General features: G+C 64.3%; 44 protein-coding genes and 2 tRNA genes. 21 read left to right on the plus strand and 25 right to left on the minus strand.

The features are described from left to right. The first annotated feature begins 11 nt into the window (after positions 1–11). Positions 12–1,895, plus strand: a complete 1,884-nt coding sequence (locus tag RH858_RS15735; protein ID WP_259534262.1) for a carbon starvation CstA family protein — start codon at positions 12–14, stop codon at positions 1,893–1,895. A 37-nt stretch (positions 1,896–1,932) separates the two neighbouring features. On the opposite strand, the gene RH858_RS15740 is transcribed toward RH858_RS15735, so the two are convergent. Together RH858_RS15740 and RH858_RS15745 are read right to left on the minus strand one after the other, a co-directional pair. Further along, complete coding sequence (locus tag RH858_RS15740) at positions 1,933–2,652, minus strand: hypothetical protein (RefSeq protein WP_259534263.1); 720 nt, start codon at positions 2,650–2,652, stop codon at positions 1,933–1,935. After that, positions 2,649–3,017: a cupin domain-containing protein gene (locus tag RH858_RS15745; RefSeq protein WP_259534264.1), complete on the minus strand. Its 369-nt coding sequence runs from the start codon at positions 3,015–3,017 to the stop codon at positions 2,649–2,651. Before RH858_RS15745 ends, RH858_RS15740 begins: the two co-directional genes overlap by 4 nt. Before the next feature lie 93 nt (positions 3,018–3,110). On the opposite strand from RH858_RS15745, the gene RH858_RS15750 reads away from it, so the two are divergent. The 3 genes from RH858_RS15750 (at position 3,111) to RH858_RS15760 (ending at position 6,365) form a co-directional block, all read left to right on the plus strand. Next, positions 3,111–3,335 carry a hypothetical protein gene (locus RH858_RS15750; protein WP_259534265.1) on the plus strand — a complete coding sequence of 75 codons (225 nt, stop codon included), beginning with the start codon at positions 3,111–3,113 and terminating at the stop codon, positions 3,333–3,335. A 68-nt stretch (positions 3,336–3,403) separates the two neighbouring features. Beyond that, positions 3,404–4,393 carry a prepilin peptidase gene (locus RH858_RS15755; protein ID WP_310562380.1) on the plus strand — a complete coding sequence of 330 codons (990 nt, stop codon included), beginning with the start codon at positions 3,404–3,406 and terminating at the stop codon, positions 4,391–4,393. Between the two features lie 88 nt (positions 4,394–4,481). Then, a complete protein-coding gene (locus RH858_RS15760; protein ID WP_259534267.1) occupies positions 4,482–6,365 on the plus strand; it encodes an aldehyde ferredoxin oxidoreductase C-terminal domain-containing protein in 1,884 nt (627 codons plus the stop codon). Positions 6,366–6,383: 18 nt separating this feature from the next. Here RH858_RS15760 and RH858_RS15765 read toward each other — a convergent pair whose 3' ends face one another. From RH858_RS15765 to RH858_RS15775, 3 genes are all read right to left on the minus strand, one after another. Further along, on the minus strand, positions 6,384–7,544 hold the full coding sequence (locus RH858_RS15765) for a nicotinate phosphoribosyltransferase (RefSeq protein ID WP_259534268.1): 1,161 nt from the start codon (positions 7,542–7,544) through the stop codon (positions 6,384–6,386). Positions 7,545–7,622: 78 nt separating this feature from the next. Then, positions 7,623–9,356, minus strand: coding sequence for an Hvo_1808 family surface protein (locus RH858_RS15770; protein WP_310562381.1), 1,734 nt, complete (start codon positions 9,354–9,356; stop codon positions 7,623–7,625). Between the two features lie 115 nt (positions 9,357–9,471). Beyond that, positions 9,472–9,684 (minus strand): PLDc N-terminal domain-containing protein, encoded by a 213-nt coding sequence (locus tag RH858_RS15775; RefSeq protein WP_259534270.1) that lies wholly within the window; start codon positions 9,682–9,684, stop codon positions 9,472–9,474. A gap of 150 nt (positions 9,685–9,834) precedes the next feature. On the opposite strand from RH858_RS15775, the gene RH858_RS15780 reads away from it, so the two are divergent. From RH858_RS15780 to RH858_RS15805, 6 genes are all read left to right on the plus strand, one after another. Continuing rightward, the gene (locus RH858_RS15780; RefSeq protein ID WP_310562382.1) at positions 9,835–10,350 is read left to right on the plus strand and encodes a GNAT family N-acetyltransferase; all 516 of its coding nucleotides are present in this window, start codon (positions 9,835–9,837) and stop codon (positions 10,348–10,350) included. 81 nt (positions 10,351–10,431) lie between these two features. Beyond that, on the plus strand, positions 10,432–10,938 hold the full coding sequence (locus RH858_RS15785) for a ferritin family protein (RefSeq protein ID WP_310562383.1): 507 nt from the start codon (positions 10,432–10,434) through the stop codon (positions 10,936–10,938). Then, a complete protein-coding gene (locus tag RH858_RS15790) occupies positions 10,935–11,363 on the plus strand; it encodes a metal-dependent transcriptional regulator (protein WP_259534273.1) in 429 nt (142 codons plus the stop codon). The genes RH858_RS15785 and RH858_RS15790 overlap by 4 nt, the downstream gene beginning before the upstream one ends. Positions 11,364–11,431: 68 nt before the next feature. After that, positions 11,432–11,504: transfer RNA gene (locus RH858_RS15795), tRNA-Gln, on the plus strand. A gap of 299 nt (positions 11,505–11,803) precedes the next feature. Next, positions 11,804–13,033, plus strand: coding sequence for a hypothetical protein (locus RH858_RS15800; RefSeq protein WP_310562384.1), 1,230 nt, complete (start codon positions 11,804–11,806; stop codon positions 13,031–13,033). Between the two features lie 311 nt (positions 13,034–13,344). Then, entirely contained in the window at positions 13,345–13,689 is a 345-nt protein-coding gene (locus tag RH858_RS15805) for a HalOD1 output domain-containing protein (protein ID WP_259534275.1), read from the plus strand. 123 nt (positions 13,690–13,812) lie between these two features. Here the strand turns inward: RH858_RS15805 and RH858_RS15810 are convergent, their stop codons facing one another. The 4 genes from RH858_RS15810 to RH858_RS15825 all read right to left on the minus strand — a co-directional run bounded on the left by RH858_RS15810 (position 13,813) and on the right by RH858_RS15825 (position 16,901). Further along, complete coding sequence (locus RH858_RS15810) at positions 13,813–14,268, minus strand: universal stress protein (protein ID WP_259534276.1); 456 nt, start codon at positions 14,266–14,268, stop codon at positions 13,813–13,815. Next, the gene (locus RH858_RS15815) at positions 14,265–15,023 is read right to left on the minus strand and encodes a PAC2 family protein (RefSeq protein ID WP_259534277.1); all 759 of its coding nucleotides are present in this window, start codon (positions 15,021–15,023) and stop codon (positions 14,265–14,267) included. The genes RH858_RS15810 and RH858_RS15815 overlap by 4 nt, the downstream gene beginning before the upstream one ends. Positions 15,024–15,149: 126 nt before the next feature. Further along, on the minus strand, positions 15,150–16,124 hold the full coding sequence (locus RH858_RS15820) for a hypothetical protein (protein ID WP_259534278.1): 975 nt from the start codon (positions 16,122–16,124) through the stop codon (positions 15,150–15,152). Between the two features lie 99 nt (positions 16,125–16,223). Continuing rightward, on the minus strand, positions 16,224–16,901 hold the full coding sequence (locus RH858_RS15825) for an SWIM zinc finger family protein (RefSeq protein WP_310562385.1): 678 nt from the start codon (positions 16,899–16,901) through the stop codon (positions 16,224–16,226). 156 nt (positions 16,902–17,057) lie between these two features. Between RH858_RS15825 and RH858_RS15830 the strand changes: the two genes are divergently transcribed. Continuing rightward, on the plus strand, positions 17,058–17,264 hold the full coding sequence (locus RH858_RS15830) for a hypothetical protein (protein ID WP_259534280.1): 207 nt from the start codon (positions 17,058–17,060) through the stop codon (positions 17,262–17,264). A 48-nt stretch (positions 17,265–17,312) separates the two neighbouring features. Here the strand turns inward: RH858_RS15830 and RH858_RS15835 are convergent, their stop codons facing one another. Together RH858_RS15835 and eif1A are read right to left on the minus strand one after the other, a co-directional pair. Next, entirely contained in the window at positions 17,313–18,404 is a 1,092-nt protein-coding gene (locus tag RH858_RS15835) for a DNA primase large subunit PriL (protein WP_259534281.1), read from the minus strand. Then, positions 18,404–18,688: a translation initiation factor eIF-1A gene (gene eif1A / locus RH858_RS15840; protein WP_259534282.1), complete on the minus strand. Its 285-nt coding sequence runs from the start codon at positions 18,686–18,688 to the stop codon at positions 18,404–18,406. The genes RH858_RS15835 and eif1A overlap by 1 nt, the downstream gene beginning before the upstream one ends. 138 nt (positions 18,689–18,826) lie before the next feature. On the opposite strand from eif1A, the gene RH858_RS15845 reads away from it, so the two are divergent. Then, positions 18,827–19,006, plus strand: coding sequence for a hypothetical protein (locus RH858_RS15845; protein ID WP_259534283.1), 180 nt, complete (start codon positions 18,827–18,829; stop codon positions 19,004–19,006). Positions 19,007–19,043: 37 nt separating this feature from the next. Here RH858_RS15845 and RH858_RS15850 read toward each other — a convergent pair whose 3' ends face one another. Further along, the gene (locus RH858_RS15850) at positions 19,044–19,487 is read right to left on the minus strand and encodes an OsmC family protein (RefSeq protein ID WP_310562386.1); all 444 of its coding nucleotides are present in this window, start codon (positions 19,485–19,487) and stop codon (positions 19,044–19,046) included. Positions 19,488–19,614: 127 nt separating this feature from the next. Between RH858_RS15850 and prs the strand changes: the two genes are divergently transcribed. Next, on the plus strand, positions 19,615–20,478 hold the full coding sequence (prs, locus tag RH858_RS15855; RefSeq protein ID WP_310562387.1) for a ribose-phosphate diphosphokinase: 864 nt from the start codon (positions 19,615–19,617) through the stop codon (positions 20,476–20,478). Here the strand turns inward: prs and RH858_RS15860 are convergent. Continuing rightward, positions 20,432–20,689 (minus strand): hypothetical protein, encoded by a 258-nt coding sequence (locus tag RH858_RS15860; protein ID WP_310562388.1) that lies wholly within the window; start codon positions 20,687–20,689, stop codon positions 20,432–20,434. The genes prs and RH858_RS15860 overlap by 47 nt on opposite strands. 127 nt (positions 20,690–20,816) lie before the next feature. On the opposite strand from RH858_RS15860, the gene RH858_RS15865 reads away from it, so the two are divergent. The 4 genes from RH858_RS15865 to RH858_RS15880 all read left to right on the plus strand — a co-directional run bounded on the left by RH858_RS15865 (position 20,817) and on the right by RH858_RS15880 (position 23,899). Further along, the gene (locus tag RH858_RS15865; RefSeq protein WP_310562389.1) at positions 20,817–21,047 is read left to right on the plus strand and encodes a hypothetical protein; all 231 of its coding nucleotides are present in this window, start codon (positions 20,817–20,819) and stop codon (positions 21,045–21,047) included. Positions 21,048–21,118: 71 nt separating this feature from the next. After that, entirely contained in the window at positions 21,119–21,541 is a 423-nt protein-coding gene (locus RH858_RS15870) for an HIT family protein (protein ID WP_310562390.1), read from the plus strand. Positions 21,542–21,547: 6 nt separating this feature from the next. After that, positions 21,548–22,201: a peptidase gene (locus tag RH858_RS15875; protein WP_259534289.1), complete on the plus strand. Its 654-nt coding sequence runs from the start codon at positions 21,548–21,550 to the stop codon at positions 22,199–22,201. Positions 22,202–22,444: 243 nt separating this feature from the next. Then, the gene (locus tag RH858_RS15880) at positions 22,445–23,899 is read left to right on the plus strand and encodes a multicopper oxidase family protein (protein WP_310562391.1); all 1,455 of its coding nucleotides are present in this window, start codon (positions 22,445–22,447) and stop codon (positions 23,897–23,899) included. An 84-nt stretch (positions 23,900–23,983) separates the two neighbouring features. On the opposite strand, the gene RH858_RS15885 is transcribed toward RH858_RS15880, so the two are convergent. The 7 genes from RH858_RS15885 to RH858_RS15915 all read right to left on the minus strand — a co-directional run bounded on the left by RH858_RS15885 (position 23,984) and on the right by RH858_RS15915 (position 30,190). Then, a complete protein-coding gene (locus RH858_RS15885) occupies positions 23,984–24,112 on the minus strand; it encodes a hypothetical protein (RefSeq protein ID WP_259534291.1) in 129 nt (42 codons plus the stop codon). Between the two features lie 120 nt (positions 24,113–24,232). Continuing rightward, positions 24,233–24,478 (minus strand): hypothetical protein, encoded by a 246-nt coding sequence (locus RH858_RS15890; protein WP_310562392.1) that lies wholly within the window; start codon positions 24,476–24,478, stop codon positions 24,233–24,235. Positions 24,479–24,696: 218 nt separating this feature from the next. Next, a tRNA-Pro gene (locus RH858_RS15895) sits at positions 24,697–24,769 on the minus strand. 82 nt (positions 24,770–24,851) lie between these two features. Next, positions 24,852–26,690: an SLC13 family permease gene (locus RH858_RS15900; protein ID WP_310562399.1), complete on the minus strand. Its 1,839-nt coding sequence runs from the start codon at positions 26,688–26,690 to the stop codon at positions 24,852–24,854. 207 nt (positions 26,691–26,897) lie between these two features. Further along, positions 26,898–28,937, minus strand: a complete 2,040-nt coding sequence (locus RH858_RS15905; protein ID WP_310562393.1) for a DEAD/DEAH box helicase — start codon at positions 28,935–28,937, stop codon at positions 26,898–26,900. A 159-nt stretch (positions 28,938–29,096) separates the two neighbouring features. Beyond that, positions 29,097–29,261, minus strand: a complete 165-nt coding sequence (locus RH858_RS15910; protein WP_193588477.1) for a DUF6757 family protein — start codon at positions 29,259–29,261, stop codon at positions 29,097–29,099. A 47-nt stretch (positions 29,262–29,308) separates the two neighbouring features. Further along, on the minus strand, positions 29,309–30,190 hold the full coding sequence (locus RH858_RS15915; protein WP_259534294.1) for a PHP domain-containing protein: 882 nt from the start codon (positions 30,188–30,190) through the stop codon (positions 29,309–29,311). Between the two features lie 224 nt (positions 30,191–30,414). Here RH858_RS15915 and RH858_RS15920 point away from each other — a divergent pair, with 224 nt between their 5' ends. The 4 genes from RH858_RS15920 to RH858_RS15935 all read left to right on the plus strand — a co-directional run bounded on the left by RH858_RS15920 (position 30,415) and on the right by RH858_RS15935 (position 35,234). Continuing rightward, entirely contained in the window at positions 30,415–30,699 is a 285-nt protein-coding gene (locus RH858_RS15920) for a DUF2795 domain-containing protein (RefSeq protein ID WP_259534295.1), read from the plus strand. An 86-nt stretch (positions 30,700–30,785) separates the two neighbouring features. Then, a complete protein-coding gene (locus tag RH858_RS15925) occupies positions 30,786–31,979 on the plus strand; it encodes a DUF2157 domain-containing protein (RefSeq protein ID WP_259534296.1) in 1,194 nt (397 codons plus the stop codon). A gap of 73 nt (positions 31,980–32,052) precedes the next feature. After that, a complete protein-coding gene (ligA, locus tag RH858_RS15930; RefSeq protein ID WP_259534297.1) occupies positions 32,053–34,368 on the plus strand; it encodes an NAD-dependent DNA ligase LigA in 2,316 nt (771 codons plus the stop codon). Positions 34,369–34,649: 281 nt separating this feature from the next. Continuing rightward, positions 34,650–35,234: a hypothetical protein gene (locus tag RH858_RS15935; RefSeq protein ID WP_310562394.1), complete on the plus strand. Its 585-nt coding sequence runs from the start codon at positions 34,650–34,652 to the stop codon at positions 35,232–35,234. Positions 35,235–35,302: 68 nt separating this feature from the next. On the opposite strand, the gene RH858_RS15940 is transcribed toward RH858_RS15935, so the two are convergent. From RH858_RS15940 to RH858_RS15960, 5 genes are read right to left on the minus strand one after another with little or no spacing between them, the layout of a single operon-like run. Beyond that, a complete protein-coding gene (locus RH858_RS15940; protein ID WP_310562395.1) occupies positions 35,303–35,830 on the minus strand; it encodes a molecular chaperone TorD family protein in 528 nt (175 codons plus the stop codon). 4 nt (positions 35,831–35,834) lie between these two features. Beyond that, the gene (gene nrfD / locus RH858_RS15945; protein WP_310562396.1) at positions 35,835–37,181 is read right to left on the minus strand and encodes an NrfD/PsrC family molybdoenzyme membrane anchor subunit; all 1,347 of its coding nucleotides are present in this window, start codon (positions 37,179–37,181) and stop codon (positions 35,835–35,837) included. Next, positions 37,181–37,936, minus strand: coding sequence for a 4Fe-4S dicluster domain-containing protein (locus tag RH858_RS15950; protein ID WP_259534301.1), 756 nt, complete (start codon positions 37,934–37,936; stop codon positions 37,181–37,183). Before RH858_RS15950 ends, nrfD begins: the two co-directional genes overlap by 1 nt. Further along, entirely contained in the window at positions 37,936–40,419 is a 2,484-nt protein-coding gene (locus RH858_RS15955; protein ID WP_310562397.1) for a molybdopterin-dependent oxidoreductase, read from the minus strand. The genes RH858_RS15950 and RH858_RS15955 overlap by 1 nt, the downstream gene beginning before the upstream one ends. Then, positions 40,412–40,663 carry a 4Fe-4S ferredoxin N-terminal domain-containing protein gene (locus tag RH858_RS15960; RefSeq protein WP_310562398.1) on the minus strand — a complete coding sequence of 84 codons (252 nt, stop codon included), beginning with the start codon at positions 40,661–40,663 and terminating at the stop codon, positions 40,412–40,414. Before RH858_RS15960 ends, RH858_RS15955 begins: the two co-directional genes overlap by 8 nt. Positions 40,664–40,753 lie beyond the last annotated feature (90 nt).

A 40,753-nucleotide genomic window follows, 5' to 3' on the forward strand; every position in this document is an offset into this window, starting at 1 on the left:
ACACACTTCCTATGGCAGGGGTAATATGGATCGTGGCGCTGGTTCTCGGCACGTTCACGGTAGCGTACCTCGGGTATGGACGCTACCTGTCACAGTTCGTCGAGCTCGACGACAGCCGTGAGACGCCAGCCCACAAATACCAGGACGGGCAGGAGTACGTACCGGCGAAGAAACCAGTATTGCTCGGACATCACTACTCGTCGATCGCGGGCGGCGCCCCGATCGTCGGTCCGATCACGGCGGCGTTCGTCTGGGGATGGGTGCCGGCCGTGCTGTGGGTCGCGATCGGCAACCCACTTTTGGGGGCGGTTCACGACTTCACCTCGCTTTCCAGCAGCCTGCGACACGAGGGGAAGTCGATCGGCTATATCATCGGCGAGTACGTCGGCGAGCGCGGCAAGAACATGCTGCTGTGGTTCGCGTTCCTCCTGGTGATCCTCGTGGTCGCGGTGTTCGCGCTGGTCATCGGGGTCGTGTTCGACGCGTACCCGGCGGCGGCCACGGCCGGGATCATCTATATCGGGCTGGCGCTTCTGTTCGGCGTCTGGCTCTACCAGCTGAATCTCTCGTTCGCCGTCGGGACCGTGATCTTCGTGGCCGGCGTGTTCGCGTCGGTGTTCGTCGGGATCGAGTATCCGATCGCCTTCGTCGGCGAGCATCCCGCAGGAACCACCGTACTGCTGGGTGAGACGGCTCCCGGGCTCGTTCCCGAACTGCTCGGGAGCGCGAACATCGGCGCCTGGGTGTTGACGCTGCTCGTTTACGGCGGTGCAGCGAGCGTCCTCCCGGTGTGGGTGCTGCTCCAGCCGCGTGACTACCTGTCGTCGTTCCTGCTGTACACCGGGGTCGGGGGCGGCATCCTCGCGGTGATCGTCGGCACCTTCATCACCGGGATGGATGCGACTCACCCCGAGACGGGCGAGGCGCTCTCGTTCACGATCGTTCAGGACGCGTGGTACGGGTTCTTCGGGGCGGGCAGCCCGTTCGCGGGGGAACTCCCGTTGATGCCGTTGTTCCCGCTGCTGTTCGTTACGATCGCCTGCGGGACGATCAGCGGCTTCCACTCGCTCGTGTCATCGGGAACGACAGCAAAACAGCTCGACAAGGAAACTGACGCCCGGCTGATCGGCTACGGCGGCATGCTCGGGGAGGGGCTGCTGGCGGCAGTCGCGCTGGCAGCGGTCGCCGTCGTCGCGATCCCGGCCGGCACCGGCGGCATCGGGCTCGCGTTGCCGAACTTCGCGCTGGGCGGTGGCGCGATCTTGACGGCGCTGGGCGTTCCCTTCGCCGTCGGCGAGGTGTTCATGGCGCTGGTGCTGTCTGCGTTCCTGCTGACGAGCATGGACACCGCGGTCCGCCTGGGCCGATACATGGTCGAAGAGATCGTCGGCACGCCGGAGACATCGGTTCAGGAGGCGGGCGCGAACCGCTACGTCAACACCACGGTCATCGTCGTCGTGGCGTTCTTCCTGCTGGGAAGCGGCCGGTGGGAGGACCTCTGGACGTTGTTCGGCGGCGCGAACCAGCTCCTGGCCGCGATGGCACTTCTCACGGTTACCGTCTGGCTCGCGAACTGGGACGACACCAAGCAGCTGATGTCCACCGGCCTTCCGATGGCATTGATGGTGACCATCGCCGGCTTCGGGCTACTGTGGGTATCGATGTACCAGGTGCTCGGTGGTCGGCTACTCGGGATCACCGCCGAGGCCGAGACGACGCTGCTCGGACAGGTGTCTGCGGTCGCACAGATCCTCATCGCGCTGACGCTCGTCGGGCTCGCGGTGAGCCTGGTGTGGATGGGCTACGGCAACATCAGGGACGTTCGCGGTCCCGGCGACGAAGCGGTTGCTGCCGACGGCGGCGAACCCGAAGCTGACACGCCGGACGACGACTAGCGGGCTGTTCCCGTTTTCGACCGTTTCCTCGATCGACTCAGAACTCGAGTCGCCGAGCGATCAGCCCGAGCAGTCCGGGGTCGTCTCTCTCGATCGGATCCCAGATACGGAACGCCTCCTCGACGTCGGCGCCGTCGCTTGCAACGAGTTCTTCCCGGTCGGGGGCAACGACCACGACGTTGATGTCGTAGTGGCCGTAGTAGCCGTACTTGAGCAGGGTCCGCTCGTCGAGGTTCTCCACCCGCGACTGGATGGTGTCGGGGATCTCGGGGACGACGAGTACGAACGTGAAGTCCGTCGAGTAGTGTTCTTCGTCGGGGGCGATCAATTCGTCTGCCAGTTCGTGACCGAACTCCACGAGCCGATCGATCTCCCGTTCGCTCGGTCGGTCGGTTCGGCGGACGAACAGATACTCGTGTGACTCGTGGTGAGCGAACGACAGCGCCGGGTGAAAGAAGTGTTTCTCGCTGTGCAGCTCCATGTGGCCGTACAGGTCGAATCGTTCGCCGCCGATCGCGTGCTCCTTTTTCAGGTCGTAGTTGAACAGAAGCCGACCGCTGACCGTCTCGAGATACTCGTCGTCCCACTCGGGGACGTCCGGCGGCTTCCCCTCCGCCTTTTCCCGCTCTGCTGCCGTGGTTCCCGTTCCGGTCGGCCTGTCGACGCCGTCGTCGAGCTCGTCGATCCCGTCGTCACGTCCGTTGTGGACGTCGTTCTCGTCGTCGCTGCCGATTTCCCAGTCGTCAGTTTCGCTCATGGTTCGTACTCGTGGGCGTCGTCGACTGTGGGTGCCCCAACTGCAAGCAGGCGCACGGGCCCGTCGGCGCCGGTCTGGTTGTACGCCCGGTGTGGGCTCTCGGGTTCTGCCACGAACGCCTGCCCCGCCTCGATCTCGAACGTCCCTTCGGGGGTCTCTACCGAGAGAGTTCCTTCGAGGACGTACAGGACTTCCTCCTGCTCGTCGTGGAAGTGGTACACGTACGGCACCTGTTCGCCCGGGTCAACCCCGTAGACGTGGACTCCGACAGCCTCCAGTCCCGCGGCGTCGCTTATCGAACGCTTCTCCGACGGGCGATCCGGGGCCGGGTCGACGGTGTCGGGATCGACGACGTGGTATCCCATGTGAACACACGTGCCGCCGCCGCGCTAAATAGTTCTCGTCGCCACCGGCAAGGTTTAAGCGTCCTTCGTCCCAATAGTGTGTGAGTAATACTCATGGGTGGAAAGCAAACCGAGGCGTGCGGCCGATGTAGCCTCTCGACGGTCGTCGACGCGACCGACGCCGAGGACGGGAACTCCAGTGGCAGGAACCCGTTCGACGGCGCCCGGATCGAACTCGACGAGGAGGAGGTTCGATCTGTGGTCCGCCACGAGGTGTTCTTCTCCCGGCTCCGCCGCCGGCTCGACGAGTGGGCGACCCGGTTTACGTTCGGGCGCTGACTCGCTTTCTTCAGGACGTCCAAACCGACTGTTTTTAACAGACGGGGCGTGCAGACACGCTCACCGATATGATCGCTTCAGGGCCGGATCTGCTTCGGCTGCTCGTGGTTCCGGTGTTCGCGTGGGCGGCGTACCGGGACGTCCGGACCCGTCGACTCCCCAACCGGTTGTGGCCGCCGTTGATCGCGCTGGGATTGCTCGCGCTCGCCTGGGAGTCGTGGATCCGGCTCCCGCTCGCGGGCGTTTCCGACCGCCTGTTTCTGGTCCAGGTCGTGATCAGCCTGTGTTTCGTCGCACCGTTGGGGTATCTGTTCTGGCGCATCGGTGGCTTCGGCGGCGCCGACGCGAAGGCGCTGATCTCGCTTGCGGTGGTGTATCCGACGTATCCTGCCTACTGGCTCCCGGTGGCGTGGCTCCCGACGCTCCCGGCCGTGGCGTCGAACGTCGGCGTGTTTTCGCTCACGATCCTCACAAACACCGTTCTGGTCGGACTGGCGTATCCGCTCGCGCTCGCCTTCGGGAACCTCCTTTCGGGGCGACTCTCTCCGGTGATGTTCCTCGCCCGCCCGGTTCCAGTGAAGTCGGTAATCCATCGTCACGGCCGGCTGTTCGAGACCCGGAGCGGCTACACGAGGCGGGGACTGGACCTCGACGCGCTCCGGATGTATCTCCGCTGGCGCGGGATCAGCTTCGAGGAGCTCGTCGATCGACCGGCAGAGCTCCGCGACCCGGAAAGCGTCGGGGAGACGTTCGATCCGACCGACGGGGCCGTCTCCGGCCGGTCGACTGACGGACCGGTCGTCACGGACGGTGGGAATCACCCCCTCGAGGAGGAACCCGACGACTGGGCGGCACGACGGTTCTGCGAGGAGGTCGGTCCGGCCTACGGAACGACGCCCGACTCGCTGCGGGGGGGGATCGAGACGCTGGTAGAGCGCGACCGGGTGTGGGTCTCGCCCGGGCTCCCGTTCGTCGTTCCGATGTTCGTCGGTCTCGTCGTCGCCGTCGTCTACGGCGATCTGCTCTTCGCTGCCATGCGTCTCCTCGGGTTGGTCTGACTCGACGGAACGGGACCCGTTCGATCTAGAGAAAAGTTCCTCCGCTTCCCGACAGGTTTAACCCGCCTAATCGACCACTTTCGGATGAATGACCTCCACCCGGGACGCGGTTTTGCGGGTCGATCTTTCGGCGGGAACGGTTCGACGGGAGACCGTTCCGGAACGCTGGCGCCGCGAGTTCCTCGGCGGGAAAGGCCTCGGCGCACGCTACCTCTACGAGGAACTTTCCGCTGGTGCGGATCCGTGGGGGCCGGAGAACCTCCTCGGATTCTTCGTCGGTCCGCTGTCGGGGTTTCTTCCGGGAGAGTCGCGGTACGCAGCCGTGACGAAATCACCGCTTACCGGCGCGTTTCTCGACTCCTACAGCGGCGGCGAGTTCGCCGCACGGCTGTCGGGGTCGCTCGGGGACACCCTCGGATTGGTCGTCGTCGGGACCGCCGACGAACCGGTTCGAATCGAACTCTCCGGCGGGGAGGTGACGCTGTCGCGGGCCGAGACCTGGGGTGCAGACGCGGCCGAAACCGCGGCGGCGTTTCCCGACGCGGCGGTCGCGTGTGTGGGCCCGGCCGGCGAGTCTGGCGTCGAGTACGCGACGATCGCCTCCGACGGCGGCGAGCACCACGCCGGCCGCGGCGGCGCGGGGGCTGTAATGGGCGCAAAGCGATTGAAGGCGATCGTCGCTCACGACGAACCACCCACCCTCCCGCCGAGCGTCGGGACGCTCCAGGAAAAGTACGTCGACGCCTACGAGAACCACGACGTCGGGCGGTGGCAGGCCGCAGGCGAGACGCTCGAGAGCATCGACTTCGCAAACGAGGTCGGCGTGCTGCCCACCGAGGGATGGACGCGGAGCCGGTTCGACGGGACCGACGAGATCGGGATCGAACGGGCACGCGAACACTCGACCGGCAGGGAACGTCCCGACGACGCCGTCCCCGGTGGATTTCGGATCGAAACGGAGGAGGGCGAGACGGTCCCCCGGGGGGCGACGCCGATGACGCTGGGGGCCGGACTCGGGGTCGACGAGTTCGACGCCGTCGCGGCGCTGGGGGGGGTCTGTGATCGGCTCGGAGTCGACGTTATCTCGGCCGGAAACGCCGTCGCGTGGGCGGTCCGTGCCGGCGAGGAAGGGATCGCAGACGTCGGTCTCGATTTCGGCGACGAGGCGGGAATCCGCCGGCTGATCGAGGCGATCGCCCACGGGACCGCGGACGCGCCGGATCGGCCGGACGGTGCGGCGCCGCCCTGGCCGCCCGAACTCCCTGCACTTCTCGGGGACGGCGTCGACGCAGCCGCGGCAGTCTACGGCGGCGACGACCTCATCCCGACCGTGAAGTCGATGGAGCTACCCTCCTACGATCCGCGTGGTGCTGCCGGGATGGCGCTCGCGTACGCCACCAGCGACCGGGGCGGCTGTCACCGTCGGGCTCGTCCGATCGAGACGGAGGTGTTCGCCGCCGACCGGTGGGGGACGGCCGACCGCGCCCGCGCGGTTGCAGTGGCACAGGACGTCCGGTCCGTGCTGTGGAGCCTGATCGCCGACGACTTCGCCGGCGAGACGATGTGGGGCGACCTCGGCGCCGAGTGGCTCGAGGCGATCGGACTGGAGTACATGCCCGAGGAACTCGCCGAGGTCGGCGAACGGGTCTGGACGCTCGTTCGGCTGTTCAACGTCCGGGAGGGGTTCGACCGGACGGACGACGAACTTCCGGCGACGCTCACCTCGCCCATCGACGACGGCCCCGCCGCCGGGGAGTCGATCGATCCCGAGGAGTTCGACCGGATGCTCGAGGCGTACTACGCGATGCGGGAGTGGGGCGAGAACGGCCGGCCCACCCGCGCCTGCCTCGACCGGCTGGACCTCCTCGACGTCGTCGACGAGGCGACGCCACTCGACGACCCGTGGACGGACGCGCCGTTCGATCCCGAACGCCACGGCGCCGCCGAGCGGCTCGAACGGTCGGTTGAGTGATATAAGTCCTCGAGACCGCTACTCCCGGTCTCCGTAGCCGACGGCAGCTGCGTCGGCCCGGGCCCGTGCTGCGGCCTCGTCCAGCTCGAACAGTCCGTCGTCGGCGACCACGCTCCCGTCCCTGATCACCGGCTCGAGGAGCGGTTCTGCGTCCACGGGGGCGTCCCGCGAGGCGAGTCCGACGTGGTGGGCACCGTCGTCGGTCCGGTAGGCCTGTTTCCCACCGGAGAGTTTGCCCCGTTTGGCCGCGGGCTCGCCTTCGACTTCGACGATGTCGAGCGCGAAGTCGACCGGATCCGCGTTCGAGACGTATCCCCCGACGCCGAACCCGTCGGCGAGATCCCGGAGCTCCCGGAGCGCGTCTGGACCGAGCCCGCCACTGAGGAAGATCTCGACGTCGTCGTGGCCGCGGGCGGAAAGCTCCCACTGTACCTCCCGGACGATGTGCCGGAAGTCTCCCCGTCGCGAGCCGGTGGTGTCGAGTCGAACGCCGGCCAGCCGGTCGCCCAGCGCGTCGACGGCGCGGAGGCTCTCGTCGACCTCGTCGGTGTAGGTGTCACACAGCGCGATCCGGGGAACCGACTCCGGTACCGCCTCGTCGAACGCCCGCCAGGCGTCCTCCTGGTTGCCGTTCCCGAAACAGATCACCAGCGCGTGTGGCATCGTTCCGCTCGCCTCTCGGCCGATGACCTCCCCGGCGGCGACGTGGGAGATACCGTCGAGGCCGCCCGCCAGCGCCGACCGTTCGATCATCGCCGCGATCGAGGGGTGAACGTGGCGGGCGCCGAAGGAGAGCACCGTCGAGTCGGGAGCGGCAACGCGACAGTCCAGCGCGGCGGTCGCGACGCCGGAGGCGTGGGAGAGAAAGCCCAGAAGCGACGTCTCCAGTTCCGCGAACTCGAGATACGGTCCCTCGATCCGCAGAACTGGGCCGCCGTCGAACAGCCGACCTTCGGGGATCGCGTCGACGTCGACGCCGCGACCCTCCAGAAGCGCCGTCGCGTCCTTCAGACCGGCAAACAGCTCGAACTCGCCGGAGGGGAACTGGTCGGCGGTGACCTCGGCGGTGACGGTCGGGTTCCGGCCCGCGTGTTCGAGTGCAGCCGTCGTCCGTTCGAAGTACGCGTCCGTCGCCCGTCCCTCGTGGATCGCCGACGGGGGGACGATGTCGAATTCCATGCCGGGACTTTTCCGGCGGGAACAAAAAACCATCCGGCCGCGGGTCGCGGCGGGCTTTTGTGGCGGATTTCGTACGGATTATCGGCGACGGCCGGCCCCCAGCAGCGCGATGGTTGCAAGCAGGGCGGCGACAGCGATCCCGATACCGAACCCGGGCGTCTCGAGGTCGATAGCGCCGTCATCGTCGGGAGCGTCGGGGGCGTCGGGTTCGGTCGTCGTCTCGATCTCGCCCGGCTCGTCCGGTTCGCCCGGATCGGTCGGCGTGCCGTCGCGGATCTCCGCTGCGAGGTCCGGACGGATGTCCGAGACCGCACCGATCGTGGGCCCGTGGACGATCGTCACCCGGGTGTCGTCAGTCGACACGAGGTACGCCCCGCGGAACGGTCCGTCGTCGATCACGTGGTAGCCGTCGTCCTGCCGGACGTCGTGGGCCTCGAGCATCGCGCCGTAGGCGTCCCGGAACTGCTGGGCGTCGGTTGTGGTCTCCCACTCGGTCACCCAGACGTAGCCGTCCTGGTCGTCGCCGCGCCTGTACGGATACAGCTCGTCGTTTGCCCACCCGGAGGAAGGCTCGGAGACGTAGTTGTACGTCTCGCGGGGGTGGTCGGCCTGCGAGAACTCCCGCCAGTCGATCGTGTCGGCGTTGTGGAACCGCGCCTGGTACCAGAACATCGCGTAGATCGACGCCTCGCCCACCGTGTCGGCCCCCTCGACGCCCTGGTCGGGATAGTGTTCCCACCCACTTTCTGCGGTGTGTTCGTAGTCGATCGGGGTCGGTTCGCGGTCGGTGCGGTGGATCACCTGCGTCGTCGATTTCGGCGGCTCGTCCATCCGATCGGCGATCCCCTCCCAGCCGTCCTCCTCGACGATGTCGGCGGCGTATCCCGGCCCGTCCGAATACGGCTGGAACACCGTCAGGAAGATCCCCAGGTTCGGTTCCGGTCCGTCGTCCCCGGTCCCGTCAGTGGCGGGCGTCTCGACACACTCCCACTCGCCGGACTCACAGCGCTCTTCGTAGATGTGTTCCATGTAGACGACTTCACCCTCGACGATGCCGTCGATCGCGAGATCGGCGTCCTGGGTGGCGCCGCGGTAGGTCGGATCGGAGAGGTTGTGGTACTGATCCTGCATCGCGTGGCCGAGTTCGTGCAGCAGCGTCGATCCGTCGACCACCGGGTTGTCACCGTCGTCGGTCACGATCACGACCCGATCCTCGGCGGGGGAGTAGAACCCGGCGACTGCTCCGGAGAAGACGGTGTCGATCTCCGCTTCGGAGGACTCGTCTTCGCCGACGATGAACAGCCCCTTCCACACCTGATCGTTCCAGCGGTTGAACTCCGCGTCGCTCTCGCGTTCTTCGCGCATCTCGCGGAACTCCTCGCGGGTCATCACGTCGACGGGCACGTCCGAGCGGTACTTCTGGTCGCGAATCTCCTCGACGCGGGCCATCTTCCGGTAGACGTACGCCTCGAGTTCCTCGTCGGTGAGGCCGTCGGCCTGATCGACGTCGATCGAATCGTTGTGCCAGTAGCCGTTGACCTTCCCGATCGGTTCCCCGGAGAACTCACTGTCCTCCTCGTCTGGATCGGCTGTTTCGTTGTCGGTCGACGCGGTGGCACTCCCCCCGGAAATCCCGACGGGTTCGCTCGTCGACAGCGGTGACTCGGCGTCGCCGTCGACAGTCGTATCGAAGGAGGGCGTCGGGACTGCGGTCCGATCGTCCGCGGCACCCGGCGGTGCGGCGGTGACCACTGGTGCGAACATCGCCGTCACCATCAGCACGGACATCGCGAGGATGAGTGCCCGTCGCATACCGAATCGTTGGGCTGCAGGAATATCATGTTTCCCCAATGTTTCCCGTCGTCGGGGTCGAATCGAGCTCTCGTTCGGTGGTCGCTGCTCCGGGCGCCCGAGCCGGTTCGGCCAGTCAGAGCCGGTCCCGACCCAGAATGAGGTACAGTACCAGTCCCAATATCGGGGCGAGGAAGACGACGATCGCCCACAGGAACGCCGGATGGCTGCTGTTCTTTTGAGCGTCGGTGTACGTCCACCAGATGATCGCGACCGTCACGGCAAGCACCAGGAGGAAAAACACCATCGCTCCGGCGGCGCCTGACTGCAACAGTATGCTGGAGGGCATACCTCACCGATTGGGTTGCACTGTAAAATCGTTTCTGCATCGCCGTTTCCGCATCGCCAATCCCCGGGTACGCCAAGCTGAGTCCGGCAGGTCCGTACAGGTACTTAGTGTTGCGGAACAATACACGGACGAGGCGAGGTGCTTGAACCAGTGATCGTCCGTTCCCTCTCAGACCGGGAGGACGCGCGAGGCGTTCTCCGGGTCAACGCGCTCTCATGGCGGGAGGCCTACAGTGATCTGGTGCCCGAGGAGGTGCTGGAACGGCAGGATCCGAACCCGAAGCCGGCGGACGTCGACCGCCTGTTGCAGGCGCTCCCGGAGGAAGGGGTCGTCCTCGTCGCCGTCGAGGAGGACACCGTTCGGGGCTTTGCGGACTTCCGATGGGATGAGGAGTCGACAAAGGAATTCGTCGGGCCGGCGGAGGCCGGGTTGCGAGCGATCTATGTCCATCCGGACGACTGGGGACGCGGCATCGGGACGGCGCTTCTCGCGGAGGGGCTGTCGCGGCTTCCAGACCGGATTCGGGCAGTGCGACTCGAAGTGCTGGCGGACAACGAGCGCGCCCGGGAGTTTTACCAATCGCGTGGATTCGAGCAGACCGGGTCCGACACCCACGACATCGCCGACACCGAGTATCCGACCGCGATATATACCAGGACGCTGTAGCGCCCCGAGAAACAGGGAAAGCCGTAAGTTCACGACGCTCGGAGTTGCGGGCATGAATTCGCCGTCTCGCGAGGGGAGACCATGAGCGTCGGAGCGATCAGCTCCGATCGTCAGCTCGCGCGCCTGCTCCAGCTGGGGATCGTGCTGGAGGAGGTCGTGGAGGCCCGGGCGTACCACCACTATCGGAGTCTGGACGCCGAACTCGACGAGGAGGTGGAAGCGCTGCTCGAGGAGGCCGCAGAAGAGTCGGCCGAACATCGGGACCGCCTCGAGAAACTCGTCGAGCAGCTCGGCGTCGAGAGCGTGCCCTTCGAGGAGGTCGAGTCCCTGGTCGAGGCACAGTACGGGAAGACCAAACCGGAGGACTTCGACGGCGTCCTGTACGACCAGCTGTGCAACGAGGAGACCGCCTACAAGTTCTACGACGATCTCATTGCGGCAATCGAGGACAGCGACGCTCGCTTTTCGGTGGACCGGGAGACGTTACTCGAGACGCTGCGGGAGATTCAGGCGGAGGAGGCCGAAGGCGTAGAGGAAGTGACAGAGCTGATGGAGCGATCCGGAAGCGGGGGGAGCCTGGAGACATGAACACGGCAGACCAGTATCTCAAAGCGATCTACCTCATCCAAACACAGGCGGACGGTCCCGCCTCGACGGGGGAACTCGCCGAACGGCTGTCGGTGAGTCCGGCAAGCGCAAACGAGATGATCGGCAAGCTCGAGGAGCGTGGCTTCGCGGAACACGAGAAGTACAAGGGCGTTCGTCTCACCGACGAGGGGATCGGTCGCGCCCGCGACGCCTTACAGACGTACTGCATCATCGAGCGGTTCCTGGCGAACGTCCTCGACGTCGAGGAGTTCCAGTCGGAGGCGCGGGAGATGGAGTCGGTGATCGACGAGACAGTCGCCGAGCGCATCGACACCATCATCGATCGCAATCCCGAGTGTCCGGACTGTTTCGACGCCGAGACGGACGCGTGTTCGTGTCTCGAGGGCGGCGAAGTCGCGGATTAAAAAGCAACCCGGCCGGCGCTGTTGCGAACCGCAACTGTTTGGTATCTCAAGCGGTAAGAACCGGGTGGAGTCCCGTGGTGTAGTGGCCAATCATAGCGGCCTTTGGAGCCGTTGACGGCGGTTCGAATCCGCCCGGGACTATCCTGCTGGGAACGAACGTGAGCAGCGGATAGTCCCGGGCGGATTCGAATCCTGAAAGTCGCAGCCCGGAAGCGCAGCGAAGCGAGCATCCCGGAACGTCTTTCTCCGGTTCGAATCCTGAAAGTCGCAGCCCGGAAGCGCAGCGAAGCGAGCATCCCGGAACGTCTTTCTCCGGTTCGAATCCGCCCGGGACTATCCTGCTGTGGCCGACCGTCACCCCCCATACCTCAAATACTGACTGTCCCCCGATATTGACATTCAAGTCACACTTTTACACTCATTGGAGAATATCAACATGCATGAAACCAGCTACGATGAAAACAGCGGCGCTTCTGATGTCGCTGATGATGTTGCTTCCGATGGCAGGTGCCGTCGGGGCCCAGGAACAACCGCCCGCAGCAAACGTCCCGGACGAGGCTGGCGCTGCGGTGACGTTCTCCGACCAAGTATCTGATGGAATGACGGTCACCGTCGACGCAGTGAACACGACCGACGGCGGTTTCGTGGCGATTCACGACAGCAGCCTCCTCGAGGGAGATGCCGTCGGTAGCGTCGTCGGCGTCTCGCCGTACCTCGAGCCGGGACTTCACGAGAACGTGACAGTCCAACTGTTCGACGTCCCGGGTGGGGACTACGACACGACTGAACTCACTGAAAACCAGACGCTGATTGCGATGCCCCACCAGGACACGAACGCAAACCAAACCTACGACTTCGTCCGCACGAACGGCGCGGTCGACGGGCCGTATCTCGATAACGAGACTCCGGTGACTGACGCCGCGAACGTCACCGTCGAGCCGGCGGAACCCACCACGGGCGAGTCGTTCGACGTGTCGGAGCTGACGGCGCCTGAGCTCGTCGAACAGGGTGACGAGGTGCAAGTCAACGCGACTATCACCAACCCCAACGACGTCGCCGACACCCAGGAAGTCGAATACCGGTTCGACGGCGAGGTGCTCGTCCGTGAGCAGATCAGCCTCGAGCCGAGAGAGTCGACGACGTTTACGACAACGGTCAACACGACAGAGGGGGAGATGGCACTCACGTTCCACGGCGTTTACACGAGAGACCGTGGAGCGGGCGACCAGATCAGGATCGTTGAGGAGATACAGTCGTTCCACGTGTCGAACCTGACGGCGCCGGAAACCGTCTCGGTCGGTGAGAACCTCACCGTGACCGCGACAGTTACCAACCCGAATGAGTTCGCGGCCACACAGCCAGTCCAGTACCGCTTCGACGGGAATCTCGTTGAGACACAAAGTGTGACCGTCGACGGGGAGGACTCCGAGACAGTCGAGTTCCAGATAGCAACCGATGATCTGGAACTGGGAACCTACATCCACAGCGTCTTCTCGATCGACTTCGGACAGAATGCGCTGATTACTGTGGATACCGTCGATGAGGCTGACGAAGGTGACGAGGCTGACGAAGGTGACGAGGCCGATGAGGCTGACGAGGGCGACGAGGTTGACGAGGGCGACGAGGTTGACGAGCAGGACGAACAGGAGACGGAAGAAACGGAGGAGTGATTTGAGGCTCGATCGACGGCGATCCTCACTGGACGATGGTCACCGGAACCTCGGCTCGCCGGGGTGACGATCTCGATCGGATCGACCGTGGGATCCGATGACGATCCCGTCGATCCTTTCTTCGGCAGCGTACTCCGTAATCACGCGCTCTTGATCCCCGATCTCGGCGGTCGACGACACTCTCGTTTTCACAGTCAGTGACGGGCACGCCCCCGATGTCGGGGGGACCGTTCACCGTTATCTTCCTGCCGATATTATGTAACCCATATCCTCACAACAAATATATATGCTAATGGAAAAAAAGGAAGGCAATGAGAACGAACGGACAATTGGCCGTCTATCGTTGCTGTGTCCCTGTGGTGGACACGCGATACGATAAAGCCGTTGACGAACACATCACTGAAGTACTCGTCGAGGCAGTGGCGGAGGCAGAAGGTGTCGACGCTACCGATATCGGTCCGCTGTACGACGTCGTCGATCTCGAGGCCGTCTCCCAACTGTTCACCATGCACGACGGGACATCCGGCCCGGAAGCAGTATTCAGTTTCACGTTCGGGAACTGGAACGTGTTTATTCGCGCCGATGGCCGAATCCGGGTTTGTGACGGCACTCGTTCCACCGCTCCGGAACCCGTTTTTGAAGGCGGCACGGCCTGATAACGAGACGCTCTGTCTGCAGATCTTCGGGGTGAGTTCCCCAGGCTCCCGTCGTGTCGCACACGACGTGAAAAATCAACAGAGATCGGAAGGGGAAACGGCACTGGAGCCTCGGCCGCCGCCTCACCGAACGAGCGTCACGGGAACGCTCACCCGCCTTGCCACGATCTCGGTGACGCTTCCGAACAGCGACCGTTCTTTCTCCGTTCGTCCGTGCGCTCCAAGCACCACGTGATCGACGGCTTCCTCCTCGGTGTAGTCGACGATGATCCGCTTCGGGTCTCCGATCTCCGAGCTCGTTTCGACCTCGCGGTCGTAGTCCGCAGCAACTGATTCGACCTCTTCGAAGAGCTGTTCGGTGACCTCGTCGGCCCGTTCGTACCACTCCTCGGTGCCCATTAACGGCTCGTAGGAACTTTCGAATTCGGGGTCGGTTCCGTAGCCAGGTTCGAACAGATCGACGACGTGCAGGACGACGATCTCCGCGTCCGGAAACGTCGTCAGCGCGTGGCGAAGCGCGTCGAACGACAGCGGCGATCCGTCCATCGGGACGAGGACGGTCGTGCCGGGAGCGCTCATTGGAACATTCCCGGCGTCGGTGACTGCTGTTCCTGCTGTTGTTGCTGAAGCTGCTGGAGCTGCTGGGCGATCTGGTGTTTCTGCCGCTGGATTTCCTCGGCCTGCTCGAGCAGTTCCTGGGTGTCGATGTCGAAGTCGACCAGTGGTTCGAGGGCGTTCTCGACGACTTCGCGGGCGGCCCCCGGATCCGGAATGTACGGATGCGATCGGACGACGAGCACGGACGCCGGGATGTCGTCGTGATAGCAGGCAGCCAACAGCGCACCAGTGATACCACCGATGACCCCGGCTCCATCGGCAAGCGTGATCCCCGCGTCGACGAGGTCCGCTTCCAGTTCGTCCGTCGTCGCGATGCCCACGATCTCTCCGATTTCCGCTTCCGTCTCCGCTGGCGCGCCGGCGAGAAACACCGCCTTCTCGAAGTCCTCGGCCAGTTCGGTCAACACGCACTGGCTCAGCGCTTCGACGGCGTTCGGCGGTATCGGCACGTCGCTTTGAAGCGTCATCACGTCCGGATCCTCTCCGGCGTACACCCGCACCGCGTCACGGACGCGGCCGTCATTGAACGACGCGACCGGTGGAAATTCGTCCGATCTGATTGTTCCGTACTGTTCGAGTTCGAGCTGTTTCGTGATCTGGTCGACCGCGATCGACGCGACTAATCCCAGTCCGGGGAGTCCCTCGATGAGCGTCGGCGAATCGGCGGCCAGTTCCTTCGTCCGGTCGTAGCGCGCTTTTGTGGTGTCCCTGGTCATGATCCCCTCCCAGGAGTACGGTTCACACGGCGACGCTTAACCTCCGCCGATAATTGTCATCGAACGAGAATTAGGGCCGGGAGAGCGCCCCGCACTTCACTGCGGATCGGGACTCGCGCTCACGTGTTATTGGTCGTTGGTATCGTCGTCGCCATCCTCATCGTCTTCGTCGTCAGCGTGTGGTCCGCCCGCGTGGTCCGGGGGTCCACGTTCGTCGTCATCTCCGTTGTCGCCGTCGTCACCACCGGGGCCCGCGTGATCCGGCGGTCCACGCTCGTCGTCGGTTTCGTTTCCGGCGTCGGCGTCAGCACCGGGGCCAGCGTGGTCCGGGGGCCCGGCGTGCTCCGGTGGGCCGGCGTGGGCGGGCGCGTTACCCGGGTTGTGTTTCGTCACCCAGTTGGCCACGTGGTGACCGAACGGGTGTTCGTCATCCTCGATAGTGTCCATGTACTGCTGGAGCTGCTGTCCGAACGGCAGGGTCGGATCGATATCGTGAGCCTGGAGCGTCGCAGTCGTCCAGGCAGTGCGATCGTCGTCCGTGGCGGTGACGTCAACGGTCACTGTTTCGTTAGGGACCGGTAGCTCGACGGTGCCGTCAGCATCGGTTTCGTAGTCGCCGACGCCGTCGTAGGTTGCGTTCTCGTCGTCGACGGTGACGTTCACCGACGCGTTCTCGACGGCGCTCCCGTTGTCGGTGACGCTCACGATGGCTGTCTCACCGGGGTCCTGGTCGACGCTCAGTTGGAATCCCGGCGCGGCCTCGAGCGTCGTCGAAACCGTCGCGGTTTCGTTCTCGTAGTCTGCCGTGATCGTGACGTTCACTTCCTCCTCAGGTGCCGGAAGCACCACGGCGCCGTCCTCGTCGGTTTCGTAGTCGCCGGCGCCGTCGTAGCTGACGTTCTCGTCATCGACGGTGACGTTCACCGACGCGGTCTCGACTGGCGTTTCGTTTTCCGTTACCTCGACGGTGACCTCGCCGGTGGCGTCGTTCTGTGCGACGGCCACCTCGAGATCTCCGTCTGCACCCGCGACCGCCGCCGACGCGCCGCCGGCGACCACCATGAGTGCGATTGCAAGGGAGAGCAGTGTTTTCGGATTCATCCTCGTCTCACGGAACCACCCCTACCTACATTAATCGGGAAGACAGTCAGGTCGATTTACCACCGATTTAACCCGAATTAACTGGCCGAATCCACGTGTTCAAACTTGAGATTCGGGCCTGTCCGACACCGCGACTGCCGGCCCCCGATGGGAACGGTCCAACCGAACGATCCGGGAGGCAGGAAAATCGTACGCCTTTAGATCCCCGACGTCGCGATCCGGAGCGAGTCCCGAGGCGTACACCGCGCGGACGATCGGCTCGTGGTCCCCGTAGCCGGTGTTTGTCGGATACTCGGCCACGATTCGCCCCTCGTCGGTTTCGACGGCGTCTGCCCGGTCGGTCGTGACGGCGACGACGACCAGAAGCGAGCCGGTTTCCCGGTCGCGGACCACTTCGCCGACGGCGGGACGGTGTTGTTCACACAGGTACGATCCCGACTCGCAGCGAGGAACGAACAGCTCCCGCCCGCAGATCGCACAGGCCCCCAGACGCTCGTCGGGCCCGGGGACGGATTCGGCCGCGATCTCGAAGGCAACGCGCCGGAGGTGTTTACAGTGTTCCCCGCGGATAGCGTGATCCGGACAGGTACAGGATGCCCCTTCGACATCGACGACGTACGTTCCACCCTCGGTTTCCACCACGTATCGGCCGTCCCGTAGCGGCCGAACCGTCATCTCCTCGGTCAACGCCCGGTGGGTGCGTCCCGAAATCCCGGACGTCCGTCTGACACAGTTGCGACCTTCGTTTGGTCCCTCCGGCGTTTCGGCTGTCGTCATCGTTTCTCCCGGGATAGACCCCGATTTCGACTGGAACTACGCGTCCGGCAAAGGTTAACTTTCGGGCCGAAATGCGTTCCGGTGGAGGGTTCTCGGGGGGATTTCCGTCAGCGGACATTCGACGGCCTTTTGTGAAGTCCGGAGATACCGCAGAGTATGGAAATCGACGAGGAGGTCCGTCGGAAGACGATCGTTTCGATCTCCGCTGTCGCCGTGTTTCTGGCTGCGCTACTCGGGGTCGGGATCTTCTACGACGGCGGCGACTCGCTGCCGGAAGCCGGTGCGATGGCTATCGTCGGCCTGCTCGTGGCGTTCGTCTTCCTGATGGCAGCGGTCGGCTTTTACCTCGACCGAACCGAGTGAGCGATCGGCGTGTCGGGTGTATCCAAGAACTGCCCGTAGCTTCCGGTGTCACGCGTCCGTCGTTGCCCGCCAGTCGGTGATCGCATCCGAATCGACCGCCTCGACTCGCTTTTCGTAGTACGCGAGCGGGTGGGAGGCGACTTTCCAGTGGTCGTCCTCGTTGTGACAGATCCCGTACGCAGACAGCGTCTCGCAGGACGGAGGCGGGTACTGTGATCCCGACTCGTCGCGGAGATATTCCAGTTGGAAGCGGAGCGTCTCGACCTCGAGTGAGGTGTCCGCACAGAAGGCGACGATTTCGTCTGCGGACATCCCGATCCCGGCAAGGAACGCCATCAGCGAGAACCCTTCGACTGAAGACAGCTCCGTCCCCCGGGTGGCCTTGTCGATCAGGTTTTGTAAACACGGCGGGAACAACTCGGGAGCGACGACGTCGACCTCGTGGACTCGCGTCCGGTCGGACAGCAAGCCTCGAAGGTCGGCGACCTGCGGCGAAAGCTCCGCAGCGATTCCTTCCTCCTGCGGGAGATCGAACGGGAGCCCCTCCGCGACCCGGTTCCGGATCGCGGTCTCGAGCAGTTCATAAAGCTCCGACCGGGTGATCTTCACCGTTCCGTCGGCGACTTCGCGTGCGACCAGTCGCCACTCGCGACCCCAGCTGGACGACGACAGCGACAGGTAGGCGCCCACGCCGATCCTGTACCACTGTTCGCCGTGATCTCGGGCGGACCGATCGTCGGGACGGACGTCGTCTTCGAGACCGAACTCCGCGAGCACGTCGTCGAGATCCAGGCTGGTCGTCTTGGTCGACCGGAGATCGTCTTCCCGCGTGACGTCCTCGCGGATCCGTCCGATCGCCGTCGACGCCTCGGCTGCGGCGTACTTGTCGATCGCAGCCGAGGAGTCCAGAAGCGACACGAGGATCCGGGCGATCGGATACGAAAGCAGTTCGGTTTCGGGATCGACGTCGTCGGCCTCCGGCAGAACGGTCCCTTCGAGCAGCGCCCGCTGGACGCGCTCGCGCCCCCGATCGACCGCCGGCGCTCCCCGGGAAACTAGCGCGGGAAGCGAGACGTCGGCCGTCTCGACGGCCGCTCGGGCCGACTCGAAGAACGGGTACCGCGCGTCCAGCCGGTTCATCACCGAATGTGGCCTTCCTCGCGGAGCTGGTCGGCCTCGGATTTTTCGTACCGCCAGGTCACGTCCGCCTTCTCGTCTTGCCAGTCCCACGGCTCGACGAGGACGATGTCGTCCTCCCGGATCCAGATCCGCTTTTGCATCCGTCCGGGGATCCGAGCCGTCCGTTCGACCCCGTCGGCGCAGCGTACTTTCACGCGATTCGCTCCGAGCATGTTGGTGACCTCCGCGAACACCTCGTTGTCGTCCGGCATCCGGAGGTCGCGTCGCCCCTCGTTTTCGCCCATGTCGGGTGATGGTTGGTGCCCGAACAATTAAATGGCATGGGGTTCGCTTCGGCGCACGGGTCCGATCCGGCCGACACTGCTTGTCTGGATCGCGCCGACACCGGAACCGTTACCAGTCCGCCGGTTGCATCCCGGCGTATGCTCGATACACTCGGAACCGAAGGACTCCTCGGTGTCGGATTGATCGTGCTCGCGATCGCGCTTTTGACCTGGTACGATCCGATCGTGGGTGCGGGAGTGATGATCCTCGTCGCGGGGTTCGCGCTGGTCGCCCGGGGAGTTGCCGACAGCGTGATGCAGCTTTTCGGAATGAAGTGAGGTCGGAGGAACCCCGGGGCGAGTACACCGGAACGCGTTAGGCCGAATCGGAGGACAGCGTTACCGCGATTTCGGTTTCGTTTTCGATGTTGTCGCTGACGGGACAGCGGCGTTCGATCTCGGCGATCCACTCCTCGATGGTTTCTCGATCGGCGTCGGCCTCGACGTCGACTGTCACGTCGAACCCCTGAAAGCCGGCTCGGGCGTCGACGTCTTCTCCGAGGTAGATCCGGGGATCGTAGCTCGCTTCAACGGACACTTCGAGGCTCTCGATGCCGATCTCCCAGTCGCGTGCCACCTGGCTCCCTGTCGAGTTGATACAGGCCGCATAGGAGCCGAGTAGATGGTGCAGTGGACTCCCGTCGGAGCCGATCGTGAACTCCGACTCGCCGGTGTCGATCGTCATTCGCTTCGGACTGATGCGGGTTCCCGTGACCGTCTTGGTCGACAGCTCCGTGCCAGAATTGTCCTCTGTTGTCATCAGCACACATTACAGCCTGCGTCCGCATATATGCTCTGGTGTCGTTCGGCGAGGGACACTGCTGACCTATCGGGGGCACTGCAGGTCTTTGGAAACCGGTTTATCGTCCCGGGGAGATATGCCGGATATGATCGTTCCTGGCTCCAGTTCACAGGCGCTTTCGGCGGCGCTCGCGGCGGAGACTGGACTCCCCCTTGCGACGCCGACGTACGACAGGTTTCCGGACGGCGAGACGCTCGCGAGCGTCCCGGAATTCGACGCCGACCACGCGGTCGTCGTCGCCGCGACGCCCAGCAACGACGCCTACGTCGAGCTTCTCCAGCTTCAGGATGCCGTCCGGGTGGCCGGCGCGGAGTCGGTGACGACGGTCCTTCCGTACATGGGATACACCAGACAGGACAAGGCGTTCAAGGACGGTCAGCCAGTGTCCGCCAGGGCGATGGCGCAGGCGGTCTCGACGGGCACCGACCGGGTTGCGATCGTCAACCCCCACGAACCCGACATCGCGGAGTTCTTCGACGTTCCTTGTGAGACGATCGACGCGGCCGACAGGCTGGCCGAGCCGCTACCGGACGATCTCGCCGAGCCGCTATTTCTCGCCCCCGACGAGGGTGCCGTCGGTCTGGTCGACAGCGTTCGGGACGGTTACGGTCGCGGCGAGACGGACTTCTTCGAGAAAACGAGGGATCTCGACACCGGCGACGTGGAGGTCACGCCGAGCGACGCCCCCGTCGCAGACCGGGACGTCGTCGTCGCCGACGACATCATCGCCACCGGATCGACGATGAGCGACGCCGTCGAGGTGCTGCTGTCGCGTGGGGCTGCCCGGGTGTTCGTCGCGTGCGTCCACCCGCTGCTCGTCGGTAACGCGTTTACAAAACTCTCCAGGGCCGGAATCGACGGCGTGTACGGAACGGACACGGTCGAACGATCCGTCTCGGCGGTTACGGTTGCGCCAGCGATCGTCGAAGCTGTCGAAGCCGGGGAATGACCTCCGAGAGCCCGAGCGCGTACACGCCGAAGTACAGCGCGACCAGCCCGGCGGCGAACAGCCAGACGGCGACCTCGAACTGTCCGCCCGACAGTGCCCCGAGTGCGAGCGATTCGAGGTAGATTCCCACCGCGGAGATGACGCCGGCCCCGATCGTCGCCACAACGAGCTCGACAATTTCCGCGAGGTGTGTTGCGATCGTTTCGTCCATGCAGGCCGTACGCAGGCCAGCTGATGTACGTCTTTCGCTCTCGCCGTCCCGGCCGACGGTCGAAGCGCCGGATGTGTTTCGTCCCTGCTTCGAAACGGACATGTAGGTCGCTATCAGAATGCCGCATATGGCAGGGCGTTACGGCGATCTGAACTACGGACGGCTCACAAAGAGCGGTGTCGCGTTTGGGGCACTCCTCTTTGCGATCGGTCTCGGGGGAGAACTCGTGGGGCGGCTCCTGCTGGGCGGAGTCTCCCCGTTCGAGGACACCCTTTTCGTCACGTTCGAATTCCTCGGCCCGGTGGTCGCCATCTTGGCCGTACTGGTGTTTGGAATCGCCATGCCGTTGACGGAATAACCGACGGTACAGGTCGTGGAGGAAACGCGGTGGACAGAAGTTTCAAGCACGTTCCGGGAGACTCAACGCCCATGAGCGAAGAGACCATCTTCGACAAGATCGTCGCCGGCGAGATCCCGGCCCGTACCGTCCACGAGACCGACACCACGCTCGCGTTCCTCGACGTCAATCCCCTCGCGCCGGGGCACACGCTCGTCATTCCGAAGGAGGGGTACGAGCGCGTACGCGACCTCCCGCCGTCGCTGTCGGCGGACCTGTTCGCCGCCGTCCACGAGCTCACCCCTCGGATCGAGGATGCCGTCGACGCCGACGCAACCACGATCGGCATCAACGACGGGCCTGCAGCCGGTCAGGAAGTCCCCCACGTCCACGTCCACATCGTCCCCCGATTCGAGGGCGACGGCGGCGGACCGATCCACGGCATCGCCGGCAGTCCCCCCGATATCGCGGACGAAGAACTGGACGACATCGCCGCGTCGATCCGGAACGACTGACTCGCGATGTTCGGCTCGCTCGGCTACGTCGTCTTCGTCGCACTCGCGTTCCTGCTGGCGACGACGCTCGGGCCGTTGTACGTCAACGTCCGACTGCGACGCACGCGGGAACCGACGGATGCCGAACAGTCGCGGCTGGAGCGCTACTGTGAGGCGACGGCGCTGTCCCCCGACCGGACGTACGTCGTCGAGACGGTCGGCGAAGCGTCGGTCGACGTCAAGGCGGTGGGGGTCCCGGGATACCGGGTGTTGCTCGTCACCGATTACGCGCTGGAGTCGCTCGACGACGACGTGTTGATCGGATTGCTGGCTGCCGAGAGGGGACGGACTGCGACGTACTACGCCGAGTTCCGCGCGGTCGCCGTGACGGTCGTGATCGCGCTGCTCGTGTCGACGTTCGCGGGCTTTGTCACGTTCGACGTCGGCTTTCTCCTCATCGGCGTCGGTGCGCTCGTCGCCTTCGCGGCCGGTCGCCGGATCCAGTACCGGGCCGACACGATCGCCGCCCGGCAGGTCGGCGGCGACCTCGTCGCCGACGCGTTCGAAGCCGTCGCGGACGTCCGCGGCGTCGAACCGAAAACCGGCTCCTGGCGGACGCTGTTCGAGATTCAGCCGCCGCTGGGGGATCGCATCGCCCGGCTCCGTGGTCGGCAGTCGTGAGTTAATCGCTGCCGGCAGAACTGCCTCATACGCACATTACCACCATCACCACCCTTTTCACTTGACTAACGTCTCTTCAGGGGGCCTTTCCTTGGTACTGTTCGGGTCTTCTATTCTAGCGCCGGTAGTAGTATTGTATCAAAACCACAATTCAGCAACAACCCTTTTCCGCATTCGTCCCCTTTTTTAGCGTATGAACGAGCACGGACAAGCGAAAACGGATCTCGCGATCCACGATCGACTGTGAGCCGGGACGCTAGCTCCCCGATCGGTCGACGGCGGGCGCTCCAGATCGGCGCGGGAGTGGCGGGCGTGGCGGGGCTCGGAGCCGTCGGCTTCGCACTCGGCGGGGACGGCGACGGCGGGACGGCTGCGGCGTATCCGGAGCCGGAATACGGCGACCCCGACCGGACGTACCGTCTGACCGCGAGCGAACACGAAATCGACATCGCCGGCGGCGACACCTACGACGGCTGGACGTACGACGGGTCGTACCCCGGTCCCGAAATCCGGGCACTCGAGGGGGAACGCGTTCGGGTGGTCGTCGAAAACGACCTTCCCGAGGAGACGACCGTCCACTGGCACGGCATGACCCTCCGCGGCGACAACGCGATGGACGGCGTTCCGGGCGTCACCCAGGAGTCGATCGCCCCGGGCGAGGAGTTCGTCTACGAGTTCGACGCCGAGCCGGCCGGAACGCACTGGTATCACAGTCACGTCGGGCTCCAGCTTGATCGGGAGCTGCTCGGGCCGCTCGTAATCGAGGAACGAAACCCACACGTGGAGTACGACGCCGAGCACACGTTGATCCTCGATGAATACCTTCCCGAGGAGCCGCGGGTCGAATCCGCGGACGGCACGGATGGGATGGGCGGAATGGGCGGAATGGGTGGTTCGTTCCCGGGAGCGCCGCCGGCAAAGGGAACCCTCGTCAACGGCGCGCTCCCGAGTGATCCGGCAGAGTTCGGTATCGCCGAGGGCGAACGCGTCAGGCTTCGCCTCGTCAATGCGGCGGCGGCGACGACGTACGCCGTCGGCATCGACGACCACAGCCTGACGGTGACTCACGCCGACGGGCCGGCAGTCGAACCCGTGACAGTCGACACGCTGGAGATCGGGATGGGCGAACGCTACGACCTCATCGTCGAGGGAACATCGCCCGGGCGGTGGCCGATCCGGATCGCACCGATCGATTCGGTCGCCCCTGCCGGTCGTGCGATCCTCGCGTACGAGGGCACGACTGGCGGCATCGACGAGGGCGCGATCGGCGGCCGCCGGCTCCGGTACCCCGACCTCCGGTCGCTGGAGCCGATCCCGGGCGTCGAGGGGTCGTCCGATCGAACGATCGATCTCGAACTCTCGGCTGGCGGGACGATGGGAATGATGGGCGGTTCCGGCGAGGACGGCGAGTGGACGATAAACGGCCAGGCGTTCCCGGACGCCGATCCGATCCGGATCGAGGAGGGCGACCACGTCCGGTTCCGGATGCGAAACCGGAGCCCGATGCGGCACCCGATGCACCTCCACGGCCACCACTTCCAGGCCGGCGAGGTGGTCAAGGACACCATCACGGTGCCCGGACACATGGGCCAGATCGAGTTCGACTTCGTTGCCGATAACTCGGGCACGTGGCTGTTCCACTGCCATCACCTGTACCACATGGAGACCGGGATGGTGCGGATCGTGGAATACGAGTAGGGCTATCCGAAGGAGAGTTTATCGGAGCGATCCAGGCAAAGATGCTTCTCTCGAATTTTCGTTGCGGTGACCGAGAACCGAAACTCAGTCTGCGCCGTGTTTCGGACCGAACCGGCAGTCGCGACACTGCCACGACTGCTGTTTGTACGCGAGCGTTCCACCACAGCTCGGACAGCGATACGTTTCTTCCGTTCGATGCTGGCTTGCTGCCATCGACACGAATCAGCGGCCGGACGTAGTTAAGCCCACCTCTTATTCACCCGGTAGTATATAAGGGAGATTCTATGTTATATAAGGAAATGACGATCCGTCGAGTCGCCGGATGTCCGCCCCTCACAGTGCGGCATTGCAGTGGGTACACTTGGTCGCGTCGGGGGCGTTGGCGGAGCCGCAGTCCTCGCAGGTCTGTCGATCGGTCGACGAGTCGCTGATCGTTCGGCCGACGAGGAGGGCGAATCCGATCACGACGAGGGCGGCGCCGACGGCCATGCCGCTGAGCTGGAGTGAGAAATACTCGAAGACGAGGGTGACGACCACGATCGCGAGCCCCGTCGCGACGAGCGTATCTCCGAGATTCATGGCGATCTGAAGGTGGCCCTCAAGAATTATTGTTTTGTTGGCTCAAACGACTGGTGAAGCTACTACTGCTTGCTGTCGGTCGCGCAGAGATACGCTGGGCTCGCGCGGATTTGAACCTCGCCATCGAGCTTCCCTCGCTTCGCTCGGGACTCCTCGCTGTCTGATTCAAATCCGCTCCGCAGAAATACTCGGCCCTCGCTGTCGCGAGGGCACTCGTATGGGCTCGCGCGGATTTGAACCGCGGTCAACGGCACCCAAGGCCGCAAGTATACCAGGCTAACCCACGAGCCCTCACCTGAACCAAGGCCGTCCAACGGTGTAAAACGTTTCGTTCACCCGGTTCGTGGAGGTGTTTATAAGGTGCCTCCGGCGGTCAGGGAACCGTACAGCCGCCGGGCGGACACACGCCCCAGATCGCGGCGATCCCCAGCGTCGTCACGACGGCGAGCAACAACTGCAACGGCCCGCCGACGCGGGCGAAGTCCGAGAACCGGTAGCCGCCGGGGCCGTAGACCATCAGATTCGTCTGGTAGCCGACCGGCGTCATGAACGCCGTCGAGGCCGCGAACGTCACCGCCAGTACGAACGAAAACACGTTTGCGCCGATCGCCGCCGCGGCGTCGAACGCCACCGGAATCATCAACACGACGCTCGCGTTGTTGCTTATGAGGTTCGTCAACGCCGCGGTGACGAGATAGAACACACCGAGCAACACGATCGGCTCGTAACCCCCCGCAGTCGACAGCGTCACCGCCGCGAGCCACTCGGCACCGCCAGTTCGCTCCATTGCCATCCCCAGCGGGATCACGCCCGCCAGTAGGAAGATCACGTTCCAGTCGACCGCGTCGTACACCTCGTTGGGCTTTAGACAGCCGCTGACGACCATCGCCACCATCCCCGCCAGCGCGGTCACGAGGATGGAATATCCCGTAAACGCCGCCCCGAAGACGACCGCCGCGACGATCCCGACCGCGATCGGCGTCTTCTCCTCCCTGAACTGGGGGCGTTCGACGTCGCCGACGACGACGAACGCCCGGTTGCCCGCGAGCCGTCGCACCGTGTCGTCGCTGGCCTGGAGCAACAGCGTGTCGCCGCCACGAAGCGGTCGTTCGTCCATGCGGGCGTGGATGATCTCCCCGCCGCGACGGATCGCGAGCACCGACGCGTCGTACCGATCCCTGAAACTCAGCGTTTCCAGGGTCTCACCGATGATTCCGCTGTCCGGAGAGACGACGACTTCCACGAGACGCTGTTCGGTCTCCGTGGTCGTCTCGTCAGTCTCGACCTGTAGCTGTGTCTCGTCGACTTCGGCGTCGGGTGCCAGTTTCAGCCCCTCGGTCTCGATGAGTTCGATGAGACTGTCGCGGTCGGTCCGGAGCACCAGCACGTCGTCGACCTGTACCTGTTTTCGCGCCAGGGGTTCGGTGAACGCCTTCGATCCACGGACTAACTGTAACAGATCTGCGTCGATGTCGACCTCGTCGAAGCATTGTCCTATGGTCTTGCCGACGAACGGCGACTTCTCGGTGACGACCACCTCGGTGAGGTACTCGGTCATCTGGAACTCCTCGGTGAGGTCCTCACGGGGTTTGATGCGCTCGGGAACCAGCCATGGGCTCGCGACGAACAGATAGACGCTGCCGACCGCGAGCACAAGCACCCCGAGCGCGGTGAACTCGAACATACCGAACGGCGTCGTCTCGGCCCCGCCGAGCCGGTCGTACACGTCCGAGGCCAGGATGTTCGTCGACGTCCCGATCAGTGTGAGCGTCCCGCCCATCATCGACGCGAACGACAGCGGCATCAACAGCGTCGATGGCGACGTCTTCGTCCGGTTTGCGATGTTCGACACCATCGGGATCATCACCGCCACGACCGGCGTGTTGTTGATGAACCCGGCTGACCCGCCCGAGAGGCCGATCACCGCGCCCAGCTGCCGCTTTGGGTCGTTGCCGGTCCAGTCGACGATTCGATCGCCGATCGTCCGGACGACGCCGGTACGCCGGATCCCCTCGCTCAACACGAACATCGCCAGCACGGTGATCGTCGCCGGTGAGGCGAACCCGGAAATACCGTCGGCAGGGCTGATCGTCGTGAACGGCTCCAGAACGACGAGAACGACGATGAGCGCCACCGCGGTGATGTCGATCGGCACTGGCTCGGTGAGAAACAACACGAGCGCGAGTCCGATCACCCCGAAGACGACGAACATCTCCGGCGTCACCGGCGGAACGTCGGCGACGAGTGGAGCCCACGCTACGGCTGTGGACATAACCCACTCGCCGACAGCGATCGGCGTCCGAAGCGACGCGATCGAACTCCCGAGAACCACACCCACTATCTCGCCACAGGCGAACAAAAAGATTGGAGGTCGGTGGCGACGGACGATTTCGGCCCGAGGCTGGAGCTTCGCTGGCGATCACAGTTCGTTTTCCGCCAGTTCCAGATCAGCAACCAGGTCGTACGGATCCGTCCCCGTACGGATCCCATCGAGGATCCGGAACGCCTGATCGGGAGCCAGGAAGTGCCGCGTCACCGCCCGCCCCAGCGGCGTCGGGGAGAAGCCGTCGATGAATCCCCATTCGAGGAGTTTGCCGATCGCGTGTTTCGTCGGGACCTCCCCGACCATCCGGTCGTTGAGCCGCTTCGCGCGTTTGCCGGCGACGGTGACGTTCGCGAGCGTCTCCTCGACGGCCGCCCGCTCGTCGTACTGGGTGATCACGTCCTCCATCTCCCCTTTCAGGAGTTTGAACGCAACCTCGTCTTCTGTTCCCTCCATGGAGTTGTGATACGCACAGTCGGGTTCGACCAGCAGGTACACCCTCCCCCTGTCGTGGTAGTCCGGCCGACCGGCACGACCGAGCATCTGCTCGAACTCCTGGACCGAGAGCCACTCGATGCCCATCGCCAGCGAATCGAAGACCACCTGCGAGGCGGGGAAGTCGACACCCGCCGCGAGCGCCGCGGTCGTGACCACCGCCGCGAGGTCCTGGTCGCCGAACTGGCGCTCGACTCGCTTGCGCTGTCGGTAGTCGAGCCCGGCGTGATACGGCGCCGACGAGTACTGTAATTTCCGCGAGATCTCGTGGCATCGTCGCCGGGAGTTGGTAAAGACGATCGTTTGCCCCCGGTACCCTTTCGAGGACTTGGTGTCGAACTCGCGTTGTACCAGGCGATCGGCGATCCGGACTTTCTCCCGACCGTCGGCGAAGGTGACGTGCCGCTCGATCGGTACCGGCCGTTCCTCGAACTCGATCAGCGTCGCCCGGAGCCGCCGAGCCAGTTCCTCCGGGTTCCCGACGGTCGCCGAAAGGAAGACCCACTGTGCCGGTGACTCGTTTTCCGTCTCGGCGTAGTACCGGAGCCGCGAGATGAGGCCGTCGAGCCGGTGGCCTCGCTCTGGCTCTTTCAAGGTGTGGATCTCGTCGATCACGACGGTGCCGACCTCGCCGAGGTCCTTGCCGGTCCGGAGGGCGTGGTCGACCCCCTCGTAGGTGCCAACGATCACGTCGGCGCCGGGGTCGAACCGGGTGCCGTCGTCGTTGATTCGCGAGGCGCCCACGCGGATGGTGACGTCGACGAGGTCGCCGTACCGTTCCTCGAAGTCCTCATGTTTCTGGTTCGCAAGCGCGACCAGCGGCACCAGAAACAGCAGCTTCCCGTCGCCTTTCAGCGCCCGATCGATCCCCGCCAGCTCGCCCACGAGCGTCTTCCCGGTCGCGGTCGCGCTGACGACCAGCTGGTCGCGCCCCTCGAGGAGGCCGTTTCGAACCGACAGCGACTGGACGGGAAGCAGCGTCTCGAATCGCTCTTCGGTGCGCGCCTTCAGCTCCGGATGGACGTCGAGATCGGCGGTCCGGACGGGGTCGACGTCGTCGACTGTCGCTGACACCTCGTCGAACTTGGTGAGATCGGGATCCAGTCCGCCCTGGACGAGGTTCGTGATGCGCTGGAGGTCGCGCGTCTCGAGTAACAACTCTTCGAGCCGATCCTTCGCAGCCGCTGTAAACTCACCCTTATAAGCGAGCTCGCGCTCCAGCTGTTCGCGGGCGCAGTCCGGACAGATCTCCTCGTGTTCGGTCGCGATCGCGGTGTCGGACGTGATCGGCCGGTAACGGCCGTCGTTTGCACACCGGCGGCAGGTCCGGACGACCTGCGCTTCGAGCTGATATCCCGAAAGGAGGTCCTGTAGCTCCGTTCGTCCCGATATCGAGGTCTGTTCGGAGATGCGGATCCGCTCTGCCCGGCGAGCGAGTTCGACGAACTCCTCGGGCGACCGGGGTTCACGCTGCTCGCCGCGGACGATCAGAAACTTCCCGGGCCGGGGCCCCGCCGACGTCTCCTTCGTCTCCAACACGCCACGGAAGCGTCGCTTCCCGTCGCGCCGGACGACGACGGTGTACTCGTCGCCCGACTCGTGCAAGAACAGCGTTTCGACGTCGAGGGCCTGCTTCGACACGGTTTGGCGACTGTATGCGAGTCGGATACTTCAGCGATTCGTTGCAGAACGGTCGGATCGGGGACAACGACGCCGAGAACCACCAGTGGCCGGGGTCAGTTATCGGCGTTCGGAGGGAGAATCGGTTCGCTGCGGGGATCGGGCGAACGACCGGAAGCCTCACTCGGCGCGGTCGACGTCGATCTGCTCTCGGAGGGCGGAGAGCTCGTCGGACTCGGCGAGCTCCTCCAGGCGCTCCTGGAAATGTTCCTCACAGAGGCCGACGCGGATGCTGTCCTTCTCCGCGGCGTATGCGGCCTCCCGGTCGCAGTAGTGGCAACGCATACCTGGGGTTACGTGCGTTCGGATTTAAGCGTTGGCAAGATGATCCGTCAGTTGTCTTTGAGCAACTGCTCTCGAACCGGGGCGAACGCCGCCGTGTCGAGCCCCGCCGTCCCAAGCTCCGTTCCGTGGGCGTCGCTGCCGCCCGTCGCGAGTAAATCGTGTCGACATCGGGCGTCTTCGACTGCGGCGGCGCCCTCCCGGTCGGGATCGACGCCGTCGCCGTACGGGTAGTACACCTCGACGGCGTCGAGCCCCCCGGCGAGTTCCAGTGCAGCCTCCGGATCCCCATATCGGAGCGGGTGCGCCAGCCCGACGAGCCGGCCCGCCTCCCGCAGGAGTTCGACCCCGCGCTCGAAGGAGGGGACGTTCCTGGCGACGAAACACGGCCCGCCGTCGCCGATCAGTTCGTCGAACGCCCCTTCGTAATCCAGCGGCGCGTCGCTTTCGGCGATCGCTCGCGCGACGTGTGGCCGACCGACACCTCGTTCGATCGGGACGTCGAGTTCGACGCCCAGCTTCGACTCGACGAGCCGGACGATCTCTCGAGCGCGCTCGATTCGGTCCTCCTGGATCCGGTCCAGTTCCGATCGAAGCTCCGCCGTCGGTTCGATCGCGTACCCGAGCAGGTCGACGCGGAACGGTTCCTTCGATCGAGCAGTCCCGGCCGCGTTCTCTGCTAGCCGATCGGGCTCTCCCTCGACCCGGAGTTCGATACCCCGGACGATCCGGACGCCCTCCCGCCGGACGATCGGCGACGACAGCTCGGGATGGAGCCGATCGTGATCCGTGATCCCCACCCACGAGAGCCCGGCGTCCCGTGCCGCCGCCGGAACCGCCCCCAGCTCCAGTTCGCCGTCCGAAACGGTCGTGTGGACGTGGAGATCGGCCACCAGCCCGCTGTCGACAGTTCTGGATCCCTGAGTACCCATCTGGAACGGCGTTGTGCGCTTGGCGGCATGAATCCTCCGTGTTTCCGGCCGGCGTCTTCTCTGCCGGTCGCTATTCTTCCGATGTCTCTTCGATCGACCGCCTACCAATCGACGGACGTGGCACTCCTGCACACATTATCATCCTTAAGGACGTCGTAACAGTTCAGCCAAACTAAGGTTCTACATGGCAAATAATTATATTAGTCCGGCAGTCACCATCGCCCATGCGACTGAATGGCACCGGCGACAAGCTGGACACTCACGAGTATCCCGCAACGCGCGAGGAGATCATCGAGGCGTATGGCGATCGTAGCATTGAACTGCCAAACGGGACGGAGACGCTTGGGTCGGTGCTCGAACGGATCGGGGACGAGACCTACGAGGACGCTGCGGACGCCCGGACGGCGGTGTTCACCGGCGTCGGCTACGAGGCTGTCGGCCGGCGGTTCTACAGCGACCGCGATCCGACCGCCCTGGGCGAGGACGGTCCCGAACCCGTCTCCTTTTGAGCGATCGTTCGGGTCTCTGATCCGGAACCGCAGTCGGACCTCGATTTCCCACTAGATATATCTTCACGCCGACTGACACTCTACCCGTGGACCCCGACGACCTCCGCGGAGAAGTCGTCGACTGGGTCGAGGAGGGGCTGATCTCGCCCGACCAGGCCCGCCGGATCCTCGACCGGTACGACGTCGACCCGCCCGAACCCCTCCAGGAACCGTCGGGAGCCGAGCGCTCCCGAACCGTCACCGCGATCGCCCTCATGGGTGGCCTGCTCGTCGCCGCCGGGATCGGCCTGTACGTCGCCACCGCCTGGGAGAACATCCCGCGACTGCTCCGTGCGGGGATCCTGCTCGTGGTTCCCGCCGTCGGCTTCCTCGGCTCGCTCCGACTCGTCGCCCGACAACGTCCGCGGGTCGGACACGGCATCTGGTTTGCGAGTGCCGCGTTCGTCGGCGCGACGGTGTTCTTGCTGTCGGACCTGTACACACTCGACGTCGAGTCGGCGTGGCTGTTCCTCGTCTGGGCGGGTGTAGCGATCGCCGCCGGCCACGCGTATCCCTCGCGACCGACGACGGCGCTGGGGCTGCTTCTCTCGGGCGCGCTCGTCGTCGACGTGGCCGACGGACTCGGCGTGGATCCGGTGTTCCCGGTCGGCGCGCTCGGGGTGTTTCTCTTCGTCGTCGGCGCGAATCGACTCGACGCATTTGCACTCGAGGCTGGGACTGCGGATTCGGGCGTGGACGCGATCTATCGACTCGTCGGCTTCGGCTTTGCGGTCCTCGGAGTGCTCGCTATCGCTGCCTCCTCGAGCGTGGGGTCGTTTCCGGACCCGGGAGGGACGCTCATGGCGCTGTTGTTCGCCGTCGCCGCCGTCGCGACGGTCGGCGTCGGATGGAGGCTGTACGGGGCCGGCATTTCCCCGTCGTCGTCGCGCGGGACGGCCGCACTCTGGGCCGCCGGCGTCCTCCTCGTTCTGGGATTTGGGACCGTGTTCGTCCAGTACGCCACGGGACTTCCGGAGCTCGTGGGCGTGTTCGGGACGCACGCGCTCTCGCTTGCCGTGCTGGTCGGGGGCGTCGTCGTCGGCTATCGGACCGACGCTCGGGGAATCGTGAACGTCGTCGCGCTGGCGTTTCTCCTCCAGCTTTTGTTTTTCCTGGAGGCGACGATCGCTGGGGTACTCCCCCAGTCGCTGGCGCTGGTGATCGCCGGGATCGTCCTGCTTTCGGCTGCGTTCGGGCTCGAACGCGGTCGCCGGCGGCTGTTCGCCCGGATGAACAGGTAATCGTCTGCAGGATCGACGCTCGCGACGAGGCGCAACCGGTTTTACTTTAGTCTTTGCGCGGCAGCTATCGACAATGAGCGACGAGGTCCAGGACGTTCACTACGCTGAACCGGACAACCCCTATCTCCGGGACGCGCCGGCGGAATTCGAGCCCGTCGAGGAGATCGACGCCGGGACGGCACGCGAGCAGGCCGAACGGTTGCGCGAGGCGATCCGGGAACACGACTACCGGTACTACGTGCTCGCGGACCCGATCGTCGCAGACGAGACGTACGACCGGCTGTTCGCCCGCCTCGAGGAACTCGAATCCGCCTTCGAGCTGGTGACCGAGGACTCTCCGACCCAGCGAGTCGGCGGGGAACCGCTCGACGAACTGGAGACGGTCGAGCACACCGCGCCGATGCTGTCGATCGACCAGTCGACGGACGCCGACGACCTCCGGGAGTTCGACGACCGGGTACGCCGGGAGCTACGGAATGCTGGCTTCGACGAGCCGACGTATCTGTGCGAGCCGAAGTTCGACGGGCTCTCCGTGGAAATCGTTTATCGCGACGGCAACTACGTCAGGGCGGCGACCCGGGGGGACGGCCGTCGCGGCGACGACGTCACCGAACAGGTCCGGACGATCCGGGCTGTGCCCATGCGACTTCGGGGGAATCCCCCCGCGGTCCTGGCCGTCCGCGGGGAGGTGTACATGCCGAAGGACGACTTCAGGGCGTACAACCGCGACCGCGTCGAGGCAGGCGAGGACCCGTTCGCCAACCCACGCAACGCGGCCGCCGGAACCATCCGTCAGCTCGACCCGGACGTCGTCGCCGAGCGACCGCTCTCGATCTACTTTTTCGACGTGCTCGCCTGGGAGACCGATCCGGATCCTGACGCGCTCCCCGAGGCGCTTTCGCGGGCGAGTACCGGCGACACGTCGGACGAATCCCCCGGGACTGCCGCCGGGGAGGAGGATCAGCTCACGCTCGATGCGCTCGAGGAGGCGGTCGACTCCGGCGAGGAGGGCGGGGACCGAGACGACGGGGACCAGTCGACGGACGCCGAGACCCTTTCCGGCGGTCGGGAGCAGCCCCCGACCCACGCCGCGGAGTTCGAGGCGTTCAGGGAGTTCGGGCTCCGTGTGGCCCACGAGCACGTCGAGCAGGTCGACGACGTCGAGGCGGCCGTCGCGTATCGGGACCGGATGATGGACCTCCGCGAGGGGCTCCCGTTCGAAATCGACGGCACGGTGATCAAGGTGAACAACCGGGAGGCCTGCGATCACCTCGGGGCGACAGCCCGGTCGGTCAGGTGGGCGTTCGCCTACAAGTTCCCGGCCAGAAGCGGCGAGACGACGATCCGGGACGTGGTGGTTCAGGTCGGCCGGACGGGACGGCTCACCCCGGTCGCCCTGCTCGACCCAGTCGAGGTCGGCGGGGTCACCGTTTCGCGGGCGACGCTGCACAACCCCAGCGAGATCGAAACGCTGGGCGTCGGCGTCGGAGATCGGGTGGCGGTAAAGCGGGCGGGGGACGTCATTCCGCAGGTGACGGAGGTGCTCGAACACGGATCGCAGGGCCACTTCGAGTTCCCCGAGGAGTGTCCCGTCTGCGGAAGCCCAGTGGATCGTGACGGCCCGCTGGCGTACTGCAGCGGGGGGTTGGGCTGTCCCGCCCAGCTGGAACGGACGATCGAACATTACACCAGCCGCCAGGCGCTCGACATCGACGGGCTGGGTCCCGAACGCGTCGAACAGCTCCGGGAGGCAGGGCTCGTGGAGTCGTTGGCCGACCTCTACCGACTCGACCGCGAGGACCTCGCCCAGCTCGAAGGCTGGGGCGAAAAGAGCGCCGAGAACCTGCTCTCCGAACTCGAGGGGACCCGGGAACCGTCGCTCGCGGACTTCCTCACCGGGCTGGGGATCCCGGAGGTGGGGGCGTCGACGGCGACGGAGCTCGCCCGGGCGTTCGGAACCCTCGGCGCCGTGATGGACGCCGATCGGGAGGAGCTGGAGGCGGTGCCGGACGTCGGCCCCGAGGTCGCCCGGAAGATCCGAGACTTCTTCGACACCGAGGAGAACCGTCGGGCAATCGAGGAGCTCACCGAGTACGTCGACCCCCAGTCCCCCGATGTCGACGACGCCGGCGACGAACTCGAGGGGCTGACGTTCGTCTTTACCGGATCGCTGTCGATATCGCGACGCGAGGCGAGCGACCTGCTCGAACGGTACGGCGCGAACGTCACCTCGAGCGTCTCCGGCAACACAGACTACCTCGTCGTCGGCGAGGATCCGGGAACATCGAAGCGGGAGGACGCCGACGCCAACGACGTACAGCAGATCGGAGAGGAGGGACTGGCAGGGATGCTTTCGGACCGCGGGATCGAGTGGCCGGAATCCGGCTGATACGGGACGTGTTTCGCTTCGTCGGCACTTGGGAGTGTCTGTCCGCTCGTGCGATCAGTCCATCGCCCGGCATAGTCTCCCGATCGCATCCCACTTCGATCAGTTCGTTCGACGTTCCCCCCGAGTTCGCCGTGGTTCTCCGCCGTCCCGATCGTATCGATCGCCGTCACACCGCCGACTGCCTTCAAATATCTGGCCGTACTAGATGACTTTATCAGTTCGAACGGTCATTATTCACCTGGATGAGAAAACTCCTGCGTCGCACGTACCTGAACGGTGGTGTGACCTTGCTCTTCGGAGGTGCCTTGAGCGGTTGTCTCGGCAACAGGGACGACTCCGTACCCACCGAGAACGACGCATCGACACCGGAGGAACCGGATTCCGAAGGGGAATTGGAACCACAGACCGAAGACGAGGAGTGTCCCGACGACGAGGAAACCGAAGCGGGGAACCGGGAGACCGACCTCCCGCGCATCGAAAACCTCGTTCTAGCTGTCGACGAACCGACTGGCTATCGGGAGTACACTCCAGTCCAGGACGCCGTCTACTCCCCTGGGTCTACTGTCTGGATATACTTCGAACCGTTCGGCCTCGCGACTCAGTCGGGTGGATGCGGGGCGGCTCGTCTCCGATACAGTCACTCGCTGGTTGGAACTGGTCCCGGTGGAGACATCTTTCTCGAGGATGAAGAAGTCGTTTACAGAGAAGTCTCGACGGACGAAAGCAAGAAACAGTACGTGGTTCGAAGGTTCGACCTCGCGGAAACAGCTGATCCGGGGACTTACTCCCTCGATGTGACGATAGTTGATTCCTACACGAACGAACAGGATTCTCGGACGATTACGGTCACTGTTGCCAGTGAGTGAGGTGCGACGTGCGTCGAGATCGGGTAACCGCTCCATCGCTGTGAAATTTTAAAAACAACCTGCCAGTATCAGAAGAGAGCGTCTTCGGTGGCGTCCGCGAGTTCGGCGTAGAACGGCTCGCGAGTCTCGGCACGCACTCCGTCGAGGAACGACCGCATCCACTGGCGTGGGTGTTCCTCGAGGAACTGCTCGAGGGCGTCGGCGTCCCCTTCGGCAGCCAGATGTCCAGCGAACTCGAGTTCAGTGGCGACGTGGTCTGGGAGGTCCGGCCAGTCCGGATCCAGCCCTAGATCGTACGTCTGGTACCACTTTACGACGGCGCCTGTCGAGGGGCCCAGTACGTTCCCAGGAGCAGCCTCTTCTCCATCGCGGTAGACGCTCTCGTATGGTGGACACGGCGGTCCCTTCGGTCCGACGAACAGGCGGGTGTGTTCGAGGCGCAACTCCTCGGCCGTCACCGTCTCCACGTCCGGAACGACTGCCGACAGCGTATCCTCATTGATCGCCTCGACGAGCGTCTCGTCCGGCTGTCGCCAGCAGCGCGCGAGCACCGCATATCCGCTGGCAAACTGTCTGGTATCGTCGGCGGTTGCCATTACGTCACTCACCACGCGCTCGTTCGTCGCGTTCACAGCCGCCGTCGGCGACTGCAGCGTCAGTCACGGGTGTATCGCGCTCGTGGAGTCCGACGGTTTCGCCGGGCTGAATTGGGATGAACCGCAGTCCGACAGTCACGATCAGTGCGCCCAGTGCGATGATACCCACTGAAACGAGCAGCTCTATGGGTGTCGGCGTGTAGGCGCCGACGGTCGTCCAGACGTCCGCCCCGATGCCGGTGTAGCCACGACCAGTCGTTACACCCGGAGAGTCCCCGATGTTTAGCTCGGTGTAACCGGTGAACACCAGATAGATCCCTTCAAAGAGGATCCCGACGATCGCCAGGACGCTCGCGGTGACGACCGCCCAGACTTTCTTGCGGACCGACGGAATCACTAGCAGCGCGAGCGGGATCGCACCGCCGACGACCGTCCAGATCCAGAAGTGGATCGAGTCGCCGATCAGGAACGAACTGGTAATCGCCCAGAACTCGAAGTTCTCCGCCCAGGCGATCGGGAGGCGTTCGGCCGCCACGAGGTAGACGATGTGGAGTGCGATGAAGACGCCCAGGATTTTCCCGAGTTCCGGCACCAGCTTTTCGGGCAGGCGGTAGCGGGTGAATTTATCCGCGAGCACCGCGGTCACCAGCAGGAGGCCGAGGCCGGACACGAGCGCTTTCATGATGAACATCGGCGCGACGAGCGGGCTGAACCAGTCGCCACGACCGATCTGGAGGCCGAAGATCCAGCCGGTCACGGAGTGAAGCATGATGGCGAGCGGGATAGCGACCGCGGCCGCCCAGAAGGCTTTTTTGCGGTCGGCTTCCCGTCCGGTTTCGGTGTCCTGAACGCCGAAGGCGAGCGGCGAGCCCATCTTCGCGAGGTCACGGCGGGTCAACAGCCAGAGATACCAGGCGCTGAAGAGGCCGTAGACGACGACGATGCCGAAGTCCCAGACCATCGGGGATCGGAAGTCCGGCGAGGTGATGAAGCCGGTGAGCTGGCTGGGCCGACCCAGGTCGGGGATGATCATGAGCCCGGCAACGACGATGCAGGCGAAACTGAGCAACACGCCCAGGGCCGCGAGACTGTCGTAGCGTTTCGAGTGGAAGAACTTGGGGACACTCGAGATGATGAGACCGCCGGCCGAGAGGCCGACGAAGAAGACGAACAGCATGATGTACAGCGCCCACGAGAAGACGTTGTCCATGCCGGTGACGACCAGTCCCTGACTGAGTTGATACAGCCAGGCAGCGAGGCCGGCGCCGACGAGGACGACGAGTGCGAGCAGCCAGATGCGGCCTTTGGTGCCGAACTGCGGGATCGCGAGCCCGGAGTCTTCAGTGCTCATCAGTTCTCACCTCCATCGGTAGAGGCGAACCCTGGTGGGGGGGAGTCATCGCCATCGGCCAGCGACTCTTTCTTCGGTGTCCCCTCCAGTTCGTTGCCCGTTTGCGGGCGGCCGGGGCTCATCTTCCCACGCACGTAGTAGGTGTTGGGCTCGGTGTCGAGGTCTTCGAGTAGACGGTCTGTTTCGTACTTTTTGACGTAGCGCGAGACCGTGCTTTCCGGGTCGTCGAGGTCGCCGAAGATTCGGGCATCCGCCGGACAGCCGATCGCACAGGCGGGATCGATCCCTTTTTCGAGGCGGTGTGTACAGAACGTGCACTTTTCGACGACGCCTTGCGGTCGCTCTTCGACGTGCCCAGTCCCGTCTGCGGGAATGGTCTTCGATTCGTCGAAGTTGAACACGCGAGCGTTGTACGGGCAGGCTGCCATGCAGTAGCGACAGCCCATACACTTCTCGTAGTCGATTTCGACGATGCCGTCCTCGCGCGTGTACGTCGCGTTAACCGGACAGACTTTGACACAGGGCGCGTTCTGGCAGTGCTGGCACGCCGTCGGCTGATGTTTCATCTCCAGTGAGCCGTCGCGGCCGAACGTCGGATACTCTCCTGCAGGCGTGTCCATATTGTCGCCTCCTTCCGTCAGTATCCTGTTCCACTGCTGGTCCAGGGAGACGTTGTTCTCCTGGCTGCAGGAGATCGCACAGGCCTGACAGCCAATACACCGTTCCAGGTCGATTACCATTCCGTAGCTTGTCATTAGTCGTCACCTCCGACTGTTCCCGTTTCGAGCCAGTCGGCTGGCTCGGGGTCCTCGTACATGCTCGTATCCACGTCGTCAGGTGCTGACTCGACTTCTACGCGCACGTCGTAGAAACAGAACGTGGGTGCGAGTTCGTTGACCTCCGTGTGCGTGAGGTCCTGTAGGTTCCCTTCGATGAAGTCCTCCGTCCACCAGCCCTGGTCGGTGTTGACCAGCCCCGGTTGATAGCCTTCGTTGTATTTCGCTTTGACAACCATCTCACCGCGTTCGTTGTGCACGCGGACGTAGTCTCCGTCTTCGATTCCGCGTTCTCGAGCATCATCGGGGTGGATGTCGAGACGTGGCTCGGGGTCGAACTTTCGGACCACGGCGTTGTCGGCCCACTGAGAGTGAATCCGCCACTTCGAGTGTTTCTGCATGAACAGCAGTGGGTACTCGTCTGCGAGTTCGTGGTCGTCGGCGCTTCGATCTTCGATCGGGCGCGGGAGATCGAGTACAGTTCCCTCGTCCTCGACCGGCTGATCCTCGTCGTAGATCTCGATTCGACCGGTGTCTGTCGGGAACGGATCCGTGTATTCGATGATATCATCTTTCACGCGGATGTTCCCCCGTTCTCGCAGGTCGTCGAAGTCGAACCGGGGATCGTAGGACGCGATCTTCCGAAGCTCTTCGTGCTTGTCACCCTCGAAGAGGTCCTCGTATCCGAGTCGCTCTGCGAGGTCGTTGATGATGTAGTAATCGTCACGAGCCTCCCAGAGTGGTTCGTGCGCCTGCTGTCTGTAGCTGATGTGGGGATGGGACCCCCACGCGTCCGAGATGTCCTCGCGCTCGAACCAGTGGGCTGCTGGCAGCATAATATCCGCGTGCTGGACTGTCGGCGTGTTGTGGATGTCGGCCATCACGAACAGGTCGACGTTCTCCAGCAGGTCAATCCAGAGTTTCCGGTCCGGGAACTGGTTGACAAGCATGTTTGACTCCATCCCGTAGATGACTTTCAGGGGGTATGGGTCACCGTGACGAAGGGCGTCGATGTTCTGGTGGTGTCGCAACGATGACGCTCCGACACCGCCAGGTCGCCGAGCGCCGTAATCACCGGAAATCAGCGACGTTCCGGACGGGTGGTGGGAGTGAAGCGTACCGGATTTCCCGTAATCGCCAGTCAGCCCCATCAGGATTGCGTAGGTCTGTCCGAAGACGTGGCCGTACTTGTACCGGCCGATCGCATAGCTCGGACAGACGCCACCGGGCCCTCTCGTGGCGAGCCACTCTGTCATCTGTCGAATGTCGTCGGCGTCGATCTGGGCAACCTCTGCAACGCGTTCCGGTGTGTACTCTTCGACGTGCTCTTCGAGAAGCGTCAGCCCCGTCGTCCCCGTAATTCCTCCGAGTTCGTACTCCCCGAACAGTTCGACATCGGCGTAGGTGTCGGGTTCGAGCGGTACTGGATCGCCTGTTTCTCGATCGACTCCGACGACGCGGTCGTCGTCTTCGTCGCCGTCGGGGAGATCTGCGATCCGGAGCATCTTCTGGGTGTCGTTTCGGACCAGCGCCCCGGCGGTCGTGCGCTCGCGAAGGAATTCCGCGTCGTAGGTCTCCGAATCGAGCACCTCGTGTATCATGGCGAGGCCGAGATGCACGTCTTTCCCCGGTTTGATTGGTATCCAGAGGTCGGCCTTCGATGCCGTCGTGGTATAGACCGGGTCTACCACGACGAGTTTCGCGCCACGTTCCATGGCATCGAGAATCTTCGAGGCGTCGTTCTGGAACTGACTTTTCAGGATGTCGGATCCCCAGACGATGATCGTGTTGGCGTTAACCCAGTCCTCGGATTCGTTCGTCGGCGGAAGGAAAAACCCGTATCCAGTAATGCGGTTGAACCCGACCCCGACGTTCGTGTCTATCGACCAGCCCTGGGTCGTACCGCCGAACATGCTCGCCAAGCGGCTGAAAATCCTCGTTCCCATTCCGTTGTCGCCAGAACCGGTGTGGAAGAAGACGCTCTCCGGGCCGTACTCGTCGCGAACGCGGAGCATCTCGTCGGCAATGTAATCGAGCGCTTCGTCCCACTCGATCCGCTCGAACTCGGCGTCTTCGCCACGTCCCTGCGGATTCGGATCGCCGGGCGACCAGTCTGTCCGCTTCATCGGGTATTTCAACCGTTTCGGGCTGTATACTCGCTGAATGTGTGACTGACCGAGCAGACACGCCCGACGATACTGTTCGTCGTCGGTCATTTGCGGTTCGACGAACTTGATCTCTCCATCGCGCACGTAGACGTTGAGGGGGCATTTCCCCCGACAGTTCGGCGCACACGACGTCGTGACTACCTCCGATTTGTCGATGAGTCCCTCGACCTGCGCTGGATTCGTCTCCGAGAGCGACAGACTGTAGTCTCCCCCGCCGAGGCCGAGAACACCTGCTGCAGCTCCGGCTCCCAGTAGTACAGAGCGCCGGCTGACGCCGTCCCTGTCGTCACTCATCACTTTTCACCTGCTTTGTCGGCCTGTTGTCGACGCCGAACTCCTCGACGACGTCCTCGTGATATTTCTCCTGGAACTCTCCTTCCGACATCTCGCCGATGCTGACCCGGATTGCGTCCCGGCCCATGCGCTTTCCCAGTTCCGTGTCGTGGGCACTCTCCTCGAGTACGTCCTCCACTGTCCGTTCCCACTCCTCGTCATCTAGCACGTCCGCCATCCTTCGCGGACTTCGATCGGTATTCATTGTGTAGTTCCTCTACAATCATATCTAGCGCTCCCGGAGCCATCCATCCGCGCGGCCATAGTTGCCTTCTTTAAGTACTACTACGTGTAG

The sequence above is a fragment of the Halalkaliarchaeum sp. AArc-GB genome (assembly GCF_031432225.1).
Classification (GTDB): Archaea; Halobacteriota; Halobacteria; order Halobacteriales; family Haloferacaceae; genus Halalkaliarchaeum.

What these genes read in the sequence shown, in the direction of transcription:
- RH858_RS15770 (WP_310562381.1), bottom strand. Translation starts at nt 9,356, where the DNA reads ATGCGACGGGCACTCATCCTCGCGATGTCCGTGCTGATGGTGACGGCG.
- RH858_RS15810 (WP_259534276.1), bottom strand. Translation starts at nt 14,268, where the DNA reads ATGAGCGCTCCCGGCACGACCGTCCTCGTCCCGATGGACGGATCGCCG.
- RH858_RS15790 (WP_259534273.1), top strand. Translation starts at nt 10,935, where the DNA reads ATGAACACGGCAGACCAGTATCTCAAAGCGATCTACCTCATCCAAACA.
- RH858_RS15750 (WP_259534265.1), top strand. Translation starts at nt 3,111, where the DNA reads ATGGGTGGAAAGCAAACCGAGGCGTGCGGCCGATGTAGCCTCTCGACG.
- nrfD (WP_310562396.1), bottom strand. Translation starts at nt 37,181, where the DNA reads ATGAGCACTGAAGACTCCGGGCTCGCGATCCCGCAGTTCGGCACCAAA.
- RH858_RS15735 (WP_259534262.1), top strand. Translation starts at nt 12, where the DNA reads ATGGCAGGGGTAATATGGATCGTGGCGCTGGTTCTCGGCACGTTCACG.
- prs (WP_310562387.1), top strand. Translation starts at nt 19,615, where the DNA reads ATGATCGTTCCTGGCTCCAGTTCACAGGCGCTTTCGGCGGCGCTCGCG.
- RH858_RS15910 (WP_193588477.1), bottom strand. Translation starts at nt 29,261, where the DNA reads ATGCGTTGCCACTACTGCGACCGGGAGGCCGCATACGCCGCGGAGAAG.
- RH858_RS15815 (WP_259534277.1), bottom strand. Translation starts at nt 15,023, where the DNA reads ATGACCAGGGACACCACAAAAGCGCGCTACGACCGGACGAAGGAACTG.
- RH858_RS15845 (WP_259534283.1), top strand. Translation starts at nt 18,827, where the DNA reads ATGCTCGATACACTCGGAACCGAAGGACTCCTCGGTGTCGGATTGATC.
- RH858_RS15950 (WP_259534301.1), bottom strand. Translation starts at nt 37,936, where the DNA reads ATGACAAGCTACGGAATGGTAATCGACCTGGAACGGTGTATTGGCTGT.
- RH858_RS15860 (WP_310562388.1), bottom strand. Translation starts at nt 20,689, where the DNA reads ATGGACGAAACGATCGCAACACACCTCGCGGAAATTGTCGAGCTCGTT.
- RH858_RS15825 (WP_310562385.1), bottom strand. Translation starts at nt 16,901, where the DNA reads ATGACGACAGCCGAAACGCCGGAGGGACCAAACGAAGGTCGCAACTGT.
- ligA (WP_259534297.1), top strand. Translation starts at nt 32,053, where the DNA reads ATGAGCGACGAGGTCCAGGACGTTCACTACGCTGAACCGGACAACCCC.
- RH858_RS15785 (WP_310562383.1), top strand. Translation starts at nt 10,432, where the DNA reads ATGAGCGTCGGAGCGATCAGCTCCGATCGTCAGCTCGCGCGCCTGCTC.
- RH858_RS15745 (WP_259534264.1), bottom strand. Translation starts at nt 3,017, where the DNA reads ATGGGATACCACGTCGTCGATCCCGACACCGTCGACCCGGCCCCGGAT.
- RH858_RS15920 (WP_259534295.1), top strand. Translation starts at nt 30,415, where the DNA reads ATGCGACTGAATGGCACCGGCGACAAGCTGGACACTCACGAGTATCCC.
- RH858_RS15885 (WP_259534291.1), bottom strand. Translation starts at nt 24,112, where the DNA reads ATGGCAGCAAGCCAGCATCGAACGGAAGAAACGTATCGCTGTCCGAGC.
- RH858_RS15865 (WP_310562389.1), top strand. Translation starts at nt 20,817, where the DNA reads ATGGCAGGGCGTTACGGCGATCTGAACTACGGACGGCTCACAAAGAGC.
- RH858_RS15890 (WP_310562392.1), bottom strand. Translation starts at nt 24,478, where the DNA reads ATGAATCTCGGAGATACGCTCGTCGCGACGGGGCTCGCGATCGTGGTC.
- RH858_RS15900 (WP_310562399.1), bottom strand. Translation starts at nt 26,690, where the DNA reads ATGTTCGTCGTCTTCGGGGTGATCGGACTCGCGCTCGTGTTGTTTCTC.
- RH858_RS15830 (WP_259534280.1), top strand. Translation starts at nt 17,058, where the DNA reads ATGGAAATCGACGAGGAGGTCCGTCGGAAGACGATCGTTTCGATCTCC.
- RH858_RS15800 (WP_310562384.1), top strand. Translation starts at nt 11,804, where the DNA reads ATGAAACCAGCTACGATGAAAACAGCGGCGCTTCTGATGTCGCTGATG.
- eif1A (WP_259534282.1), bottom strand. Translation starts at nt 18,688, where the DNA reads ATGGGCGAAAACGAGGGGCGACGCGACCTCCGGATGCCGGACGACAAC.
- RH858_RS15940 (WP_310562395.1), bottom strand. Translation starts at nt 35,830, where the DNA reads ATGGCAACCGCCGACGATACCAGACAGTTTGCCAGCGGATATGCGGTG.
- RH858_RS15760 (WP_259534267.1), top strand. Translation starts at nt 4,482, where the DNA reads ATGACCTCCACCCGGGACGCGGTTTTGCGGGTCGATCTTTCGGCGGGA.
- RH858_RS15765 (WP_259534268.1), bottom strand. Translation starts at nt 7,544, where the DNA reads ATGGAATTCGACATCGTCCCCCCGTCGGCGATCCACGAGGGACGGGCG.
- RH858_RS15915 (WP_259534294.1), bottom strand. Translation starts at nt 30,190, where the DNA reads ATGGGTACTCAGGGATCCAGAACTGTCGACAGCGGGCTGGTGGCCGAT.
- RH858_RS15875 (WP_259534289.1), top strand. Translation starts at nt 21,548, where the DNA reads ATGTTCGGCTCGCTCGGCTACGTCGTCTTCGTCGCACTCGCGTTCCTG.
- RH858_RS15805 (WP_259534275.1), top strand. Translation starts at nt 13,345, where the DNA reads ATGAGAACGAACGGACAATTGGCCGTCTATCGTTGCTGTGTCCCTGTG.
- RH858_RS15755 (WP_310562380.1), top strand. Translation starts at nt 3,404, where the DNA reads ATGATCGCTTCAGGGCCGGATCTGCTTCGGCTGCTCGTGGTTCCGGTG.
- RH858_RS15955 (WP_310562397.1), bottom strand. Translation starts at nt 40,419, where the DNA reads ATGAGTGACGACAGGGACGGCGTCAGCCGGCGCTCTGTACTACTGGGA.
- RH858_RS15775 (WP_259534270.1), bottom strand. Translation starts at nt 9,684, where the DNA reads ATGCCCTCCAGCATACTGTTGCAGTCAGGCGCCGCCGGAGCGATGGTG.
- RH858_RS15820 (WP_259534278.1), bottom strand. Translation starts at nt 16,124, where the DNA reads ATGAATCCGAAAACACTGCTCTCCCTTGCAATCGCACTCATGGTGGTC.
- RH858_RS15850 (WP_310562386.1), bottom strand. Translation starts at nt 19,487, where the DNA reads ATGACAACAGAGGACAATTCTGGCACGGAGCTGTCGACCAAGACGGTC.
- RH858_RS15740 (WP_259534263.1), bottom strand. Translation starts at nt 2,652, where the DNA reads ATGAGCGAAACTGACGACTGGGAAATCGGCAGCGACGACGAGAACGAC.
- RH858_RS15870 (WP_310562390.1), top strand. Translation starts at nt 21,119, where the DNA reads ATGAGCGAAGAGACCATCTTCGACAAGATCGTCGCCGGCGAGATCCCG.
- RH858_RS15960 (WP_310562398.1), bottom strand. Translation starts at nt 40,663, where the DNA reads ATGAATACCGATCGAAGTCCGCGAAGGATGGCGGACGTGCTAGATGAC.
- RH858_RS15835 (WP_259534281.1), bottom strand. Translation starts at nt 18,404, where the DNA reads ATGAACCGGCTGGACGCGCGGTACCCGTTCTTCGAGTCGGCCCGAGCG.